The sequence below is a fragment of the Vibrio penaeicida genome (genome assembly GCF_030689305.1).
Classification (GTDB): domain Bacteria; phylum Pseudomonadota; class Gammaproteobacteria; order Enterobacterales; family Vibrionaceae; genus Vibrio; species Vibrio penaeicida_B.
Genome location: NZ_JAUYVM010000005.1, coordinates 1 through 57,671 on the forward strand (window position 1 = coordinate 1; position 57,671 = coordinate 57,671).

Genomic DNA, 57,671 nt, shown 5'->3' on the forward strand with positions numbered 1-57,671 from the left:
CGGCGTTTGCTGATATGTGGTCGCACCTAAAGAAGGGTAATGCTTGGCGAGGGATTGTGAAAAATCGAACCAAGAATGGCGGTTTCTACTGGGTAGATGCATATGTAACCCCTATTTACGAACAAGGCAGAATCGCGGGTTACCAATCGGTCCGAGTGAAACCAAAATCAAAATGGGTTGATGTAGCTTCAAAAGCCTACCAAAAGCTCCTAGAAGCAGAAAAGAACGGGCGCAGCTTTGCTTTTGGTTTGCCTACAGCATTCAAATATTCCGCACTTGCTGCGGCATGTGCCGTCCCTATCATTGCGAATATGATGGAAAGTGGCGTGTCGTGGCAACTTATGATGAGCGCATTACCTGCTGCTGTGCTTGCGGTTTTCTTCCGCCAAGAACTCATTGATACCCCTGCGTTTTTGAAAAAGCTGCAATCAGAATACGACAGTGTGAGCCGATTGGTTTATTCAGGTAACCACATTGCGTCTTCCGCAGATTTCCATATCAAGTTGCTACAAGCACGTATTCGCACGGTGTTGGGAAGAATGACCGATTCCGCTGCGCCTCTTCACCAGTTATCCGATGACTTAAGCAATACTGCAATCCGAGCCATGGGTGCCATTCGACAACAAAACACCGACATTCACCACGTTGCCAGCGCGGTGAATGATATGGCTTCTTCGGCTAATCAAGTATTTGAGCATGCATCCCAAACTCAAGTGCTGATCAACGATACTCAATCGCAATGCGACCAAACCCGAGCCAAAATTGATGCGACTGAAAATCAATTGAATCAACTCGCTGCTAATGCAGAAAAAGCTGCGCAAACCACTTATCAATTGAGCGAACAAGCACAAAAAGTTGGCTCAGTGATGTCTGAGATCAGTGGCATTGCCGAACAAACGAACTTGTTGGCACTGAATGCTGCGATAGAAGCGGCGCGAGCAGGAGAGCAAGGCCGTGGATTTGCCGTTGTTGCCGACGAAGTTCGTGCGCTTTCATCACGCACCCAAAATGCAACCGAGACTATTCAGGCAAGCTTGGGGCAAATGTTGTCGACCATTTCGACATGGCAAAAAGAAATTGAACGCAGCAGAGACCAGACTGGCGACTGTGTTGTGATAGCTCAGGAGGGCGCGCAAAGCCTACAGCAAATTGAGCAAATGATGACTGAAATTCATGGTTTGATTGACCAAGTATCTAACTCGGCCAACCAACAAACTCAACTGTCTAGTCAAGTCAGCGATCGCGTACATTCTATTGCTCAAACATCTGAGAAAAATTTAGCAGAGACGGATCTGGTTGAGCAAAACAGCCAAGTATTGAAACAAGGTGTCGATAGGCTGTTCCAATTGGCGAAACAGTTCGAGCAGAAATAAAGGCGCTTTCGTTCTCTCTCTAACAGGGCACTTTCGCTGACTCACTAAAGAAAGAGGAGAGGCATTGAATAAATGCCTCTCCCCTTTTAATGTCATTGGCTAAGTTAGATCTTAGGGCTGTTTAGATTTGATCCATACTTCGTCATTTTTTATCTGAACTTGCCACGTTCTTAAACTCTGTTCTGGCATTTCCAAACACGCGCCGGTCTCTAAGCTAAAATGCTGTTTGTACATAGGAGAGGCGACGCACAACTCCTCCCCCTGATTTCCAACAATTCCTCGACTCATTACGTAAGCCCTTGCTATTGGGTCCCAATTCCCGACAGCAAACACGCGGGGCGAATTATCCGGTTTACTTGAACCCACAAACGCTTCGTCCGGCACCAAAAATAGCGCGACCTGATGATCGTCAAACACACTCCCAACGCCTTGATAGGGCGAAAGCTGGTTGATATCGCAAATCTTCTTCCACATCATTTCACCTCTGAATTTTGAATCGGAATTGTACTGGGTATACGTTGCCCTCGAACTCTCTGGTAAGGCAGCGGAACGCTATCACCTTCGTGATTTATGAATGGACGGAATCGGGCACGTTTTTTATCCGACATCACAGCGGTTTTCCATTCACATTGATACGAATCCACCACATGTTGCATCTGCGCTTCTAATTGAGCGTTGATTCCCAACGAATCCTCTATCACGACACTTTGCAGGTACTCCAACCCACCATCAAGATTGTCCATCCATACTGAGGTTCGTTGAAGCTTATCTGCCGTTTGAACGTAGAACATCAACACACGGTCAATCAAGATAATCAACTCGTCTTTCGACAAATCAGAAGCCAGCAAATCCGCATGGCGAGGACGCATTCCCCCGTTGCCGCAAACATACAAATTCCAACCATTTTCTGTGGCAATAACGCCGATATCTTTGCTCTGCGCTTCCGCACATTCCCGTGTACATCCGGACACCGCCATTTTTAGCTTGTGGGGCGAACGCAAACCTTTGTAGCGATTTTCAAGCTCAATAGCGAAGCCAACGGAATCATCGACGCCATATCGACACCATGTTGAACCAACGCACGATTTCACTGTTCGCAGCGACTTGCCATAAGCATGCCCTGTCTCAAAGCCCGCTTCGATGAGTTGTTCCCATATTTCAGGCAACTGCTCCATCTTGGCACCAAACAAGTCAACGCGTTGCCCACCAGTAATTTTGGTGTAGAGATCGTATTGCTTTGCAACTTGCCCTAAACGGATAAGCTTATCTGGTGTTATCTCTCCGCCGGGAACACGAGGTACAACGGAGTAGGAACCGTCTTTTTGCAGGTTAGCCATAAAGGCATCGTTTGAATCTTGCAGCGCTTGGTGTTGTGGCTCCAAAATGTGTTCATTCCACAGCGATGCAAAAATCGACGCCGCTGTCGGCTTACATAGATCGCACCCAACACCACTACCGTATCGGGTGAGCAAAGTTTCAAAATCGTGGATCGCCTCAACCTGACAGATATGGAACAACTCCTGTCTTGAATACGCAAAATGCTCGCAGATATGGTTGTTGACCTCCATGCCCATCGCAGCCAATTCTGCATCCAACACGGTTTTCACCATGTTGCTGCACCCGCCACAACCTGTGCCAGCTTTGGTTTCAGATTTCAAGGTATTGAGATCGTGTGCGCCAGCTTGAATGGCAACCACCAAATCGCTTTTAGTGACATTATGGCAAGAGCAGATAAGCGTGTTATCGCCGATTTCTCCCGATAGGGGTGAAGCATCCAACAGCAGCTCCGCTGGATATTCAGGTAGCGGTGATTGATTTAGGTAACACTGAAGCAAAGCATCATAATCAGTATTGTCCCCTACCAATATCGCGCCCAACAATTGCGACCCAGATGCATCAGTAATCAGCTTCTTGTAAATGCCGGTATTAGCATCTTGAAGAATGAGTTCCTGAGCGCCTTCTGTCGTCATCTGCGCATCGCCAATCGAGGCAACATCCACCCCAAGCAGTTTGAGCTTAGTGCTCATGTCCGCGCCAGTAAACGTGCTGTCTCCACCCGACAATTGCTCGGCCACCGTCCGTGCCATTTGGTAACCTGGAGCCACCAGCCCGAAGATTTTTTGTTGCCATAAAGCGCATTCCCCAATGGCGTACACGTTCGGATCGCTCGTAATGCAGTGGTCATCAATCACAATGCCACCTCGCTCGCCCACGGCAATCCCAGCCAGCCTTGCTAACTCGTCTTGAGGTCGAATCCCAGCAGAAAAGACGATGACATCAACTTCCAACGGGTCTTTATCTTTCAAATTCATGCGATGAAATGCGCTTTCTCCATCAATAATTTCTTCTGTCGCAGTGCCTGTATGCACCTGCAAGCCGAGCGACTCTATTTTGCTTTTCAGCATATTGCCTGCCCCACCATCAAGCTGAACAGGCATCAATCTCGGTGCAAACTCAATCACGTGGGTATCCAACCCAAGTAGCCTTAATGCGTTGGCCGCTTCTAGACCAAGTAACCCACCACCGATCACTGCGCCGGATTTCGCCCCTTTACAGGCTGCTTGAATCTCAGAAAGGTCGTCCAGCGTTCGATAGACAAAACAGTTTTTACGCTCATGCCCAGGAATGGGAGGGACAAACGGATAAGATCCCGTTGCAAGAACCAATTTGTCGTACTGAAGAATAACGTTGTCATCGATCACCACTTGCTGATTTTCAGTTTTAACAGACGTAACCTGACGACCAAGAAGTAGCTCTACCCCATATTTTTTATACCAGTCCTCACTTCCAAGCTTTAAGTCTTCGTGGGACTTACCAGAAAAGAGAGCAGACAACTGTACTCTGTCGTACGCGATGCAAGTCTCTTCCCCAATCACTGTAATTTGATAGTGTAAATGAGCGTGTTTTTCTACCAGTGAAGCCACCAATTGATGCCCCACCATTCCGTTCCCGACAATGACCAAACGTTCCATTTTGCTCACCTTCCTTATGCGCTTTTGGGAGCGTCTAACGGCTCTTCTTGTTTTGAGGTTGCCAATACGGGTTGCGGCTTGGCTTGTTTTTCGTACAGAAAACGTAAAACCGACTGGCGATATTTTTGATATTGGGCGTTATCTGCCAACTGGACGCGATTTCTCGGTCTGTCCAGATCTACATCGAGTACTTCACCAATCGTGGCCGCTGGTCCGTTGGTCATCATGACAATTCGATCCGACAGCAAAACAGCTTCGTCAACATCGTGCGTTATCATGATCACGGTGGTATTGAGCTCCGCATGAATCGTCATCAGTGCATCTTGCAAGTGGGCTCTGGTTAACGCATCTAATGCGCCAAAGGGTTCATCCATCAGTAGCACTTTTCAGTAGCACTTTTGGCTGCAAAGCAAGTGCTCGTGCAATCCCGACTCGCTGTTTCATGCCACCTGAAATTTCATCGGGCTTTTTGTCACTGGCGTGGGTCATTTGCACTAATTCAAGGTAATGCTGAATCTGATCCCGCACCCATGATTTGTTTTTCTTTATTCCTGTATGGCTTGTATCTAGATTCTTGGTGGCTAAGTTCTTGGAAACTAAGTTCTTAGAAGATAAGTTCTTGGAAGATAAGTTCTTGGAAGCTAATTGTTTTACCGCCAGTTCCACGTTTTGGTAAACCGACAACCAAGGCAGCAACGAGTGGTTTTGAAACACGACTGCGCGCTCTGGTCCCGGTCCATCTACTTCTCGTCCTTGCAATATCACGCCGCCATCGGTTGGTTCGTGCAACCCAGCAACAAGGTTAAGTACCGTTGACTTCCCACAACCAGAGTGGCCAATCAGTGAAATGAATTCGCCCTCTTGAATGCGTAAATCCACTTTTTTCAAAGCAACAAATTCGCCTTTGGGAGTGGGAAATCGCATACCTAACTGAGTCAGGTTTAAAAATGTATTTGGCATAATGCTCTCCTAACGCAGTATTTGCTGCTTGTCCCAAGACACTGACTTTTGCAGCGTCAGCATGCCTCTATCGAGCAACAGCCCGATGAACCCAATCGTGATCACAGCAACCATGATCCGCCCTAGTGAGGCTGAGCTGCCGTTCTGAAATTCATCCCACACGAACTTTCCTAGCCCTGGGTTTTGCGCCAACATTTCTGCGGCAATCAGCACCATCCAAGCAACGCCTAACGAAAGGCGCAAGCCGGTAAAAATCATGGGAATGGCTGAAGGAAGAACAATCGTCCAGATGTGTTTCCACCACGATAGGCGTAACACTCGGCTTACGTTCACCAGATCCTTATCGACGCTCGTTACACCTACAGCTGTGTTGATGAGCGTCGGCCACAAACTGCACAGCGCTACGGTAAGCAAAGAGTTCACAAAGGATTTTGCGACTAAAGGATCGGAGCTAACGTATGTGGCACTCACCACCATGGTGACAATGGGTAACCATGCCAACGGTGAAACTGGCTTAAGTAACTGGATAACTGGGTTGAATGCTTGGTACAAATTGTGATTTAACCCCAATACGATACCCGCAGGAATGGCGATAAATGAGGCGAGAAGAAAGCCACACGCGACGGTGATCAAGCTGGTCGCTATCTGGTCGAAAAAGGTTGGCTTACCGGTATAAGGGCGAATTTTCACTTTGGCATCTGGATCTTTCGCCAGTTTGGCTGCATTGCGTTTTTCTTGACGCTCAACAAACGCCACTTCTTTCTCTCTTTCTGCCCAGTGGTCGGAAACCAAATGACCAAACTGCTGCGCTGTTTGAACGGGCCCCGGCAATGTGCCGAGTGAGGTTTGTACTTGGCGAGCTGACAAATGCCAAAGCATCAAGAATAACAATATCCCAAGCAAAGGAAGCAACAATGCTCTGCTGTGATTGGCGACTTGCGTTTTATTTGGGAATAACGAAAACACGTTGTTTTCCGATATTTTATTCTTAGGCAAGGGTTTCTTAGATAACTGACTGTCCATATTAGATTTCCTCTGTGCCTTTCAGCCCGATACTGAACTTCTTCAAATAAGCATTTGGCTTTTTACCGTCGTACACGATGTTGTCGATAAAATGCGTTTGTGGCTGGCGGTAACCATCTTGTGAACTGAATTCTGGGAAATCTGATTTGCTCAACACTCCATCTTTGATGAGGGATTCTGCAGCCTGTTGGTAAATGTCGGGGCGATACACTTGTTTCGCGATATTGGCGTACCAATCATCTGGCTTTTCTTCTGGAATTTGCCCCCAGCGGCGCATTTGCGTGAGGTACCAAATAGCGTCGCTGTAATAGGGGTAGGTCGCGTTATAGCGAAAAAACACGTTGAAGTCTGGTACTGAACGTTTGTCGCCTTTTTCATACTCAAACGTGCCTGTCATACTGTTGGCGATCACATCCGCATCTGCGCCAACGTATTGGCTTTTAGCCAGTATCTTCACCGCTTCTTCACGGTTGGCGTTGTTGTTCTCATCTAACCAATGGGCCGCTCGAATTAATGCCTTAACTACGCGAATGTGTGTATTCGGATACTTTTCTGCCCAAGCTTTAGAGACACCAAACACTTTTTCAGGATTGTTTTTCCATATTTCGTAATCGGTGACTACAGGAACACCTATTCCCTTGATAACCGCTTGCTGATTCCACGGTTCGCCGACGCAGTATCCCATTATGGTTCCCGCTTCCATCGTGGCGGGCATTTGCGGTGGAGGGGTGACACTCAGCAGCACATCAGCGTCTAACTGACCACTGTTGTCTCCTGTTTTCGGAGCGTAATACCCTGGGTGAATCCCCCCAGCCGCTAGCCAGTAGCGTAATTCGTAATTATGGGTAGAAACCGGAAACACCATACCCATGTTGAATGGCTTCCCTTTGTCGAGGTAACTTTCTACAACAGGTTTTAACGCATCGGCTTTGATTGGGTGGACAGGTTTCCCATCCGTCTGTTTGTTTACGTGGGGCTTCATCTGCTGCCATATATCGTTAGAAACCGTAATGGCGTTGCCATTCAAATCCATACTAAACGCGGTGATCACCTCTGCTTTTGTACCTATGCCAATGGTGGCCCCCAGCGGCTGCCCCGACAGCATGTGCGCACCATCCAATTCACCATCAATCACTCTATCGAGTAACACTTTCCAGTTGGCTTGCGCTTCCAGCGTTACGTACAGGCCTTCGTCCTCAAAAAAACCTTTTTCGTACGCCACCGCAAGAGGCGCCATGTCGGTCAGCTTAATAAAGCCAAACTTCAAGTCCTCTAGCTCAGGCTCCCCTACCTGTGCAAAAGCAGAATGCGCACTTAATGAGATAGCACCGAATGAAAGTGTTAAACCCACGGTTTTTAGTAACCAAGACCTTATTCTGTTTTTCCGACAACCCATTCGAACGCTCCTGTTCAAAATTCCAATAATAAAAACTTAAAAAAAAGGCGCGGCTGCACCTAGAGTGCAGTCGCGCCATTGCTTAGCTATTGACCACCGCCGTTGATGGTCTATTGGAGCATTGCTCCGCTTATAGTTTTTATTAGTTCAAGTTGCGTGCCAAATGAAAAATTTGATTTAAATCATATGGTTAATCTATCATCACATTATTAACTTAGCTCTTTTGCCGCTTTGTAGTGCATCCCTGCACCAGATCGAGTGTTATTCCAGTCTACATAACCTGAACTAGGGATAAGGGGTTAGCTAATCTATTCAAATACAAGTAGCTTTCCAATAGACGAATTATAATGAGCTATTTTTGCTTAAGACAAGGCGAAGCCACGAACCAATAACGGGTTATTGGGAGGGGGTTCAACGAAGTAATAAGTAAAAAGAGCCATTAGAAAGCAATCTGTTATCCCGAGTTCAGGTTATATACTCTATCGGGTCTGAGTTAACCAATCGCATCAAACGTTAGCATTAGATTCTTAGCCACAAGGCCGATTGGCTGGCTGGATTTCATCGCGCTGGTTCGAAGTGCTTTATAGGCTTCTTCTTCATCTATGCGGTGCATTTTCATCAAAGTGCCCTTGGCTTTTTCGATCCACTTTCGATCATCGAGCTTTTGATGTAGCGAAGCGATTTCTTGTTCCACTTTATCCATATTTTCACGTAATCGCGCAGCGTGTTGGAGCCACATGGCTAAATCATGATCGGAACGATAAGGAAGGATGACATATTGGTTTGCGAAAGGCAGGTGAGCAATGTTATCGACCTGAAGTGTTTCTACAAGGATGACTAATACACACTTTTTGGCGGCAGCATATTCAATGAGGCACTTCAATTCAGCGGTTGGGGCAGCCCATGAAACCACCAACGCCTGACGATTGAAATTGAGTTCTGGTTCTATGCCCGAATCTGCTTCGTTCAGCATCACGTCTATATGTGCCAACTGGCAACGCACAACCTTCATTTGCTGCGTGGCCAGTTGTTCACAAATTCGCGTTTGATGTTCTAAGTTATCGCTGAGTACGAAAACCGTATGATCCTTCATAACATGTCCTTTTTATCGCATTCCGACTTCTGTTATGAAGTGGGATGGGTTAGGAGACTAAGGCTGTCTTAGCTAGATATTGGCCCCAATATTCGTTTGCCAATTTTTGTGCCTTTTCTTTGTCTCCATGAATCGCAAACAGCGCTGACACTAGCGTCGCGACAACGCTGTGCGACATCAATTCAAGTTCAGCAGGTGCCGTTCCAAGCACACAATTTTCCGCGACTTTGACGCTCTGAGAAGCGCTTTCTTCCCAATAGACGGGCTCGACTTTTCCGTGGTCGCACACCCAAACGGTTTGGCTCACTTTTGGGTTGAATTCGGTTTCACCCGATGTCCCTTTAAACGACAGTACACGCCTAGATTCAGCGCAAACTTTTTGTTCTACTTTGGCGTGCAGCTCCTGAAAACCTGGGTGAAAGCTGCCTCTTAGCCCATAAGGTAATTGACCCGGGTTAAGCGCTCGCACTACCGTATTGATTGGTGTTCTTACGCCATATCGCGCGTTCCAACTTAGTAACGTTACTATTTTGGGCTGAAAAGTTTCTAATGGCAGGTATGCGATGCCCTCGGATTGAATGACTTTTTCTGCGTGCTCCAAACTCTCTGCTTTAACAATGCCGATCGCGTCTAGAGACTGCTCGGCGTGATTTTTTGTTAAGTGTCTTTGCGCGTGACCGTGCAATAGAATCTTGTGACCGTTATCCGCCAAAATTTTAGCCGCGACCAAATGCCAAGCTCTGTCGGTCGTTTTGTTCTCGTGAACGCGCTTTCCGGCATACAAGGGCCAATCCAAATCCGCTTTGATAGGTTCAAAGCCTTCATGAAACGCACGGACAAAACCTGCTATTTCTTCCGGCGTTTCGTTGTTCACCCGCATCAATACTAATGCCATCGCCAGTTGGTCGTCGGCAACTTGCCCATCAAACCATCCTCTCAACAAATCGAACGATTCTTGTTCAGTGAGCGGTCTTCTTCCACGCTCGCCTTTCCCGAGAGCCTTAATACACTGAATAGCGATAGACATTTACTGCATCCTTTTACTGCACCTTTTGACGAAGTGGTCACTATACAGAAAACTCCACGCTCTGTGATATCAAAGCTGAAATACTTGCTCTTATATTCACCACTTCGCCCAAGATCATCAGTGCAGGGCTAATGCCCTTTAATTTCTTGGCAGCATCATTTAGTTGGTTCAGCGTTAGGGTATGAATGTTTTCTTCATCGCTGCATCCGTTGGTCACAATGGCGGCAGGCGTTTCTCCCTTTAATCCATTTTTAATCAGCCCTTGCTGGATCTCGTTTGCTTTTTCTAACCCCATGTAAAAAACCAGCGTTTGCCCGCTATTCACCAAACCACTCCAAGCAGGTAAAGCGCCCGTCACCACGTTCCCCGTAACTAGCGTGACGCTGCGCGAAACTTCTCGATGAGTCAGCGGAATCAGTGAACTGGCAGCACAGCCGATCGCAGCAGTAATGCCAGGTATCACTTCAAACGGGATCTGATATTTCGCTAATTCCAATGCTTCTTCACCACCCCGACCAAATATAAAAGGGTCGCCCCCCTTGAGCCTTACGACCTGTTTGCCTTCCTTGGCTAACCGGACGAGCAACGCGTTTATCGCTTCTTGCTTCATACTTGGATGACCGCAGCGTTTACCAACGTAAATGGTTTCCACATGTGGTCTGGCGAGCGTTAAAATGTCTTGGTTGATCAAGCGGTCATACACCAACACTTGGGCATCTTGAATGGCTTTAAATGCTTTGATGGTTAGCAATTCGGGGTCACTTGGACCGCACCCCACCAATTTAACTGTTCCCCCACCCTTTCCGTTTGTCTGATGCATTGTGGGTGCGCGCGCATCTAAGTTAACTTTCTTAAACAGCAGAGGTCTGAATGAAGTCGATCTACAATCCGTTTGCATTACTTTTGTCATTCCAGAATATCCCCTACTTCATAAAAATTACGTTTTGTTCCAAAGCGTTATTGAGCTCGGGAATGCATGACCCACAGTTGGTTCCGCACTTAAGTACGGCCTGTAATTGGTGTAATGATTGAATGTTGTGTTGCTCAATCGCTTGCTGAATTTGAATATCTGACACCCTAAAACAGCTGCAAACCAAGGTGCCTCGCTCACGACCAGACAACCCTTGAGATAAGTTTCGAATATCAAGTGGCTTTCCTAACATCTCTGCGATTTCATTGGCATTCACAGGCATCGGTTTGTGGCTGATCACCGTTATCGCGTCTGTCACAAAGCATTTTTCTAACGGATCAAACCGTCCTGCGATTACGCACCAGCCTTGTGGTATGTCTAAAATCAGACATCCAGAAAGCGCCTGCATTAATGATGGTTTGGAATAAGAAGTTGAAGTGCAATAACGCCAAACAACGCCCGTATCGAGCGTTTGCATTGACGAATAAATAGGATGATTCTGCACAATGGCATTCGGTTTGTTGTGATCACCATGGCGCTGAACATGAGTGATGTAACTGCCCACTTTTGCGGGCATCAGAGATACGGGTTGAGATTTGAATGCAGGCTGCCCAGAAAGAGGATCAACCACAGATTCGAGTACTCGATTTATTTGGCTTGCTGACTCGTCATGACCACTGTAGCAACCAGCCCAGTGCATACTCATAAACACTTGCTTGGCATTCAGCCCTTTATCCCATTTTGCTTTGGCGTAAACAATAGAACCTTCGGCAAGAGTTGGATGCTGAATTTTAACCAGTTCACCTTCACTAACGCCTAGCATTTCACCGCTCAGTGAGTTGAGATACAAGGTAGGTTCTGGATCGAGTTCTGAAAGATGCTCGATGTGCCCTGTTCGCGTCATCGTATGCCATTGGTCTCGGTGACGCCCCGTATTCAGCCACCATGTTGGATCGGTTTTATCCGATTCATTGGGCTTGGTCACCAAGAAGTTGGCTCTGCCAGAAGCCGTGCTAAACCGACCATTACGGTAAGGGGCGGAATCTTCATTTAAAGGCCATCGAGCTGGCGTCCAGTGTTGATACTCATCATCTGATATGTCTGCCAATTCTGATATATCCAGCAGAAGCGGCGATTCGTGATTTATGGATGTCATTCGTGCGTATTCTCGAAATACATCGGCTTCAGACTCAAAATCAAACCCGCTTTCTATGCCCATTTTTTCGCACAATGCCCGACCTACCGCACTGATGGTTTCCCAATCGGCTTTGGCTTCACCCGGCGGTGCCATAAAACGGCGCTGACGCGACATGCATCGCTCGGAGTTTGTCACCATGCCTTGCTTTTCGCCCCATCCAGCCGCGGGAAGCAATACATCAGCGTATTGAGCAGTATCGCTGTCTGGCGTAATGTCGGAGACAATCACCATGTCACACTGAGCGAGTGCACGGCGCACTTTGTCGGCATTCGGCATGGAAACCACTGGGTTTGTAGCCATGACCCAAATGACTTTCACCTCCCCTTTTTCCACCGCGTCGAACAAATCCACGGCTTTCAAACCCGGTTTGGTTGCGATGTTTGGCGCCCCCCAAAACTGAGCCACTTTTTCAATCGAATCATCATCAAAGCCTCGATGCACGGCCAACATATTCGCTAGACCACCCACTTCTCTCCCGCCCATAGCGTTGGGTTGCCCAGTTATTGAAAAAGGTCCGCTGCCCGCTTTACCTATTTTTCCGGTAAGTAAGTGGGCGTTTATAATGCTATTGGCCTTATCGACGCCTTCACTCGACTGATTGATTCCTTGGCAAAATACAGTAATTGCGGTGGGAGACAGTGCGAACCATTGGTAGAAAGTACGTAATGGTCCTACATCCAGCCCTAATGTTTGCGCGACGTTGCGAAGTTCATATTCAGGCGTGGTAACAAGTTGAGACAGCGATTCAAAACCACTGGTGTGATGCTCAATAAAGCGCTCGTCCATATGCCCGTTTTCAATACAAAAACGAATCAAGCCGTTATAAAGCACGATGTCGCCATCGTTTTCTAATGCCAAGTGTAAATCAGCTTGTTCCGCAGTGACGGTTTTACGAGGGTCTAGAACCACTAAACGTAAATGCGGGTTTTGTTCTCGTGCTTGCTGGATCTGACGAAAAATCACAGGATGAGTCCATGCGGTATTCGCTCCAGTTATGACAATCAGATCAGTTTTAAGTAGGTCGTCGTAGTTAACGGGTACGACATCTTCGCCAAACGCACGAATATGTGCGGCCACCGCCGACGACATACACAACCGTGAGTTGGTATCAATATTGGCGCTCCCGACATACCCCTTCATCAATTTATTGGCGACATAGTAATCTTCGGTGAGTATTTGCCCTGAAACATACATGGCTACGGAGTTTGGTCCGTACTTTTCTATTGTGTCTTTCAGGTTATCTGAAATGGTATCTATCGCCCGCTGCCAAGTTACCGTTTCGCCCTTAATTCGGGGATAAAGTAGCCGCGATGGCATATTCAAACTTTCTTTCAGAGCCGCGCCTTTTACGCATAACGCGCCTTTGTTGGCTGGGTGCTTTTCATCACCTTTGATTTGACCTTCAGCAACGCTTACACTGCACCCAACCCCACAGTAAGGGCAGGTAGATTGTATTTCACATTTCGACATGCAGACTTCCCTTGGCAGATTATGCTCCGTAACCTTGTTAACCTCGCCTATCGAGGTTGCTTGGATACAAAAAAAGGCACCCAACCAGCGAAAGCTGGAAAGGCACCATTGCCTTTGACGTTGTTTTGAATTTTGAACCCAAGACACTCATATCACATCGCTTCCGTACGCTTATATGAGGTAAAAAGACAAGAGCAAAGAATGAGCCAAAAGATAATCTACATATAATTCAATACATTAATAAAACCACCTTACACCGAGTTGCACTACTTCTGAGCAATTCCACCCAATATAGTGCGGATGCCTTCAGCCCGAATGCGATTCACATTCCGATTCATTAGATGACGCAAAACATAGCGAAACAGGATGCGTTTTACTCCTTTCAGGTTACTCCCTTTTTTGGCATAAAAGGCATCAGGGTGAGTGTAAACGCCAAAGTCATCGATAATGCCTTCTCGCTGAATATAGGTGTTCCCACCATTCCAATCATTTTCCGGATTTTGTAAGCATGAAGTCGCAATTCCATAACCACGAAAGGCATCACATTGGTCTGAGAATCGTTGCTGCACCCGAGAAAGGTAATCACTGTCGATGATATAGCCTTCAACCTCCCGCCATTGATCCCCATACCAAATTTCAACCCAGCTATGGATGATTCTTTTTGGCGCCGCCACAAACAGGTAAGCCGGAATCGCCCCTTTTTGAAGTTGGTTGTCGATAGTAAACCCATGAAAACGAGCGTGAACCCCCACCGCGCGGAGCAGTGCTATCAACAAAGTGCCTTTAGTATTGCATTGCCCATACCCATCTTTCAGAATTTGGCTTGCTGGGATCGTATCGTCGAAGTTATAGCCGAAGAGAATGTCGTCACGGACAAAGTTGTATATGGCTTTTATCGCGCGAAAAGGAGGTAGCGCACGCCAACCCTTTCGCTCAATTAGGGATTGGATGGAAGGGTGCTCAAAATCCACCATAGGGCTAGATACAAGATATTGGTTGAAATCGTTATTCATATTACCTCCTGCGATTTAGAGGTCTCAGATTACGAGATCAGCCAGAAAAGAAATTGAATAAACTGGCTATATAAACTGGTTATATAAACTACCTAATGCTGCTCAAAGAGCTTTATGGCTTCGCGAATAGTCAGCCCAAAGTGTTGTTTAAACGTTCGGCTCAGATGAGCGCTGTCGGCAAATCCTGACATATAGGCAGACTCGGTCGCACTCTTCCCTGAATTCAACATACCAATGGCACAAAGCAGACGACGCCAAAGCAAGTAAGGTCGCCATGCGATCCCCATATTTTCTTTAAACACATGTAGGAACCGGCTCTCGGATAAAGCGACCTCTTCGGCAACATCACTCGCTCGCCAATGATCTGGCTTTACGCACACTTGCCCAAAACACTGGTTCAGCCGTTCCAATAAATCCTGTATTCGGCTGTCGAGCTGAACATACTCCGTTTCCATTGGAATTCGATACCTACTGAGATGAGGCGATTGTTTTTCGATCCACTCTGACACAAAATCAAACTGTTGATTTATATCGACATCACACGACAACGCCTTCACAGATACGCAAGTGTCTCCATTGAGTCGTTCCAGAAAGATCTCCCCCAATGTCGACTCAGGTTCAACCAGCCAAACCCACCCAGACTCCATATCGAGTTGGTGCATAACACTAGGGGCTAATAGTGAAGCGCCACTGAACGTAGCGCCTTCGATAGCCAGCTCCGCACTTCCATTGGGGATAGTAAGCTGAATCGCATGGTGGCGGTGGCTACCCGCTTCTAACATTAGGCTATAGCAGGCAAATAAGCCCGGTTGAAGCCGAAAATTAGCTGGCATTCGACGTAATCATTAACTTGATGCCGAAGTAACCAAACAGCGAACCTGCTGCGCGTTTTGTCCAGCGGATAATGGTTTCGCTTTGCTGTACTTTTTTGCTGACTTTTGCAGAGCTCCAAGAAAGGAACAGCAACCAGAACATGCCGTTAACGTTAAATACAACGCCAAGTATCAAAAAGGCTAACGCTTTGCTGTCGCTTTCAGCAGAAATAAATTGAGGAACAAAAGCGAGGAAAAACAGCGCCACCTTAGGGTTAAGAACGTTGGTAAGAAAGCCTTGTAGAAAAATATTCTTTAAAGGGGCTTTATTCAGTTTTGCTGGTGCGTCTGAGTTGGAATTAGAAGGCTTAGAAAACAGCAACATTGCCGCCATACAAAGAAGATATAAACCACCTATAATTTTGACGACCGTAAATGCCATAGCCGAGGTGGCTAAAACAGCGGATAGACCAAATGCCGCTGCAAAAATGTGAAACAAAGTACCCGCACCAATACCTGCCCCAGCCACAACTCCCGCCTTCATCCCTTGTGTGGCACTTCTCCCCATCACATACAAAGAGTCGGGGCCAGGAATCAGATTAAGCGCTATTCCTGAAACAACAAACAGCCAAAAGTTTTCAATACCGAACATTCAAATTCCTTTTTTCGAGGTGGGTAAGAAAGGATTGTACGCTTCTAAAAGTAAATTGAATATTATCAAAAAGTATATTCGTAATAATAATTTATTATTCATACACATAAGCGTGCTCAGCTATATTGTTCTAGCGATGAAATGGATGACCCCGATTCTCATGTCCACAATCATTGTTGTCGGTTACTTTTTGATAGTGAGAGCTTTTGTAACTCGCTGGTTGCGTATAAGAAAGTGAGAGATTCTAGAAATTTCACCGATCTCTTATACGCAAATTCGCCTTATGGGTTCGCACTTTGCGGTGGTTTGTAGTTAGACAACTTAAGAGTTTATGGATTTGCTCTCAAATCCCTCAAGAGCCTTATTAACGTGTTTCACAGATACCCACGCAACACCGTCGTTGAACATATAAGCCCCCATAAACACACAGGCAATACCTGTTAACAAAAATCCAAGATTGAAGTTTGTGGAAATTGAATACAGAAAAAGCAAAAAAGCAGCAAATCCAAAGATTGTAATTAGTGCTCCTAAAACCAAGTTGTATAAGCACATGACATTGTCCAAGGAAGATAACTTAACTCTGTAAGAAACATCGTTAATGTCACTGATATCTGGTAAAAGCTTTATCAGCTTAATTACATGACGGAATGACACTCTGTCACTTACTCTTCCATTTAAAATTAGTGCGGCTTTCAACATCGGGAGACCAAGCTTAACACCATGAATATTTCTAAAGTACTCAGTATCGAGCTCTTCTTTTAAATGCGCCCTAAGATCTTGGGATACATCTGGGTCAGCTATAGCATTAGATATAGACACACCACGCTGCTTTTTACTCGATTGATAAAAGCTCACAATCTTAGGTAAATTGATTAACGTAGATATAGCAAGAAGAACAGATAAAACGACATATTCCCCTTGCTGCAACAATTCTGCATACAAGTCCATTATTCCCTCTACAATATTGATTCTATTTGATTCACGAGTACAGCAGGATAAAGTTGGTTCTTTGTCATAGCTACCTCAGCAACACACCCACAACACAAAACGTTTATCGAGTAAGGCGAACCCAAGCGACGACAGAACGATTTCCTTCGCACACTTCTCTATCATGAAATGCTAAGTTTCCGTTTGTAGTAAACGCCGTTAATACCAGTGAAAACTTTCTATTTGCAACGGCTTCATTTGGACTTTTTACTCGATAAAGGTTTGATCCACAGCCATTTCTTACCGAAGAATTAAACTCAAAAACCGTCGCATCGCTATCAAGCTGATATACGTAATTCACGTTACTTTTATGAATATCTTTAGCTGCAAAGCTAAAACCAGAAACAGAAAGCAGTAAAGCGGACGTAATCAGAATTTTAAAAGATTTCATTTCAATCTCCATGTTTAAACAAGAAATAAGCAACTCACACCATATCAAATAAAGGTTTTATTTTTCAAAAAGTTAAGATCATAATTTGTGATAAGAGTCTAATATATAACTCATTTTTACAATCCGAGCTGATTAAAATGCATTGAAAGAAACACCCTCTTTCTTTAAAAATCACCTAACCTATCAATCTGCAATTCAAAATGCAGAACAGAGTAATCCTTCCCCAAACACACATAATCTAAATAGTAAATAACCCTTAAAATCAGTTCGTTAATGAATGGCACAAATAGTGCTTTATTGGGCTATCAGTGTTTAGAATATTCAAAAGGAAAGCTTGATGGCTAAAGTATCGGTGATTATTCCCACTTATAACTGCATTGCTTATCTACCCAAAGCAATTAACAGCGTTTTGGAGCAAACTTTTGGCGACTATGAAGTGATCGTCATTAATGACAACAGCACTGATGAAACCAGCACCTATTTAAATCAAATCACTGATACAAGGTTAAAAGTTCTGACAACGAAAGGCGTTGGAGCATCTGAGGCTCGAAATATAGGAATACGAGAAGCGAATGGGGAATTTGTTGCTTTCTTAGATGCCGATGATTTTTGGCACCCAGAAAAGCTAGAGAAACAGCTGAATCTTCACGCCAATCACCCAAACCTAGCCATGAGCTTTACAAACTACGATCACCTAGATGAACAATACCAACTTATTATCGACTGCTTTGGGTATTGGAATCAGTTTCAGGTGTCCGAGCAGGACCTTTGCCTGAGCAAACCGCTAGAGTGCGTTATCGAAAACAACATCGTAGGCACATCTACCGTTATGGTAAAGCGTGTGGTTCTGGAACAGTTAGGCATGTTTGATGCGCAAACCACTTATGCTGAAGATTGGGAGCTTTGGCTAAGAATATGTGACCAGCATGACGTGGGTGTTGTAAATTCCGTTTTAACGGGATACCTAATGCGCAATGGCTCAACGACCCAAACAGATAGCCGTCGATTAGATAACCTGAAAAGTGTCGAATCCATTATTAAGAAATATCAAAGCGCCCGTGATTTAGAACGCGTAGGCTATGCCTCTTTTAACAAAGCCAACGCAAGAGTTCTTGAAGGGTACGCGGATTACTATCGGGGGCTAAAGCAATTTTCCACAGCCATCTTATTCGATCTACGAGCGCTGAAATTGGACCCTCAAATCAGAAGATTTCGAAGCTTGTTGGGGGATTGCAAGAAACTCACGCGCTTGATTATTCAGTAACACCTGAATTCAGTTTACATTGTAAATTCTTGGCTATGCGTCTCTCGGCGGTGCTTCCTCATACTGCGGTACGCCATCGGCAATCAATTCCCACGTCGCTTTGGAACCCACATAAATATGTCGACTGAGCGAAATTTCTGGGTCGCCATTGATGCAGCCCAACGTAACGCCATGTACTTCGCCGTTGAATACACCAGTCAGCGTCGAGCCGCATTTTGAACAAAACTGCAGCCCGAATCCGTGTTCGCCAACATAAGATGTCAATTTTTCTTCACCAGACAACCATTCAAATTCGCCTTCTTTCACCAGTGCATACGCTGAAGCCTGAGCACTAAATGCTTTTCGGCATCGAGAACAATGACAAGATCGAGCGTCGTGAAGCGTTCCATTGATCTTGTACTTTATATCACCGCAAAAGCACTCACCTGTAATCGACATGACGTATCCTTATGTCTATGGTTTGATGTTCCCTAACAAAAGAGCACTAGCGTAATTGAAGTGCGGATGCACATGATAGGTTTCGTGTGAAGCTGATTCCTACTAAGTTATCCAGCTTCTCTCTGCTCACTTTCCAATTGATCAACTAATTTTAGAGTTGTAGTTATCTGTTTTGCGACAGCATGGATAACATTCATACAAACTGAGTTCCCAAATTGTTGGTAAACTTGGTTTTGCGAAACAGCATCGACTTTAAAGCTCTCAGGGAAACCTTGCAACCTAGCGCATTCACGAGGGGTAAGCTTGCGAGGATTCTTACGTAGTTGACTCTGATCTATTAAGATTTCAGAACCATCTTTATAGTATCGAGCGCTAATAGTATTCGTGTACGTACTATCGGCATTGAAAAGTGAATAACCAAAGCCATTCCCCTTGGTTTTGTGCCCTTCCTTTCGTTTTTGGTGTCCTTCCCACAATCTATCTGAAATAGTAAAACGGTCTTTACCATACTCATCATAGTCTGCGGTTAGTTCAGCTGTTGTGAGCAGAATATCCCCAACGCGTGTCGGTATCTTTGGTGGTTCAGGCCAAATGAAAGCTTTGTCAAAATCAATATTTGGGTATTCATCTTTATTAAAACCTATGATGAAAACTCGCTCTCTATTTTGTGGTGCGCCAAAATCACCAGCTCGTAACACGCGAACATCAACCCAATAATTCAACTTATCTTGCAATGCATGACGGGCTTCTTCACTCATAGGCACATCTTCAGGGATCTGCTGTTCATGTTTACCTTGTAAGATATCCATAATAGTTTTTAGAGTACGCCCTTTATCATGCCCTCTGAGCTGCTTAACATTCTCAAGTAAAAAGGCTTTAGGTCGCTTTGCCGCTAGAATTCGTTGAACCTCAAAAAACATTGTTCCTCTGGTGTCACTGAACCCTTGTTTTAACCCTGCCTGAGAGAAAGCTTGGCATGGAAAGCCACCTAAAAGAATTTCGTGATCTGGGATCAAATCTGCAGAAATTTTAGTAATGTCACCGTTTGGCATATCGCCATAGTTTGCCAAGTAAGTTCTTTGGGCAAACTTATCCCACTCAGAGGTGAATACACAATGACCACCTAATTGTTGAAACGGATAGCGGATGCCGCCAATACCAGCAAAAAGATCAATAAAACGAAAGTCGGCATCTTCTACTTTGCCCTGCTTTAAAGGGGCATTATCGTAGAACTTCTTCATTTCATCTTCTAAATCGACAATCTTTCCCCACTTTAATGGTGAAGGCTTGTGCTCTCCAGCTTCCCAACCTCTGATTGTTCGCTCACCGTCTTTTCCTAATCCTATCAAATTTGCTAGCTCGCGCTGCCCTAATCCGAGCCTATTCCTTAACTCTTTGATATAGTGGGAAGTATTCAATGTGTGCACCATATTTCTCTATTAATATCCGGTTTTTGCCCTGGTGATAGTGCGCACTGTATATTTGATCATACATAATTGCAAGTAGTTATCCGGTTTTTAACCCTGTAAAAGGAAGTGAGAATGGCTTACACAATTAGAGATGGGATGATTGAGCAGGAAGGAGCTTTTCTGGAAGCTGAACACCTATTTAAGCTTGGTAGAATATTAGCCAACTCAAGCGATGCTGAAGTTGAATTGGTTATCTCGAAGCGTCCTGCTCGGATCCATTTTGAATTTGAAGCAGAACCAACTCCGAATTTTTTGCTGTTCTTTCGGGGGAAACTACTCGATAAGGAACAAACGCACGTATTAGTAAACTATGGTTATTTCATCACTGATGGCAGAAGGTTGCATTTTGTTAGTTCTCACATAAATGAATACTTATCAATCGCCTTTGGAACACTTTCTCTACCTAAGCTAATGAAGCTTCTACGTTCTTTATATTTAGAAGGTTTGATTGATGAGTTTCCAGCCCACTTAATTGAACTGCTTAGAGATAAGCAAAAAAAGCAAGCTCACCATGAAAAGCTATTTGTAAAATCACTGTACCCTTATCAAGAGGAAGGAGTTAATTGGCTCAGCTTTTGTGCTGAGAGCGGTGTTGGAACAATACTAGCTGACGATATGGGGCTAGGAAAAACTGCTCAAGTAATTGCACTTTGTTGCGATGTATTAGAGAAAAGCTCGAATAGCAAAATTCTTATTGTTGTTCCGAACCCTTTGCTCGATAACTGGGTTAGAGAGTTTCAATTCTTTGCACCAAGTATTACCCCTTACATCCATTATGGTAAGAATCGTCGAGGTGTCGCCTCTGCTTTTGATGAACACAATGTTGTTATAACCCCCTACACAACAATGTCTTCAGATATTACGATGTTTGAAGATATGTATTTTGAACTCGCTTTGTTCGATGAAGCGAGCATGTTAAAAAACCCTAAATCTAGTCGCTCTCTATCTGCCCGCCGTTTGAATATCGGTGTGACTGTTGCGATGTCAGGAACCCCAGTTGAAAATAGTTTAATGGATGCGTGGGCATTGACGGATCTCGTATTTGAAGGGTTCTTAGGGGAACAAGATAGCTTTAAGAGTCGCTACGTACACTCTGACTTGTCTGAGACACTCAATGAGAATTTGGAAGAGCTTGAGAATAGCTTACGTCAAATTACATTACGAAGAATGAAAAAAGATGTGTTAGAGCAACTACCAGAAAAGCTTGATATACACACCGCTGTTTCTTTAGGGGAAACTGAAAAAGCAATGTATGAATCACTGATAGACGAGATGCAGCGTGATAATGAATGCGGGGGCAGTGGGATTTTACCATTGATAAATAAACTTCAGCAATTTACCGCTCACCCAGCTTTGGTTGAACCAACACTGGCTCATGACGTTAACTCTCTCATCAAGCATAGTGCCAAGTTTGAGTTACTTATGATTCAAATGGACAAAATTGTACACACTAATGAAAAGGTCATTATCTTTGCAACTTTCCAAAAAGCAATTGATTTAATACAAAGAGCGATAAAGGAAAGGTATGGCATTCTGTCTGGGGTTATTGATGGTCGGACACCTAATGATGAGCGTCAATCACTCATTGACGAATTTTCTTCATCAAAAGGGTTTGATGTTTTGTTGCTGCATCCTAGGACAGCTGGTATGGGGCTCAATATTACAGCCGCAACTAATGTGATTCACTACTGCCGTCAATGGAACCCTGCACTTGAAGAGCAAGCTACGGCAAGGGCTTGGCGAAATGGTCAGAAATCCATAGTAAACGTTTACTACATGTACTATGCCCATACGATTGAAGAAAAAATTGATGAACGTATTCGTTTGAAGCAACAGCTCAGTGAACGCGTTGTATCGGTAACCGATGATAAAGAAACAGACAAGCAGATAATGCTTGCGTATTTGGAAACGTTAGTCTCATGAATCAAAAAATAGAATTGCCAGAAGAAGATGATTTTCGCCCCTCAGCAGCTCGCTTAGTCGAGAGTCTGCGTGATACCGGTTATAGCAAAGAGGCTGCATTTGCGGATATTATTGATAATTCAATAGCGGCTAATGCAACTCAAATTGAAGTCGAACTCCAGTATATGTATGGAGAGTTCAGAGTCATCATTAGCGATAATGGTGATGGGATGTCAGAAGAACAACTAAGAAGCGCAATGCGTTATGGTTCGCCACGCCGTGACAATCCTAAATCGTTAGGTAAGTTCGGTATGGGGCTAAAGACAGCATCGACAGCATTTTGTCGCCGTCTTGTAGTGCTATCTCATCAAGATGGTAACAACGTTGGTCGAGCGTGGGATATAGATAAAATTATCGCTTCGGATCGCTGGGAGCTAGAAACTCCAAATGAAGATGATTATTACGATGACTTTGAGGTATTGAGTAGTTTTTCAAATACTAGCGGCACCATGATTATTTGGGAGAATATAGACCGTTTAGTTAAGTCTGGCAGTGAAAAGCAAATGCGAGAGCAGATTAAGTCTCTTGGTAAAGACCTTTCTTTAGAGCTAAGCGCAGTATTCTTCAAGTTTTTGCACTCTGGTGAAGTGACCATTTCAATGAAAGTTGGAGATAGCCCAGCCGTAAATTTAAAAGGTTGGGATCCTCTCTGTTTTGATTTGAATCGAACTACTGATGGCGCTCGTTCTCGTGTACTTAAAGAAAAGTCAGTACCTATTGAAGTCGGCAATAAAAAGCTTTCATTTACAGTGAGAGGTGGGGTCATCCCATCTCAAAATGAGCTTAACTCTGATGAACGAGACTACGTTCGATATAGCCTCGATAACCAAGGGCTTTATATCTATCGTGAAGGTCGTCTTATCTGGCACGACGGTTGGCCTCATCGCATGTATAAAAAGGAAAGCAAGATCACTCGACTTAGGGTTGAGTTAAACTTTAATCATGACCTAGATGATGTATTTAGCATCGACTTCCGTAAGAGCCGTGTGATTATTCCTGTTGAAGTTAGGGAAGAACTAAAGCGCCTGATCGCTCCTTGGCGTCAGGAGTTACTTAAGGGGCAAGAACGTTTAGTTTCAGCCAATACCAAACGTACACATGGTCCTGCAGATAAAGCTATTGATAAACACAAAAAGCATACAAAGAACTCTGAGATCAAAGTTAATGGTGACACCGTCACCATTCGTAATCAAAATCAAATGAAGCCAACCGTTATTGAAGGCATTCGTGTATATGATGATAAAACGGTTCGAGTACATGAAGAAGAGTCATTACTTGGTGATGATTTATGGGAGCCTTCATGTGATGAAGAGGGAAATACGTGTGTGACTTTGGGAAAATCTCATCCTTATTTCCACAAGATGTATAACGTTTGCAAGGATAACGTTGAAGCTATGAAAGCTTTGGATATGTTGCTCTGGAGCTTATCTAATGCTGAACATGGTGAATTTTCTGAAGCGAATCAACATACTTTAAAAGGCTTTCGCCAAAAAGTAAGTCAGACGTTACGTTATTTAAGTATTGAATTACCTGATGCAGAGGAAGACTAATGAGCTATCAATATGACCTATCCGATTTTAAACGTTATTTGAATAATAAAAGCCCAAAGTATCGAGTAGATGGCCTTATTTTTTGGCAAAACAGAATCCCATTGCCGATTGATTTATTTAACAAAATATTTAATGAATCTGATCAGATCGTTACCGATTACGTTTATCAACTAGCGGCAAGCGCTGTTACATTTAGTAATCGAGAGCTATTTGAAAACACATTTGATATTTCAGTGACAGACCTTCCCAAAGGGGATTTAAAGAAAAAGCACGTAGCTTTGTTAAACTGGCTGAATGAACAATTATCAGAGCGCTCCATAATTACTCGGATGTCTTATGAGATTGCAGATATTTTAGGGCTTGATGAGTTCTCTTTCTCTATTGAAAAAGTCGCAGAAGCATTGCATCACCAAGGAAAAAAATACGCTCGTATTTTTATGCCTGAAGCCGTAAAGGCACAGTATAACTCTGTTCCTTATTGTGAAGGGGTTGGTGCTGATAATACTGATATGTTCGGAAACATTATTGCTGACCGATATAATATTTACCGCTCAGGTTTTAGCGATGCGCTTGCTATTATTTTCAATGCTTTATTGGAGTTCCGCATCCTTTGCTCTGGTCGAGGTGAGCATTTAAGTAAATACCGCGTTATGACCCCACTAATTGAAAATATTGATGTTCGTTTTGGAAAAACAAGCGATGGTTCATTGTGGGAGCCAGGTTATGAAGAAGACCACTACATAACTCTAAATAATGAACATCCATTAGTTAGTAATCTATCATCTGATGCCTCTAAGCCATTAGCTGAAGTGCTGTTCTATTTGGGTGAGTTTGAAAATGGTCAATTCTCTGATACTAATAAAAAATTGATAGAAAACCTGCGCCAAGAGATCTCTCGTACTTTATGGATTAAGCACGATTAACATAGTTATAGCTGCCTTTCGGCAGCTATAACTGATTAAAGATATGGGAATATAATAATTATGCTTTCAGAAATAAACTTAGTTGGTAATTGGTTTAAAAATGATCTCGAATCTGGTTGGTTTTTTGACGAGATTTTTTTTAATGATGAGGCTAAATTAGCTTTTAGTGAACTTGAGCTAGACATTAAAATATTCGAGCATTCAGCACGAGTTGATGTGGCAAATAATAAGAACCATTGCTACATCCCTAGTCACTATTTCTTATATGCTCTAAAAATCCAGCCTTTTGTGTCCTTACTTAGCGACTACATGGTTGTCTTTAACCAAGTAAAAAACTCAGTCCCTACGGCCGTTGACTTCCATAATTTAATCAATAACTCGTCAACATCAAACAGTGTTCTGACAGCATTAGACCAGTATAGTCGCGATAATTTTCTAAATGCATTCCGTTCTAAAAACTATCGTCTGGGTGGGAAAGATATTATTAATGATGACAAAATTAAGGGCAAAAAATATCGTTCTCAAGATGATTTTATGACCTCAATTTTGTTGAAAGCGTTACCGGTTCCAGACGCAAGTTCTGGCGTACTTGGTGATTTACTCTATGCGTTTTCGAAATCCCCGTCGGCATACAAAGTACTCATGGACAACTATTCAGCAACTGTCCCATATATGTTTAGGGCTGGTCGTGGAGATGAGTTGATTTTTATGATTTTATCTACGCTGGGTTGGCAAGGTTTACTCGATCCTACTTTGGGTGCAGTTTCTGGGCGATACTCCAACTGGGGAGTGATAGATAAAGCATTCTTGTTTAGTCCAACACCGGTACCAGGTAACACACAGTATGTTGAAGAACCTATTCATCATTCTCCATCTCTAAATCAGTACGTACATATTAAAAAAGGTTTACTTAATACTGATGAATTAATAGCGACCGTCTCTGAACTCATTTCTGGGCTTTGGAAAAACATGTCTATTCAGAAAGATGATGGAGTATTTTTCTTTAGGTCATCTCGTCGTTTTATCTCGAGTGGTCCTGTATTTGAAGGCGCAACCAATAAAATATTTTATGGTGCGCCTGGTACAGGTAAGAGTCATAAGATTCATACGGAAGAATGTAAGGGCGCTGAAAAGATCGTTACAGTTTTCCATCCCGATACACAACACAATGATTTTGTCGGGGCACTGAAGCCAAAAATGGAATTAGGTAGCGATGGTAAGCCAGTTGTAACCTACCAGTTCCGCCCTGGCCCGTTCACTAATGCTTTAGTAAAAGCAAAGTCCTATCCGGATAAACATATCTGCTTAGTAATTGAAGAAATCAATCGTGCTCCTGCAGCTGCGGTATTTGGTGAGCTATTCCAGCTTTTAGACAGAGATGAGAACGGGCAAAGTACTTACAAAATCGATTCGTCTGATCCAGATATGCTTATGTATATTAATGAGCAACTTCGCTTAGTTGGCTCCCCTGAGTTATTGCAGTTAGAAGTACCATCGAACCTATCAATACTCGCGACCATGAACAGCAGTGATCAAACGGTAATGCCGATGGATACCGCTTTTAAGCGTCGCTGGAGTTTTCAATATATTGATATTGATTTCGATAATGATGCAGTCCCAAGTAGTGACGTTCGTCTTGCCACCGAAAATGGTTTATACGATGTTTCATGGCCGGCTTTAGCACAGATTGTTAACGATGTTCTTATTGACTGTCATGTGGCTGAAGACCGCCTTCTAGGACCATTTTTCATAACACTAGATGAAATGAAAGATCCTCAAACAGCTAAAGACACGTTAAACGGAAAACTGTTTGTATATCTTTGGGATGATGTACTTCGTCATTTAGGACATACAAAAATATTCTCTTCTAAATATAAAACCTTCGGTAAATTATCAAGCGCATTCAACAAAAATATGGCTGTATTTAATTCGTTTATTGAAGAAAGAATTGAAAAAGAAGGCCGAAAAATTGAGGTAGCTGAGGCACCAGAAAATGCAGTCGAATAATATACTGTACTTATCTGATCGTAGTTTCCTTGAAGACCCATCGATTCCTCGAAGCGTATTAGATGAGTTACGAAATCAGGGGCTTATTGCTCCTGATATGAAGAGAATATATTTTTGTGGAATAGTGCCTTACAGTGATGGGATTGCTGTTTTTTTACCGCGTAACCATCTTGCCTCAATAGAAGATCGTGGTATTGCTGGTCATTATCTTATCCAAGCTTTGCTAAAATACTATCAAGATAAAGAGAGTGGTATTGATGTACGAGAAGGTGGAGCTGAAGTAATCGGTGGAAGAGCCCTATCTTTAGCAGTTTCGTTACTTGATGATTATCGAACTAATGGTCTATATGTTCGGCGTGTAAAAGAACATACAGTTAACTCTGGTAAAGTTAACTGGTCCAGAACTATCTCTCGTAGCCCATCTTATCCTTCAGATAACGGACCTTTATATATTGACTTTCTCACTTATCGCTCTCGTTATATTGCAAATTGTGAAATCGCAAAAATACATGCGGATGTGCTGAAAGAGTTATTTTCAGACTACGGCATGTTATGGCTAGGTATATCAAGTTATTTTGATGAACGTCTCGAGATGATGCCAAAACCTTCAGATACCACAGAGAAAAAACTCACTTACCTCAAACGTGAACTGCATTTGAGTTATTCAGAGCGTGACATGTTTTTGATTAATGGCTTAATCCAATATCTTCAAATTAAAAAAGGGATGGATAGTAGCAATTTATTGATAGGGGTACGTAAGTTTCATAGCCTTTGGGAGTCGATGCTCGATGAGTGCTTAATTGGTAAATATCCAGTCAATAGCCAATTGCCGATTCCTGTCTATCAAACTAGTGAAGGAAATTTCATTCCTGTAGCTAACAAAGGACAACGAACTGATACTGTACTTAAACATGCTGATGAGCGCCGCTTCGCAGTTGTAGATGCTAAATACTACGAAGCGGATTCACCATCTACGGCACCCGGTTGGCCTGATTTAGTTAAACAATACTTCTATCAACAATCGATAAATCAGCTGGAAGGTAAAGATGTTAACGTATCAAATCACTTCATATTTCCGGGTAGTAATTCACGACTCAAATCAGCCCACGTTGCTAATCGAAAAGCGAATATTGAGTCAGTAGCAGACTGTTTGGCAGAATATGGAACTATTCATTGCCACTACCAAGATCCTATAGAGCTACTTGAAGCGTACGTGAAAGGAGCAAAATTGCCTCAGTTAACAAATGACATCTTCGCCCCTGATATCTACAAATAGTGTGAACTATTCTTACTACGCCTTATTGAATAACAAAGCTTGTGTCACTTAAATCCATGGCATAATCCGATGAAACTAAAGGAATAGTATCTTTTCCTTTGCAACGTTGCGTCTTACAGGAATTCAAAATGAAGCTTGTGCAGTTAAGTCCGATTCAGTTTGAACAAATCTTAGTTGGTGAACCGACTTTTTCTCACATGGACGATGCGATTCCGCCTAAACACGTGTTAATACGAGCATGGGAGCAATATCAAAACGCTGTAGATGTTATGTGGGCATTACCCTATTTCATTGAAGTCGAAGGGGAAGTAGTGGGCAGCTGCGGTTTTAAATACGCCCCGAAAGATGATGGCGTAGAAATAGGTTATAACGTTGCCCCTCGTGCTCAAGGGATGGGGATTGCGACATCTGCTGTAAAAGCACTCAATAAAATTGCCTTTCATTCCGGTATCATCAATCATACCAAGGCACTGATATCAAAAGATAATATGGCATCTTTAAACGTCATTAAAAAGAATGGCTTTATTTACAAAGGGATAGTTGTGGACAGTGATGGTGAGCAATTGGAACATTGGGAGTCGAGCCTGAACTAACAGTCAACAACTCTCTGTAATAGGACAGATACAAAAGTATAAGGACAGATTGAATGAAGATCATTTATTTGATATTTGGCGTTGCCTTTTTTGCGCTGGGTATAAAAATCATCTCATCCGGAAACTCTTTTACGGTAGGTTGGATATTACTACTTATCGGTGTAGCAATCGTTGTTAATTCCTTTTTTTCCTCTGAAAATCGTCCTGCTAAGCGAGGCGGCAGCGATGGCTCAGGTCCTAGCCCGCATTATTACGACAGTAGTGATAGCGGCGGAGATGGTGGCGGTGGTGGCGGTGACTAGCCACTTCAATATAGCCTCAGATAACAGATAATGTATACCCAAGTGACCTCAAGATGCTGCTCTGAATCCTGCATCTTGAGGTCACTTGGGTATATAAGGTGAGATTGGTGTTGATCCATTTCACCCTCATTTATCGTAATGGAACGCACATCGCCATTTAATGTGCTCTTGTTTTCCTTAGCCAATAAAAATAATTGAAAATACTGACGCACCCAACCGAGAACCTTCATGCCGCCAAAAGAACGAAACCTGCCATCCCGACGTATTTCTAGGTTTGGCAAATTCGCCTCACTCACCGCACGTGTTGCCGGTAACGTCTTAGCGGAAGGATCCAAACAACTGGCGAAAGGCAATAAGCCTAAAGCAAAGGATTTACTCCTTACCCCGCAGAATATTGGCAGGTTAACTGATCAACTTGCACACCTGCGTGGTGCAGCGATGAAGTTAGGCCAAATGCTCTCTATGGATGCCGGTGATTTGTTGGAGCCTGAATTAGCAAACATCTTAGCTAGGCTCCGTTCAAATGCCGATCCTTTACCTTCCAAGCAGCTTAATCAAGTATTGGAAGAAAGCCTTGGAGAAAATTGGAAATCGCAATTTTTGGCATTTAACTTCAAGCCTATTGCCAGTGCATCTATCGGGCAAGTACACCAAGCCTACAGCGACGACGGTGAAAAGCTCGCGGTAAAAGTGCAATACCCCGGAGTAAGACGAAGCATAGACAGCGATGTCGATAATGTAGGAACTCTGCTTAAAGTCGTTGGGCTGGTGCCTGAAGCGGTCGATTACAAAGGCCTGCTAGAAGAAGCGAAATTGCAACTCCACGATGAAGCAAATTACACTCGTGAAGCAGAATTTGCGTCACGTTATTACGAAGCGCTAAAAGAACATCCTCATTTTGTTGTCCCCAAAATTCATTCCAACATGTCTTCTGATTCTGTTCTTACCATGGCGTTTTTAGAAGGCAATTCAATTGAACAGATAGAAGGTTTGGAGCAAAGCACGCGCAATCATGTTATGCATCAGCTCATCGATTTGATGTTTAAAGAGCTGTTCGAACTGCAAATGGTTCAGACTGATCCAAACTTTGCCAATTACTTGTACCTCGAAGATTCTGGGCAAATAGGGCTACTGGATTTTGGTGCCACACGAGAATACAGCGAGCGATTCAGCAACGGCTACCGACAGGCTTTTATCTCTGTTTTGAATCAAGATGACCAAGGGCTAAATCAAGCATTAGAACACATCGGATTTTTTAGTCAGTCCATTTTACCCAGCCAGCGTCAATCAATCATTGAGTTGGTAAAAATGGCCTGTGAGCCCATGTTAATAGATGCAGAATACGATTTTAAAGCCAGTGGATTGGCACAAAGAATACGTGAAGCAGGCACGATTCTGAGCATGAAGCAAGACTACTGGCACACGCCACCAGCGGATGCTCTTTTCCTGCATAGAAAGATTGGGGGAATATATTTGCTTGCAGCGCGACTCGACGCAAAAGTGAACATTCACCAACTGGTAAAGCCTTATCTGAAGTGATAATTGGCACTTGCCAGCCATTCCTTCAGTTGACAAGTGCGCGTGAGGCCCAACTTAGAATAAATCTAAATGCAGTTTTTCCTCTGCAACTAGCTTGTTGTACAAATTAGCCTCAGAAGATGAATCCTCAGAGGTCTGTAATGCATTAAACATCGGTTCAATTTGACTGGCTAGATTCTGCTTTCTCCCACATACATACACGTTCGCTCCCTGATAAATAAGATTCTGAACAAGATCTCCCTGCTCTTTCACGGAATCCTGCACGTAACGCTTACTTTCTAGGTCGCGAGAAAACGCCACAAAGCAGTTTTGCAGAACACCTGTTTTCAACCAATGCGCGATTTCATCGCGATAGACATAGTCTTCGCCTTCGTGCTTTTCGCCATAAAACAGGATGCAAGGTGCTAACGCTTTTTGCTGTGCTCTGGATTGCAGATACCCAATAAAAGGGGCGATACCAGCACCCGTTGCAATAAGAATGCTAGGGGCATTGAAGTCAAAGTGAAAATGCGGGTTAGAACGTACAAAGATTGGAACACTATCCCCAACGTTTAGCGATTGCAGATACGCCGTCGAACACCCCGGTGTCGGCTCTGCATTTTCTGGGTCGCTCCACACTTCCCGCACACATAATTCCAAAGCATCAGCATTGGCAAGTTGGCTAGATGCAATGGAGTAAGTGCGAGGCTCCACGCTGTTCAGAAGCTCGGAAAAGTCCATTATCGACATGGTTTGGGGAGGGTAAAAGTCCCGTAATAAATCGATAAATTGGTGCTTTTTCACGTATTCCATCAACGCGACTTTATTACGATTTTTCAGTAACGCTTTTAAGTCGCTATTTGGGAAACGCTGTGTAACTTTGCGAATAGCCGATTTACTGATCCGAGCAATTTCCTTGTCTTTCAAACAAGTCTCTACCTCACCGACTGGCAGACCAAAGAAATCCGCATAAGGCATAAGAAGCGATTCCGTATTTCTCAGCATCAAGTGAACAATATCGCCCGGTTGATAACGAATACCACTGCCTTCTATCGATAAATGAATTCGGTATAAGCTAGGAAAAGTACCCGAGATTTGGGATGCAGAAACCAAGCTGGCTGGATAAGCAGAATGCTCACCATAAGACGTGACCGATATATCGAGATCTTTCCCTGCTTGTAAATCATTGTTCAGCAGCACAGCTTTCAGCGTTGATTTCCACATTTCAAACAGTGCTGGGTAGTTGAGGTCGGAATCGACTCGGTTAATCAGTCGTTCTGCTCCGCGTGTCGACAATGCATCATCCAAGTTTTTACTGAACCCACAAAAATTGGAATAAGCGGTATCACCGAGCCCAAAAACACCGTAAGAAAACGATAAGGATGCTGTATTTTCTTGAAATATCTGCCAAAAATCTTCGGCGTTACTTGGGGGTTCACCGTCGCCAAACGAGCTGGAAATAAAGGCGACAAAGGAATCTGTTGTAAGGTTGGACGGTTCGAATTCATCCAGCTCTTGAAGAGTTATATCAAAGCGCTGCGTCAGTTCGCTATCGGAAAAGAGCTGGGCTGCCAGCTCTTGTGCATTTCCGGAAACAGAACCATACACAACATAAACGTTCTGAATGGCTGGCTGCATACATTTATGCCTCGTCGTAGTATTCGTCGTAAACTTCCTTAGAAAATTCAACGGCATCAAAATCTGCCATAAGGTCGTTAATTACACGTCTAACACTGATGTATTCGGTAATCTCTCCTTTCTCATCAAATACTGGCTGAACCGACGTATCCACCACGTAAATACCACCGCCTTTGCCTTTGTTCGGCACAATACCTGTCCAGATTTTTCCTGATTTAATCGTATCCCACATGTCTTTGTACACCGCTTTCGGCACTTGCTCTACGCGCACAATACTGTGTGGTTGACCAATCAATTCATGTTCTTCGTAACCTGTTAACTCGCAAAAAAGAGAATTTACATAGGTAATATTACCTTCTAGATCCGTTTTGGAGATAACCATTGCGTTATGAACTGCGGTCATAATTTGGTCATTTAGGGCTGCTTGACTCATGTGTTAAACCTCTTTTTGATAATGGTTATCATTAAGACTAATATAAGTTGTATTTTAAATGCAACTTATATTTTCGCATTAGTTCAATCAGTATAACGTTCTGATTTTTAATGCTTTAAATTTAAAAATGTCGCAGCAAGATCACTTGTTTGAGATTGCTTTTTACGCTCAAGGCTGGCTGCACCCAAGTAACCTAGAGATGCTTGGGTACTTTTTGCAAAACGACTTTTGACCAAATAACATTCGGCTTATTTTTCATTTTGCTTGGAAGGTTTTCCAAATGCAGTAAGGTTTGAAATCCAAGCTCTTGCGCATATTGGAATAACTCTTCAGTACTTGCTGGAAAGATGTGCTTGCCCAAACCAGCAGGTCCATTTCTTAGTGAAATGGCACAAACACCGTTGTGATTCAGTAAATCGAAAAAGCTCTGAAGACACGTTCTTCTTTCTGATGGGTTAAGGTGGTGCCATATACCCAAGTGACCTCAAGGTGCAGGATTCAGAGCGATATATTCTGGTTCAATTCAAGGAAAAGAGCGCAGTGGAATGACGAGTCCTTTCCAAGCTCTTCGACGATGAAGTGGGACAGAATATACGCTCCCAAGGGCGAGTTTAACTGGCTTTCATACTGCGTTACCGATTTTTGATTTAGAGCCACTAGATCTTCAAATCGGTGTCTTGTCTGAAAACCAGTTAATTCTCGCTGAACCAAGCATCTTGAGGTTACTTGGGTATACACCATCTAACAGAATGAAATCAAAACCCTCACTCCCAACTTTTACTTTATCTAGGTTAGGCAAACTGTCATGAACCCATTGAATGCGTAAGTTTTGATGGGTCTTTTTGGCGATATCAAGAAACGCTTGTAAGGGCTCCACTGACACGACTTGATACCCAAGGCGAGACAGTGCTGCTGAGTTTTGTCCCACGCCAGATCCCACATCCAATACTCGGCTTAATATCCGTGGTAAGAAAGGGGTAAACTCTTGGTTAACCTCTTCAAATTTGAGATTCAGGCTCGCCTGCGCAAACGCGTCGACGCCTTGTTCGTATCCTTGTGTACCTTTAACTGTATTCAAAAAAATTCAACCTCATACCATTGCATCATTCGTGCCTTTTTCACCGCTCTAAAGCTCTGGCTTAATTACTTTGCCGCACCGAATACCTGTGTCCAATAATAACGATATTCAGCATCGCTATTTTCAACCATGGCAGCCCCTACTTCCTTAAAACCAGCTCGCATGATGTTTTCGCAGTGCTCTTTACTCGACATCCATCCTGCCATTACATCATGAATATTGGTTCGCCCTGCTGAAATATTTTCACCGACGTAATTTCCGGCATAACCTGCATCTTTGGCTCGATCCGCTGGTTGTTTGCCATCCAATCCATCGTGATCAAAAAAATCATAATTTGCCATGTTGGACGAGTGAACATGTGCCGCTTCGGTCAACTTCGTGTTCCAAGTAAGAGGCGCTACGGCTGGCATGCTCCTGCCCCCGCATACCTGAGAAGAAGCCCGATACTCATTGATTACTTCAAGCATTTCTTTGGCAAAGGCTTCTTGCTCAATAGGTGGCTTTGTTGGTTTTGTTGTAGGGGGTTGAGTGGTGGGTGGCTGAGTAGTTGGCGGCTGAGTTGTGGGTGGAGTAGTCGTTTGCCCTCCCGTCAATGTGCTTGAGCTGTTGTCACTGCCACACCCCGCCAGAACGGATAAAGAAACTGCAAGTAAAGTACCTGTTTTTACACCATATAACATAAAATTCCTTAGCTTCTGGATTAGAGAGTCCCGACGCTAAACGGAAATTTATAAAAGTTAAACAGGCAAACAGCATTACTGATTAACTGTTTTCAGAGCACTGACATTACGCTGAAATTGTGAGAAGTAATCTGAGGAAATGGACTGTTTTTAACCAATAACATCGACGCTGTTTCTGATCACCAATGTTGGCTCTAACTGTACCACTTGAGGCTCTGTTGTCTCTTTCTCCAGTTTCTTGAGCAACGTCTCTACCGCCGCTTTCCCTAAGCTGTGCTTGGGCTGGTGAATGGTAGTAAGTGGCGGTGTCATGAACTTTGCGATATGGATGTCATCGTAGCCAATCAGTGACACGTCGTCTGGGATTTGAATACCCATTTCATGTGCGGCGTTGATTGCCCCCATCGCCATCATGTCGTTACAAACAAATATGGCACTCGGCAACGGTCCTTTTGCGTGCATTTTCTTGAATGCTTCATACCCGCCTTCACATTCAAAGTCTGATTCAATGATCCAATCTGGGTTGAATGCTAACCCCTCTTCATTCATTGCGCGTTTATAGCCTTCATAACGCATTTGAGCCTGATGTTTGGCTAACGGACCAGTAATGCAACCAATGTTTTGATGCCCTGATTCAATCAGATGCTTCGCGGCCATATAACCACCACGCAGGGAGTTATCTTGAATTTTGTCGCTGGCAAACAGCATCGGACCCCAATCCATCACCACCACTGGAATATCAGGGTAGCGATCAAAAACATCGATTTTCTCACCTTCAAGGGTGGAACACATCAGCAGTAAACCATCGACGCGCCTTTGCAGTAAGGTATCGATAGAGGCTTTCATGCGTTCGTTGTCACCTTCGGTGTTACACAAAATGAGGTTGTAGCCCTTTTGATAACAACTGCGCTCAACCCCTTTTACCACTTCTCCGAAGAAGGGGTTGGTCGAGGTTGTCACCAGCATACCTATGGTTTGAGTGCGATTGATTTTGAGGCTACGCGCCAAAGCTGAGGGCGCGTAGTAGTTGAGTTCTTTTGCGGCATTGTTGACACGAAGCGAGATTTCTTCGCTGACATAACGAGATTTATTTATGACATGGCTAACCGTCGATGTAGAAACTCCTGCGAGTTTTGCTATGTCTTTCATCGTTGCCATGCAGTTCTCCGTTTAATGGTCAGCAATAAATGCCTCGACTTCTTCACGAGTCGGAATAGATGTTTGCGCTCCGAAACGAGTAACGGAAATGGCTGCCGCAGCATGCGCAAAGTGGATAGCTGATTCTAAAGGCATATCTTCTAATAAACCAGTGACCAATGCCCCATTAAACGTATCTCCTGCAGCCGTTGTATCCACAGCGTCCACGCGGAATCCGGGTACCGATTCACCTCGCCCATTCTGGCTAAGCCATACGCCTTTCGCCCCCAGTGTAATCATAACGATTTCGATCCCTTTTTGGTGCAAGACATCCGCCGCTCGCTGTGCAGATTCATCGTCGGTAACCGTAACTCCCGTTAACACTTCTGCCTCGGTTTCATTTGGGGTTATTACGTCGACACATTCAAGCAAACTGTCGGGTAATTCACGGGCGGGGGCGGGGTTTAAGATAACGTTGGTACGGCTTTTCTTCGCGATTTGAGCGGCTTTTTCAACACCGTCCAATGGCGTTTCTAGCTGCATTAATAAGAAATTCGCACTGCGAATCTGCGCTAGATTCGGCTCCAATGCTTGTGCGGTTAATTTTGCGTTAGCCTCGGCAGACAAACAAATGGTGTTTTCACCACTATCTGAGACTTGAATCATGGCGATACCCGTAGGGCAGTTGGGCTGTGCTTGAACACCAGAAATGTTGATACCATCCGATTGGAAGCTTTCACGTATATTGATGCCAAACGCATCATCACCCACACACGCAATAAAATCGACGTCGGCTTTCAAACGTGCTGCTGCAACCGCTTGATTGGCACCCTTGCCACCGGGAATAACCTGATAATTCTCCCCGTGCAGTGTTTCTCCGGGTCTCGGAAAAGAAGGGACTTGAAGAACGTGGTCTGCATTAACACTACCTAAAACCACTAACTTATTCATACGGTTGTCCTTGGGTCAATTTGAACGTTTTGAATGTCACTATGATACAAAAATGGAAAGACCTTAGGGTCTGTATTAGAAAGTGCCCCCTCCTCCAACGACAGGAGATTTAAGAAGAAGAGGGCAACATGTTTTCTATTTGAATCTGTTTACGGTTACTTCGTCACCACTTTTAGTGGTACAGGAATGTACGCTTTCACTTTCCCACCGTTTAACACTTTAACGGCATTTTCTACACCGAGTGCGCCAATCATATCGGGTTGTTGGGCGATCGTTGCCGCAAGCTTGCCACGGTTAACCGCTGCGATACCATCATCTGTGCCGTCGAAACCGACGATCATCACATCTTTACCTGATGCCTGCACAGCACGTAGCGCGCCTAGAGCCATTTCATCATTTTGTGCGAATACCGCTTGTACGTTCGGGTTCGCAGCAAGCAGGTTCTCCATAACATTCAACCCTTTAGTACGGTCAAAATCCGCAGGCTGACTGGCAAGCAGTTCCATCTGGCTGCCCTCTACCGCTTTCTTGAAACCTTCACCACGTTCGCGTGCAGCCGACGTACCTGCAATGCCTTCAAGTTGAATAACTTTCGCTTTCTCGCCTACTTTTTCAACGATGTAGCGCCCAGCCATTTCACCGCCTGCCACATTATCCGAAGCGATATGGCTGACGACTTCACCACGGCTTGCGCCTCGGTCGAGGGTTAAAACTGGTATATTCGAACGGTTAGCAATGCGAATGGCATTGGACACGGCATCAGAATCCGTTGGATTAATGAGGATGGCTTTCACTCCGCGAATGGTTAAGTCTTCTACGTTCGAAAGCTCTTTACTTGGATCGTTTTGAGAATCCAATACGATCAGTTTGTAACCAAGCTCTTCCGCTTTGGCTTCCGCGCCATCTTTCATCGTTACGAAGAATGGGTTGTTCAACGTTGAAAGTACAATCGCCAAGGTATCTTGTGCCTGTGCCGATACCGACACAGTTGAAGAAAGCACAGCAGCAGAAATAAGAGTTGTAAGTTTTTTCATTGTTATCGTCCTTTTTGTAGGGTTGTCACCAAAACCGTGGGTAGTGTGCATTCAATTGCTTCCTACCCGATGGTGTACAGAGATTCTGCGTCACGCTCGTATTCACACTGCTTTGAAGCCTCGCTGGTAAAACCAATTTTCACTTCAATGTTGGCAGTCTCTACCACAGCAAAAGAAATGCTTGTCGTTGATAAAAGAGTGAGCAAAATTTTTATCGTTTTCTTTTTCATCTTCTTCTCCAAGTCGGTAAGGGGGTTGTAAGTTCTCCCCAGTCACGATCTGTGTTGAGAAGAATTACTTGTTTTTGTTGTCTACCAGTACTGCCAGAAGAATCACCACAGCTTTAGCGATCATTTGGTAGTAAGAAGACACATCTAATAGATTCAGAGCGTTATTTAAGAAGCCGATAATCAGAGCACCAATTAACGTCCCCATGATGCGACCCTTTCCGCCCATTAGGCTTGTACCACCCAGCACAACAGCGGCAATAGCATCGAGCTCGTACCCCATTCCAGCGGTTGGCTGAGCAGAAGATAAACGTGATGTCACAATGATGCCGGCCAACGCCGCCAGCAGACCACAAATCGCATACACACCGATTTTTACGCGATCCACGTTGATACCAGAGAGGCGCGTCGCGGATTCATTGCCGCCCAAAGCGTAAACATAGCGGCCAAAACGCGTGTGATTGAGCAAATACCAAACCGCAGCAAACACCCCCACCATCAACCAAACGGGAACAGGTATACCCAACGCGTACCCCGTACCAAACCAAGCAAAGGCATCTGCGGTGTCGGTAAACCCTGCAGAAATTGGGCGACCGTCGGTGTAAACCATGGTCACACCGCGTAGTAATGTCATTGTTACCAGCGTCGCGATAAAGGCTTGAACTTTCCCTTTAGCGATAATGATGCCGCTAATGGCACCCAGTGCCGCACCAGCAAACAAAGCGGTAGGTACTGCAATTAGTACAGGAACTTCAATTGCAATTAGGCTGGCAGCAAATGCACCACACAAAGCCAGCACGGAGCCGACACTCAGGTCGATACCCGCCGTTAAGATAACTAACGTCATCCCTACGGCGATAATGGCATTAACCGATGTTTGACGAAGGATGTTAAGAATGTTGTCTACAGTGAAAAAATTCGGATTTAAAAACGACACCACAACAATCAAAAGCAGCAACGCAATCAGCGATTTTTGGTCGATTAGCCATTCTTTACTAAACAGTTTCTTGCCACTTTCCGGTGCGGATTTATCTAAGGTTTTGGTACTCATACTGCTTCCTCATTGATTTTCTTGCCTACTGCACACGCAAGCAGCTTTTCTTGGTCGGCATCTTTGGCATCAAACTCTCCACTGATGCGCCCTTCATGCATCACTAAAATACGATCACTCATGCCCAGCACTTCTGGCATTTCTGAAGAAACCAAAATGATGCTCATGCCTTCGCTTTTAAATTTATTGATAAGTTGATAGATCTCTTTCTTAGCGCCCACATCGACACCACGAGTGGGTTCGTCGAGAATCAGTACCTTGGGTTTGGTCATTAGCCCTTTGGCAATGGCGACTTTTTGCTGGTTACCGCCCGATAAGTTCCCAATAATTTGGTCGCGCGTTGGGGTTTTAATGTTGAACAGCTGAATGAAATCTTCTACCGCCATCGCTTCGTCACCATGTTGGATCTGCACGCCTTTGGTGAGTTGGTCCAACGCGCAAAGAGACATGTTTTCTTTTACCGACAACCCAAGTACTAAACCGTCGCCCTTTCTGTCTTCGGAAATGTATGCGATGCCATTTGATAAACCGTCTTGAGGGCTCACTGGGTTAATGGTTTTTCCATTCAAATTGATAACGCCACGCTCAATAGGCAGCGCGCCGTAAATCACTTTCATTAATTCCGTTCGCCCGGCTCCCATTAGCCCAGATACACCCAGAATTTCACCTCGATTAAGCGCAAAATTGATGTCGTGTACGCCCGATCCCGTTAAGCCGCGAACCTCTAAGCATATGTCTCCGTGGTTAACGTCAACACGCGGGTATTGTTCTTCCAATTTACGGCCGACCATCATTTCGATAAGCCCGTCTTCATTGGTCTCGTTAACCGCACATTCACCGATGAATTTGCCATCACGTAAAACGGTTATGTCGTCGCAGATTTCAAAGATCTCTTTCAATCGATGAGAGATGTAAACAATACCGCAGCCTTGATCTCGCAGTTCATTGATAACGCTAAACAAAGACTCCGTTTCCGTGTCGGTGAGCGCATCGGTCGGTTCATCCATGATGATGACTTTGGATTCAAACGACAGCGCCTTGGCGATTTCAACCATCTGTTGCTCGCCAAGACTTAAATCGCCCAATAAGGTTTTCGAGCTGTGCTTCACATTTAAGCGAGCTAATAAAGCGTCAGCCGCTTCATACATTTTTCGCCATTGAATACGCCCAAATTTATTGGTCTGCTCGCGCCCAAGAAAGATGTTCTCTGCAATGGTCAGTTCAGGAATGAGGTTCAACTCTTGGTGAATGATGCTGATACCCGCTTGCTGTGAGTCTCGTGGCCCTTTAAAAGCCGCGGGCTTATCTTGATAGCGAATGACACCAGAATCTTTGGAGTAAATGCCTGTTAAAACTTTCATCAGGGTTGATTTGCCAGCACCGTTTTCTCCCAAAAGCGCCATAACGCGCCCCGGATAAACTTTTAAGCTCGCTTTATCCAATGCTTTAACGCCCGGAAACGCTTTTTCGATATCGCTGAGTTGTAAAATGGCTTGAGTCATAATTTGTCCTCAACATTGAGAGGTTCAAAACATTGGAGAGGCTAAAAAACCACGCCAGCCTGAAAAATTACATTTGCGTAAGGCGTGCATTCGCCAGTGCGAATAACGGCTCGGCTTTGATGCGTACGCGTTTTAAATGCTTCATGGGAAACATAATGAATCGCGATACTTTTGCCGGAGTTCTGCTCTTCTTTCTTTAACTCCGCCACCAACATACTGTGATGTTCTGGGCTAATTTCCGCAAATTCATCGGCGATAACAACGCCCTCTATTTGGCACTCAGACAACACCGCTTTAACCGTTTCCAAAAACTGGGGTACGCCATGCGTCAGTGCTAAATCAATTCGCTGAACCGCTTCTGGAATCGGCAAGCCTGCATCACAAATCGTGATTTCATCGGTATGACCTAACGTGGCAACCAGATACGACAATTCCGAGTTGATGAGGGTACTTTTCTTCATTTTCATACCTTTAATGGTTAGGCGAATTGCCCTAAATCGTAGCTAAAAGTCATAAAAAACATGCAAAAAGCTCTAATCTTCTGATAAACATCACCATCTGCATTTTTATAGCTACAGGCTATTTATGTTGGTTTTCTTTATTGTTAGAAAACTCATCGAAACGTTTCGATGACTGTATCGCTAAAATTTTTTTTTGCATCACAGCGGCAATTAATGTGTGATTTTGATCTTCCAAATAAGGAAATGAAGATGGGAAAAAGTGAGGGCGATCACTGATGATTTAACCGAAACGCCCAAAGTGAATACATAAAATAACCGGGTTACATAAATCTATACCAATGGTTTATACCACTGCTGCAAGCTCTCTTAACCCATGCCAGATATGCTCTCCGGCTTTATGCAACCTCGCTTGATAGCGGTAAGCGTAGAAAGAGATAGGGCAAATCAGATCGTCTGCCCCTACTACGGTAAGCTCGTTGTTTCTTAGTTCCTTTTGAATGGCGTAATCTGGCAGCCACGCAACACCCGCCCCGTTTAGCACTTGAGTTTTTAGCAAATCCGTCATGGACGACGTAAATACCACATCCAAAGTAGAATGAGGGCGCACTTTTTCAACCTGTCTCCCCATGTACGAATTTAGGCTGTATGCCAAATAGGGGATCGTTTCTTGGCTTTCTAACTGGTAAATCGCTTGGCCATTTTCGTCACAAGCACACACAGGTAACAGCTTGGCATCGCCCACTTTCAAAGACATATAAGGCGGTAGCCTTAACCTTTCATCATCGAATGCGAGCAAAATATCGCACTCTCCTTGTTGCAGCGCTTCAATTGCCCGATCCACATCGATCGCTTCTACGCTCAAAACTGGCTTGATGCTTTCACTGTTTCTCATTGTGTGAAGTTTAGGCACCAAACTGCTTGCCAGAGAATGCGCCGCCGCTATTTTGACCACGTTGCCATCAAGCCGAGATATTCCCAATAATTGATCGACAGAATCGGTAATTTGAATCAACAAATTTCGGGCTGACGTTCGGAATACTCGCCCACTTGGGGTCAACTCAATGGGGACTTTGCTTCTATCGATCAACTGTGAGCCCAATGCCTCTTCAAGCGATTGAATCCTCCGGCTGAATGCGGGCTGCGTCATGTTTCTGAGTTGCGCCGCTTTGGAAAAGCTTCGGTATTCGGCTAGCGCTTCAAAATCTTCTAACCATTTACTTTCTATATTCATACGCTTCCCTAGTTTTCTCGACTTGCACTTACATTATGCATAACTTGCATGAAGCAAAGAAACTCGGCATTTATCAAACGATCTTTCGTGGCGTAGATTAGTTCCATGCTTACTAATATGAATAATATCAGAATGGACAGAGTTATTGGTGTTCTTGGTGGTATGGGACCGCTTGCTACTGCCGAGTTTATGAAGAAGGTCATATTACACACACCCGCAAGTGTCGATCAGGAACACATCCCTATGCTTATTCGGAATATTCCACAAGTCCCTGATCGTACAAATTTCTTGATGGGTTTTGGGACCGATCCTTTTGCCGCGCTTGAACACGGTTTTGGAGAACTACTCAAAGCTGGGGCGACGTGCATTGTTATCCCCTGCAATACGGCTCATCACTGGTACGAGCGCCTCATTCATAACAGACACGTTCACACAATTAGCATTATCGAAAGTGTCGTTGAACAGGCTATCTCCCGTGGTTTTAAACGCGTTGGCATACTGGCCACCGATGCCACTATTCAAACCAACTTATACCAATCTTCATTAGAGCAGCATGGCATTGAAGCGCTCGTCCCTAACCACTGGCAGCAAACGGCCGTCATGGAGGGGATTAAAGCGGTGAAATCTGGGCATTTGAACGTTGCCACCAATATTATCGAGCCCATTTTTGACGAATTGGTAAAGCGCGGTGCTGACGCGGTGATCTTAGGGTGTACTGAGATCCCTGTTGCTCTAGAAAAAATCGAACAAGAAGTGCCTGAGAAATGCTTGGACTCTTTAGAAATTTTGGCTCAAAAGTGCGTACTTTGGGCTAAGTCATCGGCATAAACTAAATTGGAATTACTATGGATAGCTCAAATAAAATGGACGTTTCATCCCCCGAAAAAGGGATCGCTCTCTGGAAAAAAATCTTTATTGGTATGCTTTTCGGCATCGTCGTTGGCATTGTTGCTGGGCCGGATGCGGTACTGCTAAAACCCATTGGCGACATTTTTCTTAACGCGATAAAAATGCTCATTATTCCTCTTGTATTTTGTTCTCTCGTTGTGGGTGTTACCGCGATAAGTGACACTCAAAAAATGGGAAGAATTGCAGCAAAATCAATCGGTATATATCTTTTAACTACGGCTCTTGCCATCAGCCTAGGCTTGATCGCTTCTTCACTGATTTCGCCAGGGGTGGGGTTAGAAATGAGCCTTTCCTCCACACAAGTCGCCTCCAAAGCTGAGCCTTCGTTTTTGGATACTTTGATAAATCTGGTCCCCAAAAATCCCATTAGCGCTTTGGCCTCTGGTAACGTTTTGCAAACCATTGTTTTCGCTATTGGTCTTGGGATAGCGCTGTCGTTAAGTGGTGAAAAAGCCAAGCCTGCGGTTCGAGTCTTCGAAAGCTTGGCTGAAGCCATGTACAAGCTCACCTCACTGGTGATGAAGTTTGCGCCCTACGGTATTTTTGCGCTTATCGCCGTGGTAGCAGGACAATATGGATTGGACATTTTACTGCCGCTTATCAAAGTGATTTTTCTGGTGTACTTATGCTGCATCATACAAGTGTTGGTGGTGTATTCGGGCATATTGAAAGTGGTCGCTAAACTCAGCCCAATTCACTATTTGCGAGCTTTAGCTAACCCTGCCGCTGTCGCTTTTACTACAACCAGCAGCTCGGGAACATTACCCGTAACCATCCGTACAGCCCATGAAGAATTGGGCGTGTCCCGCGAAATTTCGAGCTTTGTATTGCCCCTTGGTGCAACAATTAACATGGATGGTACAGCCATTTATCAAGGTGTGGCGGCCATATTCATTGCACAAGTCTTTGGCGTTTCATTGGATGTGCAGGATTACCTCATGATCATTATGACCTCTACGTTAGCATCGATAGGTACGGCTGGCGTTCCTGGGGCTGGTTTGATCATGCTGTCTTTGGTTTTATCCACGGTAGGGTTACCGCTGGAAGGACTTGCGATTGTCGCTGGTATCGACCGAATCCTTGATATGGCTAGAACCAGCGTGAATGTGTGCGGTGATCTTATGATTTCGGTGTTAATCAGCAAAAGTGAGAAAGGATTGGATACGTCCATCTACGAGAAGTAAAACATTTTCCTTCCCTTAAGCCTACAAGGCTTTTGCCAGCCGCGACCCGGTTGGCTTTTTTTGAAGGTTCAAAGCGAAGGTTACTCTCTCATCACTTAACGCCCCAGCACTATAAGACATAGAACTGGGGCGATTTTTACAGTGTAAATCTGGTCAGCTAGATTCGAGTATTGGTTAACGTTGCACCAAACCCGATAAACAATGTGCCACTCACATAGTTGAGCCAGCGAGACGTTTTAGGTGCCGATAACCAAGCTTTCAATTTGGTGGCAAAAAAGATCACCACAACAAACCAACTTCCCACAACAAGAGATTGAACCCCACCAAGTAGCATGCTCTGTTCAAGAATGAAGTCTGGCTCGACAAATTGTGGAAATATCGACAGATAAAAAAGCACAATTTTAGGGTTGAGAAGGTTTGTTAGCAGCCCTTTAATAAAACCGCTGGAAAGGGTTTCGGCTTTAGGCACTTTCTGGGTATCAAGCTCGATTTTAGTCATTCGTAGCCCACTGCGAATGTTCGAGAAGCCCAACCAAAGTAGGTAAATGACACCCACCCATTTAAATAGGGTAAACGCTGTAGCAGACTGAGACATTAAAAGGCTCAACCCCTTTGCAGAGATAAAAGCGTGGATGAAAAAGCCCACCGCAAAACCAAAAATATTCGCCAATGCACAGCGCTTTCCAGCCGTGATAGAGGTATGCAGAATAAGTAACGCATTCGGACCAGGTACGATAGCCAGTAAAAAGGTGATACCAGCGAAAGCAATTAGAGTATCAATAGTCATTGTTTGCTCCTGTTTCGAAAATACATGTTTGTATTTCCTATATAAAAACGTGACGCACTCATCACGTAAGATGTACAAGAGATAAGGGAATCTCTCTCATGTCAGGAGCAGGGTGGGCAGCGGTTACAGCCACAAAGAGCGGCTTTAACTACCGATAAATTCGTGCACATATCAGTAACTCAAACTCATTGATGTTCAATCGATAATCACATTATCATTACCGCTATTCAAGGCATAACGTAACGCAAATGCTCCATTCTCGATAGTGATAAATCGGAGCGTCTGAACGTTACGTAAATAACCTCAACATGTGGGTGATAACATACATGAACGCCATTATTGAACTTCTTAAACGCGATCCTTTACGGCAAAAAGCGTTGGAGACAGTTGCTGAACTTGATCTTCCTCAAGGCTATTTGGCCGCCGGATTTGTACGGAACTTAGTATGGGATCATCTGCATCAAAAGTCGGTGCCCACGCCACTCAATGACGTGGATGTGATTTACTTTGATACGAGAGAGTACGATTCCCAACAGTATTTTAAGTACGAAAACGTGCTCAAAACCCGTATGCCTCAACTCAATTGGCAAGTGCGAAATCAAGCCACAATGCACTCTCGTAATGGCGATTTACCTTACAAAAGTTCGGTGGATGCAATGAGCTACTGGCCCGAGAAAGAAACGGCAATAGGGGCAAGAATTATCGATAAAGGGCAGTATGAACTTGTCTCGGCGTTTGGCTTCGACTCACTGTTTGATTTGAAAATCACCCATAATACGAAGCGCTCTTTTGCCATATTTGAACAACGCATCGCAAATAAAAACTGGCTTAAACAATGGCCCAAATTAGAAGTTAGAAGTTAGAAGTTAGAAGTTAGAAGTTAGAAGTTAGAAGTTAGAAGTTAGAAGTTAAGCAATAAAAACGAACAAACTAAGAAGAATATCAACACAAAGGCTGCGCAAGAACGCAGCCTTTGTGCTTGTAGCCTAATCAACTGTTATCGCTGAATCTTGACCGCATCGTGGCTGAGCAAGTTAATCATTGGGTTGTCCGCCAATACTCGCTCTTTCATCCAATAAGCCACCAGCAAACCCGCGAAGAAGCCTCCCAAGTGCGCAGCATAGTCCACCCCTTGGTTCGCCATGATCATTCCAAAGAGGTTAAACCCTAACCATATGATAAAGAAAAGAATCGGCGAGATTTTCTTTTGGAAAACAACAATCATAAACGTCAAGCTTGCGTGGCGGAACCACAACAAGTAAATACCAAAGAAGCCCGCTATCGCACCGCTCGCACCAACCGATGGGATCAAGCCATCCATATTGGAGGCAAAACTCACCAATGAGGCAGCAATACCACAGAAGAAGTAGAGAGCAAGGTACTTTTTATGCCCTACAGCGTCTTCTATGTTGTCTCCAACCACATACAAAAAGTACATGTTTCCAGCAAGGTGCATAAAGTCGCCATGCAAGAATGTGGCAGTCACGAGTGTCCATAATTCTCTTCCCGCCAATATGTCCGCTGGCGTCATGGCAAGGTGTTCAATAACCCAATCGGTAGTTTCGTAACTGAATGCATACAGAGAAAAAATGATGCAGTTAAGGGCGATGATGATCCAGTTACACCAAGGTAATGTCTTGGGTTTCAAATTGTATTCGACGGGCATTTGAGTCAAGAATTGAAAGAGATACGTTTTCCAGCTGATTTTTTGGTTCAATTCTCCCAAGATTTTACGGAGTTCAGGGCTGCGCTCTACCGCTTCTAATTCATCTTTATCAATCCAACTGCCATCGCAAGAACGACAAATGTCGATTTCATGCTGATAGCTTTGCAATAAGTGGTGGCGCTCCATTGGTTTGGCGCAATCTGGGCATTGGTATTCTGACTCTCCCAATTCTTCACCAAAATGCTCGCTGTAGCATTCACCTATAGGGCCGTCATTGACTTCATCGATCAGTCGGTTAACTTCGTTTTTTTCAAACCAAAGCCCACCACATTCTAAACAAATATCAATTTCTTCACTTTCGTATTGTGTGGCATTCAATTGGGAGTTATCACATTTTGGGCACTGCTTAGTCATGGCTACTGACCTCCTTTGATTGAGCCTATCACGACACCATTTTTAGCCAACTCGGTTTTAAGCTGATTGGCACTTTTTGCAATATTCGGCAAGGTTTTGTTCTTCATATCATCAACCAACAGTTGCAGTTGATCGCCAGCGTATTTTGCCCCTAACCTACGCGCCATTGCTCTATCTAAAATGTCTTCTGATTTGGCATAAAAGCGGCGGGCAGCCGTTAGCACTTCATTTGGGGTTTCCAATGTGGTGGGGTTGTATTTCATCGTTTCCCAAATGTATTTGCTCATATCTGGGCGATTGTCTTTCATTTCTTGTGCTGGCGGATTTCGAGAAAGGTAATCATTGATATAAGCCTGCAAATCGTTGGTATTGTCCGTAAGCTCATCATGCAGTGACATGCGAAGATAGTAGTTATCTTCCATTTTGCTGTAGGTATCAAAGGTAAGCGCCTGCTGCAAACCACTCTGGGCCGCTAGGTAAACACCGACAATGGTCGACACAATCATAAACATTTGATTGAGCCAAAAGCCTGAGCTTCTCAGCTCTTTATTATCCAACTGCTCTTTAAGTTTCAAAACAACGTCCTTTACTTTTTTATTCGATATTCACTCTTACTTTGCTCAAAACACGACTAAGCGCAACTGAGCATATCTGAGTGAATAAATACTAAATAAAACAAGATATTGTTAAATGACAAATGTAAGAAATGTTGAAATAAAGCAGGGGAATTTCAAAAGAAATGGAGGAAGCTCGCATAAGTGAAACGTTGGGAAGAGTGTCACGATGACAATCACTTCAAGAAGCTGGGTTGTGGCACGGACATCGTGCCACGTAAAGGGCGTCTACCGTCAGCGACGATAAAGCCTGATCCAAGGTATTCGAATTTGTAAAACTTAGCCTTTCTCGGCTTCAAGACGCACCGCTTTTAGCAATACCGATGTGTCCATTCTACCTTCACCGGATTCAGACAAAGCCTTATAAGCGTTATTGGTTTTCTCGGTCAATGGCAATTGTAGCCCTTGTTTATTGGCTTCATCTAGGCAGAAGCCTAAGTCTTTGATCATCCAATCGATGGCGAAGCCAAAATCGAATTTGTCTTGCGACATGGTTTCGGCTCGGTTCTCCATTTGCCAAGATCCCGCTGCGCCATTCTTCAAGCAATTCACCAACGTTGGGATATCTAAACCCGACTTTTCAGCCAGAAGTAACCCTTCGGAAAGGCCATTTAGCACACCAGCAATACAGATTTGGTTGACCATTTTTGCGCGCTGCCCTTGCCCAACTCTTCCCATCAAAACGGAGGATTTGCCATAGGCATTAAATATTGGCTGTAACGCATCAAACAAAGCTTGGTCGCCGCCACACATGATGGTCAGAACGCCATTTTCAGCCCCCGCCTGCCCGCCCGATACCGGAGCGTCCATAAATTGAATACCCGCGTCCTTCGAAGCCGTTTCCAGTTCTTCAGCCAATTGAGCAGACGTGGTGGTGTGGTCGACTAAAATCGCGCCTTGCTTCATGTTCACTAGTGCGCCAGATTTGCTGGTCGTCATACTGCGCACATCGTCATCATTACCCACACAGGTTAAAACAACGTCGGCTTCTTTCACGCATTCGGCAACGGTTTCTGCAATGTTGCCTTTGTACTTTTCCTGCCATGCCTGCGCTTTAGCAAACGTTCGGTTGAATACGGTAACTTCAAAACCTGCATTCACTAAGTGCCCTGCCATGGGAAAGCCCATCACACCTAATCCGATAAAACTCACTTTCATTATAATTCTCCTTGCTTCACTAAATTCTGGCTTTCTGGTCAGTCTATTTATCTCACTAATATACCAAGTAACCTCAAAATGCTTGGTTCAGCAAGAGTTAACTGTTTTTCACACAAGGCACCGATATGAAGATCTAGTTATTCTAAGTCAAGAATCGGTAACGCAGTATGAAAGACAGTTAAACTCGCTCTTGGTCGAATGACCTGATCTTAGAACGCGTAATGCGTTCCCTTCTTTACTTTACATTCTTATCCAGAACTCAAATTACTTATCCCTGTGATGAAGAGTGCTTAATATTAATATTACTTACTCCATAGATCAGTAACTTAATAATAAAATTGATATTTTTAGCGTAAATATCAACTCGCACTCTATTGATGGGAATAGTTACAATTAGACTTGAGTGTGGAAACAAAATCACAATAGAAAGATAAAATCGGAAATAGAAAACAGTATTTTATAAATTGAAAGAAGATCAACTAATGGGATCATTCCCATTGAGTCATTTCAATAACCCTATACTCTCTCCAATGCATGTAACCTAAAAAATTAATCAAATATAACCAGATAGTTAATAACCGTTTGCCTATCAAAGCTGTCTGTCGTTTGTATTTTTAATCGAACTGAAAATTGGGGATAAAAATGTTCAAAACTTCTTCTATATACAAATCCATTGTTTACAGCCTAACTATCGCGCCTGTATTGATTTCAACGCCATCAATCGCGACCTCTCTGACTGGGAATGAACTCAATTCCACAATTGTCGAAACCTCTAGGCTGCAACGCCAAAATCAAGAATTAAGCGCGTTATGGAAATCGCACGCGTTGACGGACTACGCCGATTTACTGGCAGACATTCCCGACCCAGCGAATATTGCACGGAGAGTACTCAAGCAAAAATACCCAAATATTGATCCGGATCGTACGTTCTATGTGTACTTCGGTGAAGAAGGGCGCTCTGCTCACAACTTCCTAGGCTGGGATCATTTCACCCCTATACACGCCATGACAATGACGCAAGCAGCCCTAATTGATACCTTCTCTTTAAGCTCGCCTGATGTATTAAATTCAGTAAGCGGATTTTATACCGTTGGCGCTGGCGCTGGCGCAAAAATCTACGACAGTACCAACCTAGTGAGAGTCTCCCCAGAAGACGTAGCCAAAACGGTTTGGGATGCCGATTTACAAACACAATTTGATAATGAAGTAGAAAAATTCTGGAACAATAACCTTGGAAAGTTTGTTTCAGCATCTAAAGACGCATTCAGAGTTTCAGGTTATAGCGCATTCCAGAAAAACGAAATCTCACGCTCTGCACTGACGATGATTCAGGACGTTTTAGACCATAACGCTTCCGTCAATATCTATCATATGGATATTTATGGTTACTCTTCCCCTGACATTTTATGGATCGAGCCCTCCACTAACCAAGGGAGTAAACTCCTTTATATTCCTGGGGCTAAAAAACCCTTTATCGAAGTCTCCTCGCTAACAGAACTAAGAGGAAAACTGGTTACTGACCTTAAAAATACAGCGAATCGAACCGCGTTAGCAGAGCACTTTAGTATCTACGATCGTCAGGATGGTACCTCATATTCAGGGGTCAATAGCGCCCTAAAAGGGATCGCGAATGGTCAATGGGCGTCTAGCTATATTATGACAAAGCATTCTCGCATTAGCGAAGACGCTTTCCAAAGCGTTGCAAAAGCGGTTATGGCTCGAAACATCAGCGACGGTGACATGCAGATTAAGTCCAACAGCGAAGTCACTCGTGATACCGCCCTAAGGACCATAGGCGCAATTATAAACTTACTCCCTGCCATGCAAATCGTCGAACCTGAAATCAGTATCCCGCTCGATCTGGTTATCTTAAATGCAACCAGTTTGGGGTTAAACATCAACAAAGCTGTTACAGGCGACACAGAAGCCGAACGAAACAAAGGGGCACTGGGTGCCGGATTAGACAGCGGTTTCCTTGCCGCTAGCATCATTCCCGTCGCCAAAAAACTGAGCGACTCAATAAAGACATCCGCGTCTCAATTACACCCAACAGGCAATGTAGCAGACATCATTGAATCGAGTGTTCCAGCTGAGTACGATCGATTGAACGTTGGAGATAACCCCGTGGTGGTTACCCACCCTCAAACGCAACAAGAGCTGTACATTGTACGTTTGACGGACACCAAACGAGTTGTCGCTATGCGACGTACACCTTCTGGAACGTTTATTGAAACTAACTTTGAATCCGGGCGGGATATTGCCAACAGCAGAATAGTAGAGACAACGGATCCCGTGACCAACCGTCGCCAATTCCTCGATAAAGGCGGCTTGTTTGGCGGTGGGAAACGAGGCTTTAAGTTAAAACTAAGTGCCATTGATCCTAATGTCATTCCAACAGCCAGTACAATTGAAGATGGTTACAGCATAGACAAGCGTAAACTCATTGCTGAGTCCAATGGCGCTAATTACTTCCATGGTAGCCGATCGTCCAGTTTACTGACGTTCAAGCTAGGCTCGGAGACCAATGGCGCTATTGAGCCAATGGGTCAACTCATTGAAAAGCGCGTATTTCCATTTTCTGGCGAAGCAGGAAACTCGTTGGCGGAAAATGCCGCCAATAGAAACCTAGTTTCTGTCGTCACACTTGATGAAGCAGGCTCAGCCTACGACTATGCAACGAACACAAGCCGAGCAGCGAAGTTCAATATAGACGTCGCGACACATGAAGCGATTGAGAACGAGTTAACGTTAAAGCAATACTCTGTATCCCCTAGTATTATTGACGATATTAAAGCGGGTAACGCGTACGCACCTCTGGATGGAATTCAGAGCGAAGTCGCGAACGTGGCTCGCGGAAAGCTCGCTTTAAATAACAACCGTGTTATTCGATTCAACGGACTTGCGCCAGCGGAAAAACAGCTTGTCCAGGAGGAGTTTCCCATTATGTATGGATTCGAACCTTCCCAGTTCAACATTGAGCCGATCCAATCTGACATAAAGGGAGAGTTTGGGGTTCGGGGAGGTGTACAAATGAACGAAATCAAGGTGATCTACACCACCGTAGACAAAGTTAGTGAAGTGTCCGCTTATCTAAATGACAATAACATCCACATCCCAACCAAAAGCTTTGAAGACATTCAGTTTAACGCAAATGAAGGAGCGGCAGGGCTAAGCAATAACTTTTTACGATAGCGGTGTTCGCAACCCGTACCTTCACAATATTTGAATTCGATGAAATGAACGTGACTATGACAAATTGGCGAACGAAAGACACGTCGTTTGATTCGGTCAAAACACGACAGCATTGAACTCAAACCCAATCGTGCCCGGTAGGATCCTCTATCGGGTATTATTCGCATTAAGTAAAAGCACAGAAATCAAGTTAATGACTTTGAATCTGGACATTTAAATGAAGGCAAATGAGAGAAGTTATGGACTTGGCTAAGGACTTGTTTAAGAAACATAAAAAATCCGAGTGTTAAAGTAACACTCGGATTTTGACATCCTTGTAGGATCGTTCAACCCATCATTTTTCTCTTAATTGATCGGTATTAAGCACTTAGGCTCGGTTTCTATCAATTAAGGTTGATATTACAGTTCAGCGTTATGGTAAACCTGCTGTACGTCGTCACACTCATCTAGCATGTCCAAGAATTTTTGGAACTTCTCTGCATCTTCGCCTGCGACTGGCGTGTGCGTTTGTGGGACAAACGTGATTTCTTCTACATCCATTGTCAAATCAGGGTATGCGCCTGTTAGAGCTGTCTTCGTTTTAAAGAATTCAGTGTGTGGCGCAAATACCGTAATTACACCATCTTCAAGCTCAACGTCAGTAACATCCACATCATCCATCATTAGCGTTTCTAAGATGATTTCGTCATCGTCGCCTTTGAACTGGAATACCGCTTGGTGATCAAACATGTGAGAAACAGAGCCTTCAACACCAATTTTCGCACCGGTTTTCACAAAACACTGGCGAATATCTTGGAAAGTACGGTTACCGTTATCCGTTAGGCAATCAACGATCACGCTTGTACCGCCAGGTCCAAAACCTTCATAGCGTGCTGGTTGGTAATCTTCACCGCCACCGCCATTCGCTTTATCAAGGGCTTTATCGATAACGTGCGCTGGCACTTGATCTCTTTTCGCTTTGGTAATCAGATGCTTAAGCGACAGATTCATGTCTGGGTCTGAACCACCGTTTTTCGCGCATACGTAAATTTCTTTACCGTATTTGGAATAAACTTTAATTTTTGCGCCTGCAGTTTTTGCCATAGAGGCTTTGCGCACTTCAAAACTTCTTCCCATCGGGATGTTCTCTCTGATTCAATTAATGCGAAAGATTGTATACCCAAACCAAGTCAAGATGCTAGATTCAGCGAGATTTGCTTGGCTTTGTTGGGTTTAACAAGGAGCGACTAAGCCACACCCATAACTCTTTTATATTTTGCTACCGACTGCTCGAATAACTCGACTTCTGATTCCAGCCTCAGTTTCGATTTGTGCTCAACCAGCACTTCAGGACCTGCCTGAGCTTGCTTGATTTTCCACACCAAAAACGAAGCTTGCTTGTCGATTTCTATTTCATTTTTCTCTTCAGAAGGGAGGAGCGAAAGGTTAAACGACATAGTAAGACCTGCATCGATAGTTTGAAAGGGCAAGAATATATCACAGCCTAAGCCGTTAGGTAGAGAGTTACAGGGGAATTCAAAAAGAAAAGTGACAGGAATCAAGAATGGAAACACGTGGCGGAATATCTGCAACCGTAAAATAACTGCAATTAAAGCCTCGCCGCTAGTACTTCTCCCGTCATCGAACCTACTGCACTTTTCAGGTAAGTCATGGCAACTTTTTCTGCTGGTACCCCATACTGGCTGTCTATTCCAAGCTGCTCCATGGATTCTTTGATAAAACCGGGGCTAACAACGTTTATTCTTTGCCCTTTTGGTAGTTCAAGTGCTGCGGAGCGTACAAAGGCCTCAATCGCCGCACAGCCCATTCCTATGGCAATGCTTCCTTCTATTGGTTTTTGAGCCGTTGCGCCCGATGTTAATGTTATCGAACCTTCTGGTTTTAAGAATCGACGGCCAACCTTGGCCACATTCACTTGTCCTAACACTTTGTTATCCAATACCGTTCGGTAATCGGATTCCGGCATGTCTGATAATGTGCCAAGGCTGCCGTTGCCTGCGGCACAAATAATGGCGTCTACCAGACCAATTTTTTCAAAGACTTCAGTAAGCGACGCCTCGCTTTCAATATCAGCACGTAACGCACCTTTCGTGTGCCCTATGGCAACGATGTCGTGGTCTTTCCCTAGATGCTTAGAAATGCCGTGCCCTACAATGCCATTCGCACCTATTACTATGATTTTCATATTTTTTCCTGTTTAAGCTGTTCTTGGGTTATTTGAAGTTAGTTTGAGCAAGCCACGCCATCATTTTTTCAGCGAGCTGTTCTGATTTGTCTTCTTGAAGAAAGTGAGAGGCACTCTCTATGGTGGAATGAGGCTGATGCTGCGCCCCTGTAAAGTTATTTTGAAACTTGATGTCGTAACCTTGATCCGCAAGAAACGGGTCTTCATTGCTGAATAGCGTTAAAACGGGTTTGTCCCATTGCTTCAAGTTCTGCCACGCTTCATTCACTTCGTTAAGGTCGGAAGCAACTATGGCAGGCATTTTTCTCGGGGCAGCATAGTATCGAGAGTCCGGAAATGGGGCGTCGTAGGCATTCATTTCATCTTGAGAAAGGTGCCGTGTTGTTAGCGCCTGAATTACTTTTCCTATTTCTAGCGTTTCGGAGTGTTTAAAATACCCTGCCCAATTGCCGTAGTTCATTTTATTAGACAAGGTTTCAATACTGGGTTTGCCCGCAAAAGAAGCCATTAACTTCAACACTTTTGGCATCATGAATTTTTCAAATCCACTCACCTCGGCTAATGCAGTATTGGCCAACACGAGCCTATCAAGCCATTCAGGTTGCTGCGCAAGTACCCGCAAACCAATCATTCCTCCCCAGTCTTGCATAAAGGCTGCGGCATTTTTCACTCCAAGCTTTTGTACAAACTCACTCATCCAGCGCACTTGGTTAGCGTAGGTTTGAACATCACTCGATGACGGTTTATCAGACTTTCCGAAGCCAATTAGGTCGGGGGCAATCACTCGATAACCGTCATTGACCAACAACGGAATCATATGGCGATACAAATAACTCCATGAAGGCTGTCCATGAAGCAAAAAAACGGTTTTCTTGTTGCCGATTCCTTCGTCTACGTAGTGCATGCGCATACCATCGACTTCGATGTAGTTAGGCGTAAATGGATAATCAACTAAATGTGAAAACGCACTCTCCGGTGTTCTTAATATTTGGCTATGCATGATCTTTCCTCTGTTCTTTGCCCTGTGCTGTATTTACAAGGTATGAGATATTAAGAGGCGAAAAAAGCATACGTTTTTGTACAAAATGGTCATATAATTAGACCATGATTGCATTAGAACATTTGCACGTTATCAACGTGATTCATCAAGAAGGCAGCTTTACCAAAGCGAGTGAGAAGCTTTATAAGGCTCGCTCGGCGGTTTCCTACTCTGTTAAGCAGGTTGAAGAGTTTTACGACATAGAAATATTCAACCGAGAAACATATCGACCAGAACTCACCCGAGATGGGAAAATTCTTCTCAATAAAATTCAGCACCTATTGCATGAAGCCAACGAGTTTGATCAATTCGCTAAGCAACTGAACAGTGAAGTAGAGTCTGAAATTCGCCTCAGTATCAGCGCAATATTCCCAATGAACCTAGTCACTCAATTATTGGCAGAGCTAAAAGCAACCTACCCTCAAACCATTATTCACTTGAATATCGAAACCGCGTCAGGCGAGAGAATGCTAAAGGATGAATTGGTTGATATTGGCATTTATGGTGGCATACAAAAAGACAACGACATTCAGTATCGCCAGATTGAGCAATTCAAGCTCCCTGTTTATGTCTCCGATCGTTTCCAAGCGAACGATATCCGTAACGTACAACCAGAAGAGCTCGCACAGCTTCCTCAGGTCGTCGTTAAGTCCTCGTATGGCAGCAGCCCAGATACCAATATTATGCGAGATGGAATCCAGTGGTATGTATCCGATCAACAGACCAAGAAAGCAATCATTTTGAGTGGTCTAGGCTGGGGAAGATTGCCTGAACATGAAGCAAATCTCGAAAAGATAGACAATAAGTTATTCGAAGTGAAGTCTCAGGAGACAATGCAAATTCCCATTTATGTTGCAAAGGTAAAATCAAAGTCTTTAGGCCTGGTTGGAAATATGATCTGGAACTTTTTCTCTTTAATTAAATAATAAATCTAATACCTCACATAAAATTATGTAATGGTAATAATAGGATTATTGAAACGTTATTACATACCAATCAAAATATTATAGATAATAATATTAAATATATGGATTTAAATTCAACACTCATTCAATTTAAATCTAAACTTAAAATTTCCCATTTGAATTACGATCACATTTGTTCTCATATTATTTATTGCAAATAATGATCTTTATTCACCTTTCAAAAAGAAAAATCAATTTTATTAACAATCAGTAGGTTAGAGTATTAACTCTAATGTGAAAGTCATAAGAAAAGGTTAAAATATACTTAAAATACAATATCTTAAACAAATTAAACTATATCTATTAATATTATTTCATATTAATTTCTGGCGACTGTTATTATTTGAAATGTCTACGCTAGTAACTTATTTATCAACAAAATCGAACTCTAATACTATCAGGTTCTGCCGAATAATTTTGCTAAGAAATTTTTCTTACATACATATTTTCACTCCGTTTTCAAGTGCTCGAACAGCCTCCAATCAGATAAATTTGTAATAGAGACCATGTTTTATAAAATAATCATCACTTGGTTAGTAAGCCAATAAAGAATAAGGCTTCAACGCCAAGTAATAAAAGAATAGTCACTTAAAAATTGAGTTGTATGCCTTACAGGTACACTCATAAATAATTAAAAGTTTAGCAGTCCTACTTTCTCAAAATTTAGGACCCAAATAACAATAAGGATAAGAGAATGAATACTAAAATTGGACTTATTCCCTTGCTGGTCGGTATGGCTTTACCGACGACTGCACTTGCACAAGTGGATATTAATAACATCACTGAATCTGGACGCCCTACGTTTGCAGTTGGTGCATTGGGTGCCGCACAACTTAATGCTGATGTGGAAACGCTGAAGCATTACCTAGCAAATACCCCTTCCTACAAATCCACAGGTAACGAAGAATTTGTTGTAGAGCGACAATGGGTCGACGAGCTTGGCAAAAAGCACACCGTATTTAACCAAACCATTGATGGTATTAAGGTACACAACAGTCGAATTACGTTGCATACCGATGTCACACTTGGAAACGGTTTTGCTCCTGCGAATGAGTCTATCTACGCGGTGTCGGGAACGGTCGCAGTGCCGACAGCATCACCCGCAACATTTGCACCTATACGTATGAGCAATGATGACGGTATACAAGCAAAATCGGTCGTTAAAAGCATTGGTGACGTGGTGACAGAGCCAGAGTTGGCTTATGTGTATCTTCGCGATATTGACGATACGAAATTGGCTTGGCGTATGGAAGTTAAGTTCTTCCGAGGATCTGGGCATTCTTTCGGACACGATCTAGTGTACGTAGATGCACTTACTCATGAAATATTGTCCCGTGAAACTTTAATCCATCAAGCTAAGAACTGGAAAACACACACGTTAGATGGAGGAGGCTATTTCAGCCGACCAGGTAGGCTACTGTGCACTAACCAAGAAGATTGTGGCAATAATCTATCGGCTCAACGAGCACATGATGGTGCGTCGACGGTGTATGACTATTACAAAGAGAGACACAATCGAAATGGTTTAGATGATCGCGATATGACGATGATTTCGA

General features: G+C 43.8%; 53 protein-coding genes and 1 pseudogene (1 of these 54 running past the window's edge). 17 read left to right on the forward strand and 37 right to left on the reverse strand.

Annotated elements, in window-relative coordinates; translation table 11 throughout:
- On the forward strand, positions 1–1,373 hold a 1,373-nt coding region (locus Q8W40_RS09695), incomplete at its 5' end, for a methyl-accepting chemotaxis protein (RefSeq protein WP_305396964.1).
- 111 nt (positions 1,374–1,484) lie between these two features.
- Here the strand turns inward: Q8W40_RS09695 and nirD are convergent.
- From nirD to Q8W40_RS09765, 14 genes and pseudogenes are all read right to left on the reverse strand, one after another.
- Positions 1,485–1,850, reverse strand: coding sequence for a nitrite reductase small subunit NirD (nirD, locus tag Q8W40_RS09700; protein ID WP_317982783.1), 366 nt, complete (start codon positions 1,848–1,850; stop codon positions 1,485–1,487).
- Positions 1,847–4,345, reverse strand: a complete 2,499-nt coding sequence (gene nirB, locus Q8W40_RS09705; RefSeq protein WP_305396965.1) for a nitrite reductase large subunit NirB — start codon at positions 4,343–4,345, stop codon at positions 1,847–1,849. The genes nirD and nirB overlap by 4 nt, the downstream gene beginning before the upstream one ends.
- 14 nt (positions 4,346–4,359) lie before the next feature.
- Positions 4,360–5,305: pseudogene (locus Q8W40_RS09710) on the reverse strand (ABC transporter ATP-binding protein).
- A 9-nt stretch (positions 5,306–5,314) separates the two neighbouring features.
- Entirely contained in the window at positions 5,315–6,328 is a 1,014-nt protein-coding gene (locus Q8W40_RS09715) for an ABC transporter permease (protein ID WP_101111773.1), read from the reverse strand.
- Position 6,329: 1 nt separating this feature from the next.
- On the reverse strand, positions 6,330–7,724 hold the full coding sequence (locus tag Q8W40_RS09720; protein WP_305396967.1) for a CmpA/NrtA family ABC transporter substrate-binding protein: 1,395 nt from the start codon (positions 7,722–7,724) through the stop codon (positions 6,330–6,332).
- 493 nt (positions 7,725–8,217) lie between these two features.
- On the reverse strand, positions 8,218–8,817 hold the full coding sequence (locus Q8W40_RS09725) for an ANTAR domain-containing response regulator (RefSeq protein WP_305396969.1): 600 nt from the start codon (positions 8,815–8,817) through the stop codon (positions 8,218–8,220).
- A 49-nt stretch (positions 8,818–8,866) separates the two neighbouring features.
- The gene (locus Q8W40_RS09730) at positions 8,867–9,844 is read right to left on the reverse strand and encodes a glycosyl transferase family protein (RefSeq protein ID WP_305396971.1); all 978 of its coding nucleotides are present in this window, start codon (positions 9,842–9,844) and stop codon (positions 8,867–8,869) included.
- A 40-nt stretch (positions 9,845–9,884) separates the two neighbouring features.
- Entirely contained in the window at positions 9,885–10,754 is an 870-nt protein-coding gene (gene cobA, locus Q8W40_RS09735) for a uroporphyrinogen-III C-methyltransferase (RefSeq protein WP_305396973.1), read from the reverse strand.
- A gap of 13 nt (positions 10,755–10,767) precedes the next feature.
- Positions 10,768–13,422: a nitrate reductase gene (locus Q8W40_RS09740; protein ID WP_305396975.1), complete on the reverse strand. Its 2,655-nt coding sequence runs from the start codon at positions 13,420–13,422 to the stop codon at positions 10,768–10,770.
- A 266-nt stretch (positions 13,423–13,688) separates the two neighbouring features.
- Entirely contained in the window at positions 13,689–14,435 is a 747-nt protein-coding gene (locus tag Q8W40_RS09745; protein WP_305396976.1) for a transglutaminase-like domain-containing protein, read from the reverse strand.
- A 92-nt stretch (positions 14,436–14,527) separates the two neighbouring features.
- A complete protein-coding gene (locus Q8W40_RS09750; protein WP_305396977.1) occupies positions 14,528–15,268 on the reverse strand; it encodes an AraC family transcriptional regulator in 741 nt (246 codons plus the stop codon).
- Entirely contained in the window at positions 15,258–15,899 is a 642-nt protein-coding gene (locus tag Q8W40_RS09755; protein ID WP_305396978.1) for a LysE family translocator, read from the reverse strand. The genes Q8W40_RS09750 and Q8W40_RS09755 overlap by 11 nt, the downstream gene beginning before the upstream one ends.
- 321 nt (positions 15,900–16,220) lie before the next feature.
- Positions 16,221–16,847: a hypothetical protein gene (locus Q8W40_RS09760; RefSeq protein ID WP_305396979.1), complete on the reverse strand. Its 627-nt coding sequence runs from the start codon at positions 16,845–16,847 to the stop codon at positions 16,221–16,223.
- A 103-nt stretch (positions 16,848–16,950) separates the two neighbouring features.
- Positions 16,951–17,277 carry a hypothetical protein gene (locus Q8W40_RS09765; protein ID WP_305396980.1) on the reverse strand — a complete coding sequence of 109 codons (327 nt, stop codon included), beginning with the start codon at positions 17,275–17,277 and terminating at the stop codon, positions 16,951–16,953.
- Between the two features lie 337 nt (positions 17,278–17,614).
- On the opposite strand from Q8W40_RS09765, the gene Q8W40_RS09770 reads away from it, so the two are divergent.
- Entirely contained in the window at positions 17,615–18,541 is a 927-nt protein-coding gene (locus Q8W40_RS09770) for a glycosyltransferase family 2 protein (protein WP_305396981.1), read from the forward strand.
- Between the two features lie 33 nt (positions 18,542–18,574).
- Here Q8W40_RS09770 and Q8W40_RS09775 read toward each other — a convergent pair whose 3' ends face one another.
- Together Q8W40_RS09775 and dcm are read right to left on the reverse strand one after the other, a co-directional pair.
- A complete protein-coding gene (locus tag Q8W40_RS09775; protein ID WP_305396982.1) occupies positions 18,575–18,979 on the reverse strand; it encodes a GFA family protein in 405 nt (134 codons plus the stop codon).
- A gap of 107 nt (positions 18,980–19,086) precedes the next feature.
- On the reverse strand, positions 19,087–20,406 hold the full coding sequence (gene dcm / locus Q8W40_RS09780) for a DNA (cytosine-5-)-methyltransferase (RefSeq protein WP_305397214.1): 1,320 nt from the start codon (positions 20,404–20,406) through the stop codon (positions 19,087–19,089).
- A gap of 114 nt (positions 20,407–20,520) precedes the next feature.
- Here dcm and Q8W40_RS09785 point away from each other — a divergent pair, with 114 nt between their 5' ends.
- From Q8W40_RS09785 to Q8W40_RS09820, 8 genes are all read left to right on the forward strand, one after another.
- Positions 20,521–22,371, forward strand: coding sequence for a DEAD/DEAH box helicase (locus Q8W40_RS09785; protein ID WP_305396983.1), 1,851 nt, complete (start codon positions 20,521–20,523; stop codon positions 22,369–22,371).
- Positions 22,368–23,960 (forward strand): ATP-binding protein, encoded by a 1,593-nt coding sequence (locus tag Q8W40_RS09790; protein ID WP_305396984.1) that lies wholly within the window; start codon positions 22,368–22,370, stop codon positions 23,958–23,960. The genes Q8W40_RS09785 and Q8W40_RS09790 overlap by 4 nt, the downstream gene beginning before the upstream one ends.
- Complete coding sequence (locus Q8W40_RS09795) at positions 23,960–24,883, forward strand: hypothetical protein (RefSeq protein ID WP_305396985.1); 924 nt, start codon at positions 23,960–23,962, stop codon at positions 24,881–24,883. Before Q8W40_RS09790 ends, Q8W40_RS09795 begins: the two co-directional genes overlap by 1 nt.
- A 60-nt stretch (positions 24,884–24,943) precedes the next feature.
- Positions 24,944–26,890: an McrB family protein gene (locus Q8W40_RS09800; protein ID WP_305396986.1), complete on the forward strand. Its 1,947-nt coding sequence runs from the start codon at positions 24,944–24,946 to the stop codon at positions 26,888–26,890.
- Positions 26,877–28,166 (forward strand): LlaJI family restriction endonuclease, encoded by a 1,290-nt coding sequence (locus tag Q8W40_RS09805; RefSeq protein ID WP_305396987.1) that lies wholly within the window; start codon positions 26,877–26,879, stop codon positions 28,164–28,166. Before Q8W40_RS09800 ends, Q8W40_RS09805 begins: the two co-directional genes overlap by 14 nt.
- Positions 28,167–28,294: 128 nt before the next feature.
- A complete protein-coding gene (locus Q8W40_RS09810) occupies positions 28,295–28,759 on the forward strand; it encodes a GNAT family N-acetyltransferase (protein ID WP_305396988.1) in 465 nt (154 codons plus the stop codon).
- Positions 28,760–28,812: 53 nt separating this feature from the next.
- A complete protein-coding gene (locus Q8W40_RS09815; RefSeq protein ID WP_305396989.1) occupies positions 28,813–29,061 on the forward strand; it encodes a hypothetical protein in 249 nt (82 codons plus the stop codon).
- A gap of 228 nt (positions 29,062–29,289) precedes the next feature.
- Positions 29,290–30,600, forward strand: coding sequence for an ABC1 kinase family protein (locus Q8W40_RS09820; protein WP_305396990.1), 1,311 nt, complete (start codon positions 29,290–29,292; stop codon positions 30,598–30,600).
- A 54-nt stretch (positions 30,601–30,654) separates the two neighbouring features.
- On the opposite strand, the gene Q8W40_RS09825 is transcribed toward Q8W40_RS09820, so the two are convergent.
- From Q8W40_RS09825 to Q8W40_RS09885, 13 genes are all read right to left on the reverse strand, one after another.
- Positions 30,655–32,217 carry a sulfite reductase flavoprotein subunit alpha gene (locus Q8W40_RS09825; protein ID WP_305396991.1) on the reverse strand — a complete coding sequence of 521 codons (1,563 nt, stop codon included), beginning with the start codon at positions 32,215–32,217 and terminating at the stop codon, positions 30,655–30,657.
- Between the two features lie 4 nt (positions 32,218–32,221).
- Positions 32,222–32,650, reverse strand: a complete 429-nt coding sequence (locus Q8W40_RS09830) for a PAS domain-containing protein (protein WP_305396992.1) — start codon at positions 32,648–32,650, stop codon at positions 32,222–32,224.
- 193 nt (positions 32,651–32,843) lie between these two features.
- Positions 32,844–33,128, reverse strand: coding sequence for a hypothetical protein (locus Q8W40_RS09835; RefSeq protein WP_305396993.1), 285 nt, complete (start codon positions 33,126–33,128; stop codon positions 32,844–32,846).
- A gap of 186 nt (positions 33,129–33,314) precedes the next feature.
- A complete protein-coding gene (locus Q8W40_RS09840; RefSeq protein ID WP_305396994.1) occupies positions 33,315–33,728 on the reverse strand; it encodes a class I SAM-dependent methyltransferase in 414 nt (137 codons plus the stop codon).
- 65 nt (positions 33,729–33,793) lie between these two features.
- The gene (locus Q8W40_RS09845; RefSeq protein ID WP_305396995.1) at positions 33,794–34,408 is read right to left on the reverse strand and encodes a CAP domain-containing protein; all 615 of its coding nucleotides are present in this window, start codon (positions 34,406–34,408) and stop codon (positions 33,794–33,796) included.
- A gap of 150 nt (positions 34,409–34,558) precedes the next feature.
- Entirely contained in the window at positions 34,559–35,566 is a 1,008-nt protein-coding gene (locus Q8W40_RS09850; protein WP_101111790.1) for a substrate-binding domain-containing protein, read from the reverse strand.
- A 12-nt stretch (positions 35,567–35,578) separates the two neighbouring features.
- Positions 35,579–36,496 (reverse strand): ribokinase, encoded by a 918-nt coding sequence (rbsK, locus tag Q8W40_RS09855; protein ID WP_305396996.1) that lies wholly within the window; start codon positions 36,494–36,496, stop codon positions 35,579–35,581.
- 155 nt (positions 36,497–36,651) lie between these two features.
- Positions 36,652–37,530 (reverse strand): ribose ABC transporter substrate-binding protein RbsB, encoded by an 879-nt coding sequence (rbsB, locus tag Q8W40_RS09860; protein ID WP_305396997.1) that lies wholly within the window; start codon positions 37,528–37,530, stop codon positions 36,652–36,654.
- Positions 37,531–37,592: 62 nt separating this feature from the next.
- A complete protein-coding gene (locus tag Q8W40_RS09865; protein WP_305396998.1) occupies positions 37,593–37,760 on the reverse strand; it encodes a hypothetical protein in 168 nt (55 codons plus the stop codon).
- Positions 37,761–37,824: 64 nt separating this feature from the next.
- Positions 37,825–38,808 carry a ribose ABC transporter permease gene (gene rbsC, locus Q8W40_RS09870; RefSeq protein ID WP_224055720.1) on the reverse strand — a complete coding sequence of 328 codons (984 nt, stop codon included), beginning with the start codon at positions 38,806–38,808 and terminating at the stop codon, positions 37,825–37,827.
- Positions 38,805–40,310, reverse strand: coding sequence for a ribose ABC transporter ATP-binding protein RbsA (gene rbsA, locus Q8W40_RS09875; protein WP_305396999.1), 1,506 nt, complete (start codon positions 40,308–40,310; stop codon positions 38,805–38,807). The genes rbsC and rbsA overlap by 4 nt, the downstream gene beginning before the upstream one ends.
- A 41-nt stretch (positions 40,311–40,351) precedes the next feature.
- On the reverse strand, positions 40,352–40,771 hold the full coding sequence (gene rbsD / locus Q8W40_RS09880; RefSeq protein WP_305397000.1) for a D-ribose pyranase: 420 nt from the start codon (positions 40,769–40,771) through the stop codon (positions 40,352–40,354).
- A gap of 343 nt (positions 40,772–41,114) precedes the next feature.
- A complete protein-coding gene (locus Q8W40_RS09885; RefSeq protein ID WP_305397001.1) occupies positions 41,115–42,002 on the reverse strand; it encodes a LysR family transcriptional regulator in 888 nt (295 codons plus the stop codon).
- A gap of 117 nt (positions 42,003–42,119) precedes the next feature.
- On the opposite strand from Q8W40_RS09885, the gene Q8W40_RS09890 reads away from it, so the two are divergent.
- A complete protein-coding gene (locus Q8W40_RS09890) occupies positions 42,120–42,830 on the forward strand; it encodes an aspartate/glutamate racemase family protein (RefSeq protein ID WP_370693377.1) in 711 nt (236 codons plus the stop codon).
- Positions 42,831–42,847: 17 nt separating this feature from the next.
- Positions 42,848–44,095, forward strand: coding sequence for a dicarboxylate/amino acid:cation symporter (locus Q8W40_RS09895; protein ID WP_305397002.1), 1,248 nt, complete (start codon positions 42,848–42,850; stop codon positions 44,093–44,095).
- 157 nt (positions 44,096–44,252) lie between these two features.
- Here Q8W40_RS09895 and Q8W40_RS09900 read toward each other — a convergent pair whose 3' ends face one another.
- Positions 44,253–44,882, reverse strand: a complete 630-nt coding sequence (locus tag Q8W40_RS09900) for a LysE family translocator (protein WP_305397003.1) — start codon at positions 44,880–44,882, stop codon at positions 44,253–44,255.
- A gap of 326 nt (positions 44,883–45,208) precedes the next feature.
- Here Q8W40_RS09900 and Q8W40_RS09905 point away from each other — a divergent pair, with 326 nt between their 5' ends.
- Complete coding sequence (locus Q8W40_RS09905; protein ID WP_305397004.1) at positions 45,209–45,745, forward strand: nucleotidyltransferase family protein; 537 nt, start codon at positions 45,209–45,211, stop codon at positions 45,743–45,745.
- 134 nt (positions 45,746–45,879) lie between these two features.
- On the opposite strand, the gene Q8W40_RS09910 is transcribed toward Q8W40_RS09905, so the two are convergent.
- Positions 45,880–46,962, reverse strand: a complete 1,083-nt coding sequence (locus Q8W40_RS09910) for a rhomboid family intramembrane serine protease (protein WP_305397005.1) — start codon at positions 46,960–46,962, stop codon at positions 45,880–45,882.
- A gap of 2 nt (positions 46,963–46,964) precedes the next feature.
- Positions 46,965–47,537 carry a hypothetical protein gene (locus Q8W40_RS09915; RefSeq protein WP_305397006.1) on the reverse strand — a complete coding sequence of 191 codons (573 nt, stop codon included), beginning with the start codon at positions 47,535–47,537 and terminating at the stop codon, positions 46,965–46,967.
- A 183-nt stretch (positions 47,538–47,720) separates the two neighbouring features.
- Between Q8W40_RS09915 and Q8W40_RS09920 the strand changes: the two genes are divergently transcribed.
- Entirely contained in the window at positions 47,721–47,852 is a 132-nt protein-coding gene (locus tag Q8W40_RS09920; protein ID WP_305397007.1) for a hypothetical protein, read from the forward strand.
- A 3-nt stretch (positions 47,853–47,855) separates the two neighbouring features.
- Here Q8W40_RS09920 and Q8W40_RS09925 read toward each other — a convergent pair whose 3' ends face one another.
- Complete coding sequence (locus Q8W40_RS09925) at positions 47,856–48,734, reverse strand: NAD(P)-dependent oxidoreductase (protein ID WP_305397008.1); 879 nt, start codon at positions 48,732–48,734, stop codon at positions 47,856–47,858.
- A 642-nt stretch (positions 48,735–49,376) separates the two neighbouring features.
- On the opposite strand from Q8W40_RS09925, the gene Q8W40_RS09930 reads away from it, so the two are divergent.
- Positions 49,377–51,926, forward strand: a complete 2,550-nt coding sequence (locus Q8W40_RS09930) for a dermonecrotic toxin domain-containing protein (protein ID WP_305397010.1) — start codon at positions 49,377–49,379, stop codon at positions 51,924–51,926.
- 399 nt (positions 51,927–52,325) lie between these two features.
- Here Q8W40_RS09930 and Q8W40_RS09935 read toward each other — a convergent pair whose 3' ends face one another.
- The 4 genes from Q8W40_RS09935 to Q8W40_RS09950 all read right to left on the reverse strand — a co-directional run bounded on the left by Q8W40_RS09935 (position 52,326) and on the right by Q8W40_RS09950 (position 55,111).
- A complete protein-coding gene (locus Q8W40_RS09935) occupies positions 52,326–53,042 on the reverse strand; it encodes a YebC/PmpR family DNA-binding transcriptional regulator (protein WP_101111804.1) in 717 nt (238 codons plus the stop codon).
- Positions 53,043–53,152: 110 nt separating this feature from the next.
- Positions 53,153–53,362, reverse strand: coding sequence for a DUF3283 family protein (locus Q8W40_RS09940; RefSeq protein ID WP_104398728.1), 210 nt, complete (start codon positions 53,360–53,362; stop codon positions 53,153–53,155).
- 152 nt (positions 53,363–53,514) lie between these two features.
- Complete coding sequence (locus Q8W40_RS09945) at positions 53,515–54,111, reverse strand: short chain dehydrogenase (RefSeq protein ID WP_305397011.1); 597 nt, start codon at positions 54,109–54,111, stop codon at positions 53,515–53,517.
- Between the two features lie 28 nt (positions 54,112–54,139).
- Complete coding sequence (locus tag Q8W40_RS09950) at positions 54,140–55,111, reverse strand: haloalkane dehalogenase (RefSeq protein WP_305397012.1); 972 nt, start codon at positions 55,109–55,111, stop codon at positions 54,140–54,142.
- 104 nt (positions 55,112–55,215) lie between these two features.
- On the opposite strand from Q8W40_RS09950, the gene Q8W40_RS09955 reads away from it, so the two are divergent.
- Together Q8W40_RS09955 and Q8W40_RS09960 are read left to right on the forward strand one after the other, a co-directional pair.
- The gene (locus Q8W40_RS09955; protein WP_305397013.1) at positions 55,216–56,076 is read left to right on the forward strand and encodes a LysR family transcriptional regulator; all 861 of its coding nucleotides are present in this window, start codon (positions 55,216–55,218) and stop codon (positions 56,074–56,076) included.
- A gap of 733 nt (positions 56,077–56,809) precedes the next feature.
- On the forward strand, positions 56,810–57,671 hold the beginning of the coding sequence (locus Q8W40_RS09960; protein ID WP_305397014.1) for a M4 family metallopeptidase. Its footprint extends 995 nt past the window's final position; only the first 862 of its 1,857 coding nucleotides appear in the window; the start codon lies at positions 56,810–56,812; its stop codon lies off the right edge, out of view.

Bases quoted from the DNA above. Each gene is read 5' to 3' on its own strand.
- nirD (WP_317982783.1), bottom strand. From the start codon at position 1,850: ATGATGTGGAAGAAGATTTGCGATATCAACCAGCTTTCGCCCTATCAA.
- nirB (WP_305396965.1), bottom strand. From the start codon at position 4,345: ATGGAACGTTTGGTCATTGTCGGGAACGGAATGGTGGGGCATCAATTG.
- Q8W40_RS09715 (WP_101111773.1), bottom strand. From the start codon at position 6,328: ATGGACAGTCAGTTATCTAAGAAACCCTTGCCTAAGAATAAAATATCG.
- Q8W40_RS09720 (WP_305396967.1), bottom strand. From the start codon at position 7,724: ATGGGTTGTCGGAAAAACAGAATAAGGTCTTGGTTACTAAAAACCGTG.
- Q8W40_RS09725 (WP_305396969.1), bottom strand. From the start codon at position 8,817: ATGAAGGATCATACGGTTTTCGTACTCAGCGATAACTTAGAACATCAA.
- Q8W40_RS09730 (WP_305396971.1), bottom strand. From the start codon at position 9,844: ATGTCTATCGCTATTCAGTGTATTAAGGCTCTCGGGAAAGGCGAGCGT.
- cobA (WP_305396973.1), bottom strand. From the start codon at position 10,754: ATGACAAAAGTAATGCAAACGGATTGTAGATCGACTTCATTCAGACCT.
- Q8W40_RS09740 (WP_305396975.1), bottom strand. From the start codon at position 13,422: ATGTCGAAATGTGAAATACAATCTACCTGCCCTTACTGTGGGGTTGGG.
- Q8W40_RS09745 (WP_305396976.1), bottom strand. From the start codon at position 14,435: ATGAATAACGATTTCAACCAATATCTTGTATCTAGCCCTATGGTGGAT.
- Q8W40_RS09750 (WP_305396977.1), bottom strand. From the start codon at position 15,268: ATGCCAGCTAATTTTCGGCTTCAACCGGGCTTATTTGCCTGCTATAGC.
- Q8W40_RS09755 (WP_305396978.1), bottom strand. From the start codon at position 15,899: ATGTTCGGTATTGAAAACTTTTGGCTGTTTGTTGTTTCAGGAATAGCG.
- Q8W40_RS09760 (WP_305396979.1), bottom strand. From the start codon at position 16,847: ATGGACTTGTATGCAGAATTGTTGCAGCAAGGGGAATATGTCGTTTTA.
- Q8W40_RS09765 (WP_305396980.1), bottom strand. From the start codon at position 17,277: ATGAAATCTTTTAAAATTCTGATTACGTCCGCTTTACTGCTTTCTGTT.
- Q8W40_RS09770 (WP_305396981.1), top strand. From the start codon at position 17,615: ATGGCTAAAGTATCGGTGATTATTCCCACTTATAACTGCATTGCTTAT.
- Q8W40_RS09775 (WP_305396982.1), bottom strand. From the start codon at position 18,979: ATGTCGATTACAGGTGAGTGCTTTTGCGGTGATATAAAGTACAAGATC.
- Q8W40_RS09785 (WP_305396983.1), top strand. From the start codon at position 20,521: ATGGCTTACACAATTAGAGATGGGATGATTGAGCAGGAAGGAGCTTTT.
- Q8W40_RS09790 (WP_305396984.1), top strand. From the start codon at position 22,368: ATGAATCAAAAAATAGAATTGCCAGAAGAAGATGATTTTCGCCCCTCA.
- Q8W40_RS09795 (WP_305396985.1), top strand. From the start codon at position 23,960: ATGAGCTATCAATATGACCTATCCGATTTTAAACGTTATTTGAATAAT.
- Q8W40_RS09800 (WP_305396986.1), top strand. From the start codon at position 24,944: ATGCTTTCAGAAATAAACTTAGTTGGTAATTGGTTTAAAAATGATCTC.
- Q8W40_RS09805 (WP_305396987.1), top strand. From the start codon at position 26,877: ATGCAGTCGAATAATATACTGTACTTATCTGATCGTAGTTTCCTTGAA.
- Q8W40_RS09810 (WP_305396988.1), top strand. From the start codon at position 28,295: ATGAAGCTTGTGCAGTTAAGTCCGATTCAGTTTGAACAAATCTTAGTT.
- Q8W40_RS09815 (WP_305396989.1), top strand. From the start codon at position 28,813: ATGAAGATCATTTATTTGATATTTGGCGTTGCCTTTTTTGCGCTGGGT.
- Q8W40_RS09820 (WP_305396990.1), top strand. From the start codon at position 29,290: ATGCCGCCAAAAGAACGAAACCTGCCATCCCGACGTATTTCTAGGTTT.
- Q8W40_RS09825 (WP_305396991.1), bottom strand. From the start codon at position 32,217: ATGCAGCCAGCCATTCAGAACGTTTATGTTGTGTATGGTTCTGTTTCC.
- Q8W40_RS09830 (WP_305396992.1), bottom strand. From the start codon at position 32,650: ATGAGTCAAGCAGCCCTAAATGACCAAATTATGACCGCAGTTCATAAC.
- Q8W40_RS09845 (WP_305396995.1), bottom strand. From the start codon at position 34,408: ATGTTATATGGTGTAAAAACAGGTACTTTACTTGCAGTTTCTTTATCC.
- Q8W40_RS09850 (WP_101111790.1), bottom strand. From the start codon at position 35,566: ATGGCAACGATGAAAGACATAGCAAAACTCGCAGGAGTTTCTACATCG.
- rbsK (WP_305396996.1), bottom strand. From the start codon at position 36,496: ATGAATAAGTTAGTGGTTTTAGGTAGTGTTAATGCAGACCACGTTCTT.
- rbsB (WP_305396997.1), bottom strand. From the start codon at position 37,530: ATGAAAAAACTTACAACTCTTATTTCTGCTGCTGTGCTTTCTTCAACT.
- Q8W40_RS09865 (WP_305396998.1), bottom strand. From the start codon at position 37,760: ATGAAAAAGAAAACGATAAAAATTTTGCTCACTCTTTTATCAACGACA.
- rbsC (WP_224055720.1), bottom strand. From the start codon at position 38,808: ATGAGTACCAAAACCTTAGATAAATCCGCACCGGAAAGTGGCAAGAAA.
- rbsA (WP_305396999.1), bottom strand. From the start codon at position 40,310: ATGACTCAAGCCATTTTACAACTCAGCGATATCGAAAAAGCGTTTCCG.
- rbsD (WP_305397000.1), bottom strand. From the start codon at position 40,771: ATGAAGAAAAGTACCCTCATCAACTCGGAATTGTCGTATCTGGTTGCC.
- Q8W40_RS09885 (WP_305397001.1), bottom strand. From the start codon at position 42,002: ATGAATATAGAAAGTAAATGGTTAGAAGATTTTGAAGCGCTAGCCGAA.
- Q8W40_RS09890 (WP_370693377.1), top strand. From the start codon at position 42,120: ATGAATAATATCAGAATGGACAGAGTTATTGGTGTTCTTGGTGGTATG.
- Q8W40_RS09895 (WP_305397002.1), top strand. From the start codon at position 42,848: ATGGATAGCTCAAATAAAATGGACGTTTCATCCCCCGAAAAAGGGATC.
- Q8W40_RS09900 (WP_305397003.1), bottom strand. From the start codon at position 44,882: ATGACTATTGATACTCTAATTGCTTTCGCTGGTATCACCTTTTTACTG.
- Q8W40_RS09905 (WP_305397004.1), top strand. From the start codon at position 45,209: ATGAACGCCATTATTGAACTTCTTAAACGCGATCCTTTACGGCAAAAA.
- Q8W40_RS09910 (WP_305397005.1), bottom strand. From the start codon at position 46,962: ATGACTAAGCAGTGCCCAAAATGTGATAACTCCCAATTGAATGCCACA.
- Q8W40_RS09925 (WP_305397008.1), bottom strand. From the start codon at position 48,734: ATGAAAGTGAGTTTTATCGGATTAGGTGTGATGGGCTTTCCCATGGCA.
- Q8W40_RS09930 (WP_305397010.1), top strand. From the start codon at position 49,377: ATGTTCAAAACTTCTTCTATATACAAATCCATTGTTTACAGCCTAACT.
- Q8W40_RS09935 (WP_101111804.1), bottom strand. From the start codon at position 53,042: ATGGGAAGAAGTTTTGAAGTGCGCAAAGCCTCTATGGCAAAAACTGCA.
- Q8W40_RS09940 (WP_104398728.1), bottom strand. From the start codon at position 53,362: ATGTCGTTTAACCTTTCGCTCCTCCCTTCTGAAGAGAAAAATGAAATA.
- Q8W40_RS09945 (WP_305397011.1), bottom strand. From the start codon at position 54,111: ATGAAAATCATAGTAATAGGTGCGAATGGCATTGTAGGGCACGGCATT.
- Q8W40_RS09950 (WP_305397012.1), bottom strand. From the start codon at position 55,111: ATGCATAGCCAAATATTAAGAACACCGGAGAGTGCGTTTTCACATTTA.
- Q8W40_RS09955 (WP_305397013.1), top strand. From the start codon at position 55,216: ATGATTGCATTAGAACATTTGCACGTTATCAACGTGATTCATCAAGAA.